Below are 57671 nucleotides of genomic sequence, written 5' to 3'. Positions count from 1 at the left end.
CGCAGGCCATTGGCAACCCCAAGTAACAGGCGCCCTTTGGCATGCTCCGGGCTTTTAAAAGGCTCAGCCCGCTTACTGGCTGTACGCACATCATCAAGGCATAAATCTATGCCGAAGATATCCACTTCATCAGTAATCATCAGGTGAATGGAGTGGCGACCTTCGCCACACCCGAGATCCAGAACTTTTTGTCCTGGGCGAAGACTCAGGTGCTTCGGATCTACAGTAATCATCAAGCCGCCTCCGCACCGCTGACATCTGCGCCAACTATCTCATCTTCATGTCGACGCTGCACTGCAGATTCACCCAGTATTTCACGGTAATAAGCCACGAGGCTCGCAGCTGCCAGCCCCCATGAGAACTTATCCTCTATTCGTGCCCTACCCTTAGCACTCAGCTCAGCTTGAAGAGATATATCCGACAAAACCCGACCAAGGGCTTCACCCAATGCCTGGCTGTTACCAGCCGGCACCACTATGCCAGCATCCCCTACCACCTCTGGTAGCGCGCCACCGTCGCTGGAAACTACCGGTGCCCCACAGGCCATGGCTTCACCAGCAGGCAGTCCAAATCCTTCATATAAAGATGGGCAGGCTACCACTGTGGCACTGCGGTAATACCCGACTAATTCAGCATTGGAAATGCCAGAGACAAACTGCACTGCATTCTGCAAATCGAGCCGATGAAGCAGCTCCTCCGTTGCCCCCCCCTCCCGTAGCTTCCCCACCACCAACAACTCGAGACCGTTAAACCTCTGGCGCAAGCTGGCAAGTGCCAGCAATAACACCCCCAGTCCTTTGAGTGGCTGATCTGCTGAGGCAGTTGTCATAATTCTAAGTGGCAGGCGCTCAACACTTTCGCTGGGGCTGAATATTTCTGTGTCGATGCCGTTATAGATCAGGTTTATCTGTTCTGGCTTCACACCAAACTGCTCGATGATATCCCGCTCTGACTGGCGTGATACTGTCACAATATGGCGCAGCTTACGTGAAACCTTGATCTGCATTTTCAGGAAGTTATGCCAGCGACGCACCAGCAGGCGAAAACGCCAATCCGGCGCCGCATCCAACGCCAATTGGCGATCACGGGTAATGGGGTGATGGATAGTAGCTACGACAGGCAGCCCACTTTTTTCAATATCCAACAATCCATAACAAAGAGACTGGTTATCGTGCACTATGTCATAGTCACGGCCGTGTTTACGCAAGTATTTGGCCACGCGGCGACCAAAGGTGTAAGGCTCGGCAAAACCGCCGGTGAGTTTGCTCCACCACTCAAAAAAGTCCGCCCAGGAAAGCAGGTGTTTAGCCTTAAGAGCTCGCACCGGGTTCTCAACCTCATACAGGTTCAGTCCCGGCATCTTTATCAAATTTACCCGCTCATCCAACTCTGGATAGGGTTGGCCTGAGATAACATCCACAGAGTGGCCAGCATCAACCAATGCCTTACTCAGGTAGCGAAGGTAGATTCCCTGACCACCGCTATGTGGATTGCTGCGATAACCTAATAAACATATTTTTAGCGGCCGCGTCTTGCCAGCCATTGGACCGTCTGCACAATTTCCCAAGGCGGTCATAGATTCCCCATCTGCTTGTTCTGAGGCCCACCTATCTTTCACCAATCCGGTAACACCGCGTCGTGGAGCTATGTTACGTCGACTGATAAATCGGGGGCCTTACGCTAGTAAAGCGGAAGAATACACTGGCGTGGAAATGACTGCTAGGCAGAAGCTGTCCACACTATTGGCCAACCCGACTGCCATGTAGATTGACGAGCCAAACTGAAAGCCACATACAGCAATGCTTTCCCCCCAAAGAGTGAAAACAAACACGACTGGATTCAGGAGAGCCTATTCCATATCGACCCAATCTATGTATTGACAGTCACTCACTGATCATTGGGAAAAAGAACCGAAGGAAATCCTAAGCATCTGCGATGGTGTAATGGATAACTGAAGAAACGTTTTGCGAGGATAAAAAAATGCCCGCCAGAGGCGGGCCAGGTTTCTCGAACACACTTTCAGGAGGAGAGTTTCAAGCGCGTTACGCACTTAAATTTAGGTATAGCAGAGTATTACAGCTCTCCATCTGCCCTGTCGTAAAAGCCGTTCAGTATTCATACAATCGGTGCTGTATCACCTCTTAAGTCATCGCTAAACGCGGTGCAAATAGCTCTGGTACTCCACATCTGTAACCCGTGAACCAATTTCCACCTGCTCCTGACGCTTAAGTAACAGGAATAATTCAATAAAGCGTGGATCAAGGTACTCACGCCATAGCTGGCTCTGCTCAAAACGCTTGAGTGCGCCACTCCAGGTATTAACCAATTGCTCACTTTCAACTTGATAGGCGTCGCCTTCCACTGGAGCTGGTGGTTGCAGCTGGTTTTCCAGGCCATGACAGACGCCAACAAGAATTCCCGCCAGAACCAGATAGGGGTTTACGTCTGCTCCGGCAATGCGGTGCTCAATACGCCGAGCTTCGGGGTTACTTGCTGGAATCCGCAAGGTCGTCGTGCGGTTATCATAGCCCCAGCAAAGATTTAGCGGCGCATGTGAGCCCTCCTGGAAGCGACGATAAGAATTGCTATGCGGCGCGAAAAATGCCATCGCATCGTTTGCGGTTGCCAGCATACCAGCCGCCGCTTGGCGCAGCAGATCTGACCCCATCTCACTGCCGTCGTCAAAAACATTTTTTCCCGAACTGTCGATCAAGCTCATATGCACATGCATACCGTTACCGGCCTGATCCCCAAACGGCTTGGCCATAGTGCTCACCCGGAAACCATGGCTGCGGGCCACACCTTTCAACAGTCGCTTGAACAGTAGGGTCTGATCGGCAACCTTCACCGGATCAGCACTGTGCAACAAGTTAATTTCAAACTGACCTGGCGCGCACTCGGACAGTACAGAATCAGCCGGGATCCCCTGCTCTTCACAAGCAGCACGAACATCAGCAAAGAAGTGGCGCTGTGCATTCAGCTCAGACAAATCGTATACGTCTGTGGAAGGCACCAACTCAGCGTCGTTATCACTAACCGGGCGCGGTCGTGCCAGGTGATCCACCTCATCACGTAACAGGTAAAACTCCAACTCGGTGGCACAAACTGCGGTGTAACCAAGTTTTTTTAATCGATCCACCACTCGCTGCAACTGGGCGCGTGGATCTGCGTACAGTGCGCTCCCATCCGCCTCATGCAGTTGCATATGCAATTGGGCCGTCTCTTCTCTGTGCCATGGCGCCAGGCTGATCGGCGAAACCGGCAAGCAGACACCGTCGCTGTCTCCACTGGCGAAGACCAGGGGACTGTCTTCGATATCCCGCCCCCAGATGTCCAGGCTGACAGCGCTGCGCGGCATCTGCAGACTGCCTTTAAGCAGTTTTTCTGCCGCCTCGGCAGGCAGCCATTTGCCACGGGGCACACCGTTAATATCGAACATAAAGCCTTCAATCCACTTTAGGTCCGGGTGCTCTGCCAGGAATTTACGCGACTGCTCCAGCAGCTCTGGCTGGGCAGTGAATTCTTTTTCTTGAGACATAAGTTGCCTGAGGTAATCCAGTCAAACCGCAAAAGCGGCATTGAGCCACCACTCACATCCGCCACCGACAGACGATGAGGGGCGACCTAGGGCCGCTCTCATAAATAGATGCGATACCGCGAGTTTACGCCAGTGCTTTTGCGGTATCGTCCAGGGCGCGATGCGCCTTCTCCACCAACTCATCGACCTGCTCAGTGGTAATAATCAGCGGCGGCGCGATAACCATTGCATCGCCCACAGCACGCATTACCAAACCGTGCTTGATACTGAGATCACGACACACTGCGCCTGCGGTACAGTCGTCATCGAAGCGGGCACGGCTCGATTTATCTTTTACAAGCTCCAGTGCTCCAACCATACCCAGACTTCGGGCTTCACCGACAATCGGATGCTCTGCCAGCTCAGCCCAGCGCTTGGCCAGGTAAGGGCCTGTCACATCGCGCACATTCTCAATAATTTTTTCATTGCGCAGGATGTTAATTGTCGCCAATCCTGCCATACAAGCTGCCGGGTGCGCTGAGTAGGTGTAACCGTGAGTAAATTCACCACCCTTACTTTTAATCACGTCAGCAACACGATCACCCACCATGGTGCCGCCCAGCGGGAAGTAACCATTGGTTACTGCTTTGGCAAAAGTCATCAGATCGGGCTTGAGGCCGTAAAAATCTGCGCCAAACCACTCACCGGTGCGACCAAAGCCAAAAATCACTTCGTCCATCACCAGCAAGATATCGTACTGATCCAGCACCTTCTTCACTTCTGGCCAGTAGGTTTCCGGTGGGATTACTACACCACCAGCACCCTGTATAGGCTCTGCAATAAAAGCGGCAACTGTCTCAGGTCCGAGTTCCTGGATCTTTTCATCAAGGCTGCGCGCAGCATGAATGCCGAACTCTTCCGGGGACATATCGCCACCCTCGGCAAACCAGTAAGGCTGTTGCACATGCTCAATGTAGTCCAGCGGCTGAAACTGCTTATGCATACCACTCATACCACCGAGGCTAGCACCGGCAATGGTAGAGCCGTGATAGCCATTCTTACGGGAGATCACGATACGCTTCTCAGGTTTATCCTGAAGATCCCAGAAACGGCGAATCAGACGCAAGTTCGTATCGTTTGCTTCGGAGCCGGAGCCGGTAAAGAAAACGTTGCTCATATTGGCCGGGGTCACCTCCGCCAGAGCATCAGCCAGCTCAATAGAAGGCACAGTGGTGCACTGGAAGAAGCTGTTATAGAACGGCAGGGTATTCAACTGCTCATAGATGGCATCGCTAATTTCTTTACGGCTGTAACCCAGGTTACAACACCACAATCCAGACATACCGTCCAACATACGATTGCCATCGATATCAGTGATGTAGGCACCTTCAGCGCTGGTAATCACTCGGGTACCCTGCTGGCCCAGATCGTTGAAGTCCGTAAAGGGGTGCAGCAGGTGCTCGCGGTCGTGTTGTTGCAGCTCACTCTTGTTCATATTTCGCTCCTGGCTTTTGCTCTGGGGCTTTCCCGCCGCTCCGGACAATCAGCCTCTGCTTGTCGGGCGGAGGTTTTCCCGCAATCTGTCACCCGCCCTGCTCAATGGGTATCACAAGGCGAATTATTACTACCAAATTTGTGATCACATTTTAGTAGCGAGACTCACAGAAGCGCAAGATCTATCTATGCCTCACAGCAACCTTAAGGTCGAATGAGGCCAAGTGGGCAAACTGAGGGAAAGCTAAAACCAGATGGTCATTTTGTTTGGGCGACGTCTCCTGCCACGCGCGGTTTGATGTACAGCGGGTTAACAGTCACGGCGGCTTGCTAGAGCAACTCCTCAGCGGAGATTGAGCCGAGCCCCTCTTCTATATCCTGGCGAATGGCGCGGCGAATCCTCTCTACACTTCTGTCTGCAATGGCATCCAACAAATCCTCGTGGCGATCCGGCAGCTCCTGAACACCAAAGCGCTGAAATACAAGATGCTGAAGAGGCGCTGTCTGCAGCCATAAGCTCTCGATCAACGAGAGAATGATATGCGGCCGCCCCATGCGATAGAGAGTAAAGTGAAAATCGAGATTAGCAGTGACATACTGCTCAATATCCTTTTGTTCGAGGGCAGCCGTCACCCGCGCATCCAGGGCTCGTAGCTGCTGCAGTTCTTCCTCCTGTACAAACGGCAGGGCCTGCTCTGCAGCCTGGCACTCAAGCGCAACACGCGCCGCACAGATCTCATCGAGCTTCTCAGGAGTCATTGTCGGTACCGTGACACGACGGGTATCGGATAACTCCAAGGCCCGCTCAGAAGTCAGGCGCCGTAAGGCTTCACGCACCGGCATAGGGCTGCAATCCAGCTCCGCAGCCAAGCCGCGAATGGTAATCGCATGCCCCGGCAAAAATTTGCCACGTAAAATAGCATCTCGCACCTGGAAATAGACTCTCTCCTGAGTGGTGCGAAACTCTTCCTGCGGATGATTAAACTCCAGCGCCATGTTCATGCGGCCCTGACCTGATGTAACTTGTGCGGAATATCATCGAAGCCAACCTCTATGAGGTGGTCCGCTGCACGGCCACTCTGCCAGACTTCATGGAAATCATCGGCAACCCATTTGCTCAGTTCCACAACCTTCTTCCAATAGCGAATCCGTTCCTCGCGGCCCATCTTATAAAAATCATTACGATCAGGGATTTTGCCATAGGGCAGCTTCGCCACGAATGCAGGAGAAGGTGCCACCAACAGTGTCGATGACATAGCATCACCTCGCACACGACGCCAGGAAAGCCCTTTATCAAACCAGCCCGGCACCATAAACGGGAAAAAGTGCGGGTAGAGCACCAAACCCTGGGGGTGACTGAAACGTAAATCAAAATGGTAGTCGGTGATACCACCATCACGATAATTTCCCTGTGGAGCACCAGCGGGGTTGCGAACTCCCGCCATCACCAATGGAATAGAACCACTCGCCAGGACCGCTGCACAAACATTGTCCGCGGATAGCGCCGTATCCACCGTACTCAGGTTGCCAAACCGTACTGCGGCATCACGGCCAGAGTGAAAAACCACCCGTTCCCAAAAAGCGCTCAGGCTGTGCCTGGAGAGCGCGTTGGCCATGGCCGATGCAAACAACGCCGGGGCCAGGAAGGCGCGCTTTTCACTAGCCAGGGGACCGCGGCCACGCACAGTGACAAAATGGCTGTGCCACAGCGGGTTGCCTGCTACTTCGCCTGCACCATTTTCACCTAAAACATTGAGCAGGATTTGCTCCCCGGCAGCAGTGATCTCCGCCGGTGTCGGTTTGTCTGAGGCATAACTCTGATGGATATAACCATATTCCAAGCACTCCAGGGCCTCCAATGGCTCCGCCATGGCGTAACACATATTGCGAAAGCTACCGATTGAAGACCCCAGTGTCGCGATAGGATCACGACGCCCCTTAAAAAATTCCCCCATCAGTACCCGGTCCAACTGGCTGATGACCAGCCACTTGGGGCCTCCTGAGGCCCCCACCAGGGTGGAAAACTGTTCCTGGCGTAAGCCCTCCTCACGAATCTGGTGCGCCGCATTTGCGCCGGCCAATAATATGCAACTGGTATTCTTCACAAAGCGTCTCTTAAGGTATCCATTCAGGCGGAAGTGTACCGGGTTTGAATCCTGAGGGGATCACCACTCTCCGGTATTCTCCATTGATTGCCAGGGTTCCTGAGGCGCCAACGGCTGTCCATTTTGTAGTAGCTCTATCGAGATACCATCTGGAGAGCGAAAAAATGCCATATGTCCATCACGGGGAGGCCGGTTGATAGTCACGCCCGCATCCATCATCCGCTGGCAAACGGCATAGATATCATTAACTCCGTAAGCCAAATGGCCAAAATTGCGCCCGCCACCATAGGATTCCGGATCCCAGTTGTAGGTAAGCTCCAGCATAGGGGCCTTATTTTCCCTTGCGGCATCTACATCTTCCGGTGCAGCCAGATACACCAAAGTAAAGCGACCTTTGTCGTAATCGTTACGCGTTACAAGCTGTAGCCCTAACTTTTCACAGTAAAATTTTAAAGATTCTTCCAAGTCGGCCACGCGGACCATTGTATGCAGATACCTCACCCTCTACTCCTTCCTGCTATCAGGATCTAAAATCGCGGAATAATAAATAATTCAGCCTCGCGTGGCGAAAAGCAAATGTATAAGAAATTCTATCGAGCCTTTTCACAAGCCCCTAGCGGCAGCCCCTCTGCCATGTTGCATATGGCCTGCCACTCCCATCATTATTGGCCGGATATCACTCTGGAGGCGGTGCAACAATATTGGCACGATGCGGCACTGCTTGCCGACGATAAATGGGGACCCATTTTTCACGAGAAAATACCCGCCTGGCAAAATGCTGTCGCGCGCACACTACAAATTCCAGATGCCGGGCAAATCGCTATTGCCCCAAACACCCACGAATTGGTTTACCGCTTGATCAGCGCCCTGGATCCCGCCAAGCCACTGCGCATACTCACCACCGATAGCGAATTCTACAGCTTTGCACGCCAATTACAGCGACTCGAAGAATTGCCCCATGTGGAAGTAACGCGTATTCCAAAGACCCCCTATGCGACACTAGCCGAGCGCTTTGAGAGAGAGCTGCATACCCGGAACTACCAGCTGGCTTATGCCAGCCTGGTATTTTTTGATTCTGGCGTGGTATTCCCCGAGCTGCTACGTATTACTGAGCAAAAACCCGAGGAAACCGAGTTTGTTATTGATGGCTACCATGGTTTTTTTGCTCGCCCCATTGACCTGAGCAAGGTCGCAGATAAGGCCTTCTTTACTGCAGGCTCCTATAAATACCTAGGTGCCGGTGAAGGTCTGTGCTTTATGAGTATTCCATCCCAGTGTCGCTTGCGCCCGCTCAACACTGGCTGGTTTGCCGAAATGGCAGAACTTGAAAATCGCCCTGGAAGTGTCAATTACGGGGATAACTGGCTGCGTTTTGCCGGCGCCACTATGGACTATTCCTGCCTGTACAAGGGTCTTGCCATTTTCGATCTATTCCGACGCGAAGGTATCACCGTAGATAAAATCCACCGCTATGTCCTCAATGCCCAAAGCCGCTTCCTGAACACAATGGACAAAAACAGCCACCCGCTACTCAACCGGGAGCGCCTGATTCACCACGACCTGAAGGAGGGCCATGGCCACTTTTTCACGTTCGATTGCAGCACAACAGAAAACTCAGAAAAGCTACAAAAAGAGCTGAAAGCCCGAGCAGTCCTTTGCGACAGGCGCCAACATCTGCTGCGCCTGGGCTTTGCTATCTACCATGACGACAATGAAACTTATCAGCAGGTTTTTGGCTCTCCCTAAATAAATTCGCGGGCACCGTTCTGCTGACTAACATACCAAGCTAGCCAGCGGCCCGCTCAGCCTCTATTGATCCATACTCTAATCCATACTTTAGCGGGCGATATAATCTAGAAATAAGAGAGTCTGGACCTGATCATGAAGCTGCTTCTCCTCAACCCAAATACCACAGAATCTATGACGTCACTAATGGCGGGCGCCGCACAAAGGGTTGCATCTCCGCGCACCAAAATCGTAGCGACCACCGCCAAGATCGGCTTTCCTTATATTTCAAGCCGGGTCGAGGCCGAAATTATTGCTAGTGATATCCTCGAGACAATTGCTGAACACCACACACAGGTAGACGCAGTCATTATCTCTGCATTCGGGGATCCAGGTCTTATTGGTGCGCGTCAGTTATTCGACATTCCCGTGATCGGTGTTGCCGAGGCGGCAATGCTGACCGCTTGTGCGCTTGGCCAGCGCTTCTCGATAATCACATTTAGCGATAGTTTGGCGGACTGGTTTCGCGATGGTGTGCTGCGTGCCGGTCTCGAAAATCGCTTCACCGGCATTCGCCTACCTAGCGAGCGTTTCCAATCGATCGAAACCGTACAGGAAGAGCTTAGCGAAAGCTTGGTTCAGCTCGTAGAAGAAGCCGCATATACTGACCGGGCAGATGTCGCCATCCTCGCTGGAGGGCCACTCGCCGGTCTTGCCACAAAGGTTTCTGGCAGACTGCCGATTCCTGTAGTCGATCCAGTCCCTGCCGCTGTCGTGCTAGCAGAGGGTCTTGTACGGCTCAACCCAGGCATTGCCCGCGTAGGTGGTTTCGCCCGTCCGCCCGCGAAAGACACATTGGGCCTCCCCGATAGCCTCGCCAGGCGAATAGAGCACACTGACTGAGCTTCTTCCAAGCCCTCCTTATAATAATCTCTACTCTCCCGACAGCTCTGACTCATAGAATTACGGCGGCTGGATTTAGCCTGCCAGGTACAGCCTGCGATTGAGCATCCTAAAAACACATGCAGCCACGTGTTTCCAACAGATGTCGATACCTTCTTCTCCTGGGGTTTGTTATCTACCAAGAAAGATGAAACTTATCAGAAGAAATTTAGCTCTGATTAAGTTGGCAGCACTTTCCCGGCCAAGTGGCAAGCCAATATTGCCAAGCAGCTTGTCTACAGCTCCCCGATGATCCGTTATGCTGACCTTCTTGCTCAGCTGCGGTTCAGAAAGGCACTGATAGTATTTGGCGCCTAATGCATCGGAGTGATGCCAAATCCATAGCGATTGATAAGGAAAAATCATGAAGTTAGTAAAATTCTCGACAATCACAGTGCTTACTCTGCTTATCGCCGCTTGCGGAAATGGGCAGGCTCCCTCCGAACGGGGAACCCTGGTCTCTATTGCGGCTCACGGTGAAGCCAGCCAGATACCAGATGTAGCCAATATTTCCGTGGGCGTGGTAACAGAAGCCCAAGACAGCAAAAAGGCCATGAGTGATAACGCTGAACAAATGGAATCACTGATGGCGGCGATAAAGAAAGCGGGTATCGCCAAGAAAGATATCCAAACCAGCGGTATCAGCCTTTCTCCCCGCTATCGCTACCAACAAAATCAAACCCCGAAAATAGTGGGCTATACAGCGCGGAATACGGTGAGCGTTAAAGTGCGTAAACTGGATAAACTGGGCCAGGTACTGGACGGTTTGGCAGCTGCTGGAGCAAACCAAATTCACGGCCCAAGTTTTGAAATCGGCGAACCTGGCCCGGTCAAAGCGGAAGCCCGTGAAAAGGCCCTCTTAGATGCCCAGGAGCGAGCTACTATCTATGCAAAAGCCCTGGGAATGAAAGTTCGAAGAATTGTTAGTATTTCTGAAAATGGCAATGGCGGTATGCCCCGCCCGATGATGCTGCGCAGTGACATGGCGGTAAAGGAAAGCGCTTCAACCCCAATCTCTCCCGGTGAGACGACCCTTTCCGTAAATCTTGAGCTGGTATTCGAACTGGAAGACTAAGACAAGCTTTCCGGCTCCACCAATATTTTATGGGGCCGGAAATCTGTTCCCTTCAGCTCTCGCCCACACCCTCGATAAATACCTCAACCGCAGGTTCGCTGGGCTCCTTAAATACTTTGCCCCCTTTCATTACAAATTGCACCCGCTGCAATTCGGAAATATCCTCCAGGGGATTGCCCGCGACTGCGATAATATCGGCAATTTTACCCTCGCTGATGCTACCCAGTTCATCCTGTACCTGCAGAAGTTGAGCCGCATTCCACGTGGCCGAACGGATAGCGTCTGCTGGCGTCATACCACCTTGCACCATCAGTACAAACTCCCGAGCATTCTCTCCGTGCCTGGTGACCCCTGTATCGGTGCCAAAAGCAATTTTGACACCGCGCTTATAAGCTTTGGAAAAAGTATCCTGCATTAACGGGCCCATAGTTGCTGCCTTGGGGCGCACAATATCTGGCAGGAACCCTTCGATTGCAGATTTTTCAGTCACCCACTCCCCCGCCATGAGTGTCGGTACAAACCAGGTACTATTGCGCCGCATCAGGTCCATTACTTCTTCATCCATGTAGGTGCCGTGCTCAATTGAATCCACTCCAGCACGGATCGCACGTATCATCCCCTCCTTGCCATGGGCATGCACCGCCACGGTAAAACCATAGTCCTTAGCCGCTGCAACAATGGCCTCAAGCTCATCCTGCATAAACTGTGGGTTCTGTCCGCTTTTGGCAACACTCAAGACACCACCGGTTGCAGTAATCTTGATTAGATCTGCACCATCTTTATAGCGCTGACGTATTGCCTTACGAGCAGAGATTGGGCCATCGACAACACCATCGACCGGGCCGGGATTACCAACCAGATCTTCACGGCGTCCATTTGTGGGGTCCGCATGGCCACCGGTGGTAGCAATTGACTTACCCGCAGTATAAATTCTCGGCCCCTCAATCGTGCCAGCTTCAATAGCCCGGCGCAAGCTCACGGTTACATTATCGTGATCACCAAGATTGCGTATAGTAGTAAAACCCGCTTGTAATGTGCGATTAGCTGCATCTACACTGCGCAGAGCAAAGTCTGCCGGATTCCAGGTATAGGACTCCACGTAAGCGCGAGGACCAAACTCATAAGTAAGATGGCTATGCATATCCATAAGCCCTGGCAATACGGTGTACTCGCGCAGATCTACCAAGGACTCCCTATCCCGCTTGGCAAATCCTTTTTGTACCGATTCAATCCGGCCACCCACCACATGAATGGTGCGATTTTCCAATAATTTTCCATTAGTGCTGTCGAACATTTTCCCCGCATAAATAGCGATACTCTCTGCAGATACCGGCAGGCTGAAGAATCCTACACAAACCGCCACGGCAGTGGCGGTGCGGCGAAAGAAGCTGTTTCTCTTGGCACTTGTGGTCATTGTCCTCACCAGTAAGTCTCTCTTAGATTTGAACTGTTTTTATTGGAAATCGTACAATTTACCGTAATCGCCAAGGCGAGAGGAAGCCCCTATGAAAATCTATGAGTTTGCGAGTGCACCCAATTGCCGCCGAGTTCGTATGTACTTGGCTGAAAAAGGCATTGATGTAGAGTTTGCTCCTGTGGATATTACCAAGGGGGAAAATCTCACCCCAGAATTTCGCAGCAAGGATATCAATAAAAAAGTACCGGTTTTGGAGTTGGACGATGGCGCCCACATTGCCGAATCTGTGGCTATCCAGCGTTACTTCGAGGAATTACACCCAACCCCTCCCCTTTTCGGGCGAAATGCTAAAGAAAAAGCCCTGGTGGAGATGTGGAATCGTCGCGCTGATTTTAATTTGATGTTCGCCGTTGGGATGTGCTTTCAGCATGTTTCCGGATTTTTTAAAGACCGTATGAATGTCTACCCAGAGTTTGGTGAGGATGCAGGTAAACGCGCCCTGAAGTTTATGAGCGTTTTAAACGATCACTTTTCCGATAGTGAATACCTGGTTGGCGACTATTTTTCAGTCGCGGACATCAGTATGGTTTGTAGTCTGGACTTCGGCAAAGTTCAAAATCTGCGCCCGAATGAAGAAAAGCACCCCCACCTGATTCGCTGGCGCGAGCAGCTCAAGAAGCGCCCCAGCTTTAAGGTATGACTAAATCACACAACTAATTTCACTTCATAAAGATAAAGACTATCGCCCCATATAAATAGCGTGGGGCGAATTTATCGAGAAAGAACCTGAAATTACAACAGCATAGATTTCATTCAAACAAACAAGTCATCATCCGACTAATATTTAGGGTTACTCTAACAATTAAGCTTCTCTAGATTTCACCACCTTCAGGTCTCCATAAGTTACCATCAACAAATATAGAGGAAACGTCGCAAGTTCAGTCGACAGATTATGGATAGAGTTTTCGACAAAATTAACTTGAACCCAGACATTGAAAATTGTAAGAGATTGCCCAATAAGATAGCAACTGTGAGGCTATGACTGTACGAAAACTACCAATGTATTGAAATCTATTAAGAAACTCCTGAGGAGGGTGGCTACTAACAGAATTTGCCTAATACGCTCACCAAAAAAACCTATATTAAACCAATATCAGTAAGAGCATCCTTCAGTGCCTGCTGATTATCATCCAAAGACCAACCTAATATTGACTGACTTAGTTGTCCGTCGTGAAAGAAGTAAAACGCCGGCGTACCCAAATTAGCATCTAAGAAAGACCACGATGATGAATTATATATCAAGCCGACCGGTAATTTTGGATAAGTTTGCATCCAGTTTTTATGCTGCTCAACTTGCAGACTTCCGCCTGGCTGGGTAAGCCAAACAGAATGCTTAAAAAACATCTTTTTAAATTGTACATCATCACTAATATAATTTGCTGCAGCCCTGGAAAAACGACATCCAGGATTTGAAATAACTAAAATAAAAGGACCCTGTGAAGGAATCTCAAAAGCACGCTGCTTAAGCGACGAATTTTCAAATTCCAAAATAAATGGCTTTTCGAGCGCCAGGTCATTAACCCTGTTAATTTTAGGCAAATATTCCAAATATTTTAATTTCTTTTCGTCAACCATACTTCTGGCTAATTCGAACTGCCCAGCGGCAACATAGGCTTTTTGCAAATCAGCATAATGCCGTTTCTTTACAAATTCTTTTCTTTCAAGAAACTCCAATAGCCTACGCAAATCACGGGTATAATTAACCTGAGGATCATAAAAATTGACAACCGTTACAGCTCTAAATAAATATTCTAGATCCAGCTGTCTTAGCTGCTCCTCACCAAGGTTAGCTATAATTGGTTTAAAATTCTCTAGATATAGACTCTCAGCTACCTCCCTTCTTTCCTTAATTGAGCCAAGCTCTACATTAGAATAAATTTCATTCAACTGATCGTAACGATCCTTGATAGAAGTGTTACTACTTGCCCATATCTCCACCACGCTTAAAAAGGGCAGCATAAACAGTATCATTACGGGTGTTTTTTTCATTATGATGTCCTAGCTTTATGATAATCCCTTCCGGCTCAGAAATCCGTTTTCGACTGCGTCTGATATATAGCCCTGAAAAAGGAAGCCTTTCAAAGACTGAGCGTGTGACACAACATTTAACACCTTTAAGAAAAGTTCATCCATAGAACCAAACCACCAATACATGGACACATAATTTAAATTACACTAAGGTGTTCTACCGAAATATATAGATTCTTAATTATTCCGGACAGGAAAACTAATTTTTCTATCTTCGCCTGTATACGCAATCAGCATCCTTCTACCAGCCAAGCACAACAATACTTTGGTAGTTTTATTATAAACTGTAATTTTCTTGCCCAGAACACCTAATTGGTTAAAGCAATGCAAACCTGTATCAAAATTCACCTTGCTACTATATTTCCGTGGAAATATGCACTCGAAGCTATTTTATTTAGCCACTGAAAGATCTTCAACAATGAATATCTCGTTAGCATAGATTGACTTTCGACCAACGCTAATTATCTATTGGCTACTGAACATCTAAAGTTAAGATGGCACTCGATTTAAAGCCATACTGTAATTCACAGTATTGTCATTACAATATTAGTCCAGTCCTGCCACCCTACTACCCGCCAAGATTCTTCCACAAAGATGCAGACAACTGGAACACTGATTTTCAAGTAGCAATAGCAGCCCTAGCCTTGAATCTATAGCAACACCGCCTTTGAACTGCACCTGTCAATATTCATGTGTTTTGACGTAGTTTTCGAACCTTTAGCCTGCTATAGCTTTTCTAGCAATCTACAGCAAAAATTGAACTCAGAAGGCAGGCCGATCCTATGACAGCTCCAGAGAAACTATCCTGCCCCAACCACTGGGCGAAGGCAGGATAAACCGTGTAGATTAGTAGCGTCCTAATAAGCTAGCTTTAAATCCGCAGATTAGGGATAATTACACGTCCGTGAATTGCACATAGAGCGCGCCTGCTTTGCACAATAACGAATCGGCCAGCCACCCATATCTACGTCAGACTTACAAGTATAATCTTCGACCCACTCCCAATTAAGAGAGAGTGCAGCTTCAGCTCGCTCTGCTATCGCTCTGTCTTTTTCTGATTCCACAGTTAAATTTTTCATCGCCAAGGTAAATGACTGCAAACCAAATAATTCAAGGATATCATGTACTTCTGTTGCTGTTGGCCCATATTCTAACATCCCGTAATCAAACCCAGCCAAACCCTTGTCGGTGAATTTTAAGCTGTTGATAAATAGCTCTCGCTCTATTTCTGGCAACTTCCCGAGGGGCGTCTTTTCCACTGGATTAGCCACCAGATAATGATTTAAGTCTGACTCACTTTTGATTGGAGCATTCAAGAATTCAACCTGCCTCTTTAAAGACAAAATTTCCTCTTGAAGCTTAAGGAGAGCACTGTTCTCTTGAGCACCTAAAGAAACATCCTTAGAAAATACCTGCTGAGAAAATACAACAAGCAAAAGTGCAAACGTTGTACCAATTAGCCTTAAATTTTTCATACTTCAATTCCTTTGAATAATCATATTTTTGCACCAAAGAAAAGTTAACAGTAACTTTTCCGGGCCGTAACTTACCAACCACATAAAAAAATGTAAAGGTTAATTATGTGCGAGACCTTCGCAAAAACTCAGCTTTACGATGGGTAATATTAAATTCCATCATGACAACCTTTCTAACAGATAGACTTATTTCCAGAACCCTCCCACCTACATACCAGCCGAACAATCATCGTAAACCATGTCGAACTTTTTATCGCAATCATATACTGGTGACAACCGGGAATTATCCATTTCAAACCTTAAGCTTTAACGGAACAGAAATTATGCTGGCTACGAATCCCATTATCTTTCCGCACAGCCCCCCATAATTGGCACCCCAAAATTCACGAGGAACCATTTTAGCCACTTCCACCTAATTTATTTCAATTTCAGTAAAGCAGAACCCTCAAATCATACCTTTTTGTGAACTTCATTTTTATATCCGCCATGTACAAAATACCTCTTGCTTTGAGTCGATTTCGTAGCACACTAATAGGCGAAGTGAAATGAAAAACTCCTGGATATTCTAAACATAAAAGCTCTAGAATGATAAATATAAGCATCCTTCCCCCCCTTACAGACTCACCCCCTTAATTTCACCATCACAAATTACTATTTAATTTAAGGTGCAAATGATGTTACCCAACCACGATAAAATTTATAGAAGACACTAGAGTTAAGCTAATTATAGGAATCAACAAGCAAGGGGACAGGGCTCTCAGATTGCGCTCCTAATTTGAATATGACCCCAACTATCTTAAGCTAGACACTCTAGGTAGGAAATTCCTCACAAGCCTTAGCATGTTGATGACGAGAAATAATCTTAAGCGCCATCAGCATTGAATTAGCGGCGCAAATCAAACTGAAGTGCAGACATAGAGCTTGACTACCATAAATAGAAAATAAGTACAGAAATTATTTTCAGGCCACTGCACAGGATCCAGCTTATTATTCCGTTAATTTTGCCAACCCCTGAAAGCCGTCCCTTAATAAACCTCAGACCCCCTCAACGCTTTAACTCAGCAACTCATAACTTCGCTGGATAGAAACTTAAATAACACCCTCGAATGACCCTCAACTAAATAGTATTTAGAGACAGCTAACTGGCCGCCCTTAGCATATATCTCAATCTGGCAGGCTCAACTGAAAAGTTGGTTATTTTACTTTGCAAATACAACCTTAAACACCATCATCGTAACGAGATAAATTTTCCTGGAAAAATAGATCGTATCAATTTTGATTTAAGCAGCTTTCTCGTTCCGAACTTCAAAAAACAACTTGTATAACAATTGCACACCTTTAAAACCATCAAATGATTCATTTAAGAACCTTGTAATCGGACAATACATTCAAAAATGATAGATTTCTTACCTGAAGGACCAACTCGAAAATAGCAAAGTTTTAATTATCGACCTGTATATCAATTGGACTCACTAGAAAGTTGGAGTATTATTGCTCCCCACAATATCATTGCCAGTGGCCTCATCTTTTAGCAAACCAGGAAATAGCATAACCAACCTTTGCATGCCCCTGGTTAATTAAAGACAGCTTGGATCTCAAACTGTTTTTTTCAAGAGGTAGTAGGATTCCTGATCGACAACAATGAAGCAAGTTAAAACAGGTCTGATAAACTACCCCAAAATGTATGATATGCTTTGACACAGGATTCACAATCATCCAGCCTGCGCGACCTTTCCGGGAAGGCAAACCCCTCTTTCAATTTGACAATCACTTCATTTATCGATGGTATGCAAATCAAATAATCGTGACACTCTTAATCAAAAGAGTTCTTTTGGCAGCTATATATAGTTATTACCTATTCTGAGGTTGAAAATTATCCCTCTTGCTCGGCAAATGATCACCAAAGGTTTTCCCTGCCTCATGCGGGACTTATACGCTGTCCTGCTACCCATACTTTCTGGTTTTGCCCACTATTAATACCGACACCCTCAACAGGATTTGTATTTATGAAAGCCTGTATTGTTGAATAACAACTCCAAGAGATGATCAGGGTCTTTAAACCATACAGTGCCCAACCAAAGGAACACATTGAAATTACGTGAATTAAAATACTATTTTTCCGGCAACTCCAACCCCAATTCGCACCCCCGTAAAAAATAGATATTATTTCCTTCTTCTATCTGCTTTCGAAATCAATAAGTGGCGATTTATACAGACTTTGATGTTAAACAGAAAACATATACACTTAGCTTCGAAAAAATTAGATGAATGACCATCCAGCAGCGGATTACTTGTAATCTAGTTAGCCCGCCAGAGAGAGCTCATGCGCCCAGACTTTGCACATATCTATGTCAATAGGACTGTGACCAGGCTTAACATCTATAAGGTAACCGGCTGTGGAGATGAGATTTTCAGCCCCTCCCAGAGCCAACAAAGAAGCTGACCGCCTGGAAAACTGCGCGTACGATACTATCCGCACCTTGAAAATGGACTGCATTCGTAGATATTGACATATCCCATGCTACCGTTGATTCACCCAGCCTTCCTCCAGAGTAGATGGGGGCGGCAGCATAACAATCAACCTAAGCAAGTTGAACAATAAGACTCATGAAACACCTGTAATGCAAAAAATAATTTATAGTAGCCTCTTAATACATCTAGAAGTTAAGGCACCCAAACTAACCCTGCAGCTTCTGTTAAATTGTTTGGCATCAAAGCCGCGTAAAATCGATGGGCATTTATTCATTTCACAGGCTTTGGTTGAGCTCGCCCCCCATAACCATTCACTAATCGGTTCTAGCAGAGATATTCGAATTGCAAATCAAGCATTCAAGTACTTATTTATCGTAGAAAGTTTTTAAATATGCGCTACAAACTCAGGTTGAAAAAGGCCATAAAAGGCCTTTTTCAAAAGTCTGATAAAGCCCTAATCCTTTGAAGGCAGAACTTCTACCGGGCCAATATCCAGCGCCTCTACTTCTCCCTTGATCTTATCCAGGTCTCCAACAATGACCCAGGTAAATTGCTCGGGGGCCAGGAATTCCTGTGCCGAGGCTTCAACTTTATCGGTATCAAGCGCGGCCACCCGCTGTGGGTACTCAGCGATATACTCCTCCGGCAGCCCCTTTTCTACCTGCCAATTAATACTGGAAAGCAATTGCCCCTTGGTTTGGAAGCGTGCACTCTGCTTGAGTACCTCATCATTTCGGTAATCTTCGAGCTCCTTCTCCGTAATTGGACGATCACTGAGATAATCCCGATACTCTTTCACCAACTCCTGTATTGCTGGTGCGGTTTTATCCGTTTGCACTGGCGCGAACAAAATGTAGGGACGCTGGCCTTCTGTATCCATAGAAACAGCGCGAGCTCCATATGACCAGTGCTTATCTTCACGCAGATTCATATTTACTCGGGAAGTAAATTTCCCTGCGATAATATTGGCCATTGCATCGAAGGCCTCAGCACCTTGGGGTTGCCAGGGAGGCATAACCAAACCGGCCATGATAAAACTCTGCTGCGCTCCTGGGCGATCCAGCAAATACACTCGGGCTTTTTCGGGACGCTCAACTTTAGCCACTTCAATTTTTGGTAATTCAGTTTTAGGTGCCTTCCAACCACCCAGTGTTTCGTTCAGTAATGGCTCAATTTCTTTTTCCGTTACATCCCCCACAACCGTCAGAGTGGCGTTATCCGGTCTCACCCAGGTTTTCTGGAAGTTCACCAGATCTTCCCGGGTTATTGACTTTATCCCCTCGGGAGTACCGGAACCGGTCAACGGTGAACCGTAGGGATGATCTGGACCAAACAGCAACGGCGGCAGCTCACGCAGAGCCAAGCCCTGGGGCTGTGCCTTTTCCTGGGCTATGGCATCCAAGCGGTTGGATTTTACCCTTTCAAGATCCGACTCAGGGAAACGGGGCTCAGTCACCACTTTGGCAAACAACTTCAAAGAGGGCTCCAACTGGGTCTTGAGGGCGCTCATACTGATGGAGTTGTAATCCAGTCCGCTCCCCCCGCCAATACTCACCCCAAGCTCCTCAGAGCGCGCACTAAACTCCAGACTGTCGAGGTCTCCAGCACCCTCATTTAACATTTGAGCAGTCACAGAGGCGAGACCAGGTTTATTCTGATCGGCAGAGGCCCCACTGCGGAACTGCAAGTTCATCAATACCACAGGCGTATCATGACGCTCCGCCAGAACCACCTTGAGGCCATTTTTCAATGTAAATTCGCGCTGCTTGGGCAACTCCAACTCTACATTCTTATCGACCTCTGGCAATTTGCTGCGGTCGGCACCCTCTGTGGCGGCGGTGTACTTTTTCTCGGGCTCAATGATCAGGGTATAGGAATCATCCTTTAGCCACTGCTTTGCCACATCCTGCACCTCAAGCGCGGAAACTTTGGCATAATCTTCCACACCTTTAAGCAGGGCCCCAGGATCCCCATAATAAAATTCAGAGCGGGCAAGAATATCGCTCTTGCCACCAAAGCCACCGGTTTTTTCCAGCCCCTTCACCAACCCGGCAAATTCTCCCTGCTTAACTCGGCGTAGCTCCTCTGCGCTCACCCCGTTTTTCGCAAATTCTCTCAATTCTTTATTCAAAAGTTTTTCAACTTTATCGAGGGACTGCCCAGGTTTCACATCGACAATAATCATCAACTGCCCAGCCAGCTGGCGCCCATAATAAAAAGCGCTCACACTCGTCGCTACTTGCTCATCCCGCACCAAGCGACGATAAAGTAGTGAATTTTTTCGGTTAGCCAACAAGGAGGTCATCAGCTCAAGTGCGTGCTCCTCATTACTACCTACCGCAGGAACATTCCAAACTTTGTAAATACGAGTTTGCGGCACCTGGTCTCGTACCACCTCCCGTTTTTTAACCTGGGTAGGCAGTTCCCAGTTTTTAATTCGCGGTTGTACTCCTGTGCTGGGTATATCGCCAAAATACTTGCGCGCCTTGTCCATAGCCTCATCAACACTGACATCGCCAGCAATTACCAAAGTGGCATTTGCCGGTTGGTAGTGATCTGCAAACCACTTTTTCACATCCTCCAGGCTGGCATTATCCAGGTCTTCCATTGATCCAATTGGCGTCCAGGAGTAAGGATGATCTGCCGGAAAAGTACTCTTGGCAATAATGTCGAAAGCCTTTCCATAGGGAGCATTCTCCCCCTGGCGCTTCTCGTTTTTTACCACTCCACGCTGTTCATCCAAAACTTCCTGGGTGATAGCGCCCTTGAAGTGGCCCATTCGGTCAGACTCCATCCACAGAGCCATATCCAGGGCACCTTTAGGCACAGTAGCAAAGTAGTTGGTGCGATCATTATTAGTGGTGCCATTCATATCCGTAGCACCTGAGCGCTGGAAAGGCTCGAAGTATTCACCTGGATAGTTCTCACTGCCGTTGAACATCAGGTGCTCAAACAGATGTGCGAAGCCAGTTTTGCCCTGCGGTTCATCCTTGGAGCCCACTTTGTACCAGATATTGGTGGAGACAACCGGGGCTTTGCGATCCTCGTGCACTATCACCGTCAGCCCATTGGGCAGAACTTCTTTGTGATAGGGGATATCCAGCTCCGGCGGCGGTACATAGGCCTCTTTATCGGTGGCTGCTGCCTTGCTGCTGGCAGCGGCTTCTTTATCCACAGATAACGCATGGGGTGTATCGTCGACAGACTTGCCGCAACCGGCAAGACCTGCAGTGGCAATAACGACACTGATAAGTACTGGACGCAAGTCCATATTGTCACTCCCTCTTAATAACCGCGGCTTCAGGATGGCAAGTTTAGGCCAGGATTCACTCCTGATATCTGCTAAACCCTCAGCACATTCAAACAGTGGATCTGGCATCTTACCCGGTTGCCAGATCGATCGGACAAATATCAGACAAAAAAATGGGCACCGAAGTGCCCAAAAAATACATCACAGAGAGAAATGATCATAGCAATCGCCTGTGGCGATCAGGTCACCGACACTTCTCTTGCGTTAAACTGCTGTTATGCGGCTACAGTGCCGGATTTATTCTCGGTATCGCCAGTCACAGAATGGTGGCCAAAACGCTCTTCGGCTATACGGTCAGCAACATGTGCCGTAGTCTCACCAGTCTCATCCGCACGTACAAACACCTCTTTCATAGTGCTGCCAATTTCTTCAATGTGCGCACGCACCTCATCAGCGTTGTAGTCGCCTTTCTGCTGGTAGTACACATCGATTATTCCACCGGCATTAATTACATAGTCCGGGGCGTAGAGGATTCCCTTCTCACGCAATGCTTCTGCGTGACGCTCTTCAGCTAACTGGTTATTTGCCGCACCGGCCACCGCACCAACTTTTAGACGGGAAATAGTGTCATCATTGAGGATCGCACCCATGGCACAGGGAGCAAATAGATCCACATCGAGGTCAAAGATCTCATCAGCGGTTACAGCAATCGCGCCCAGCTCAGTCACTGCGCGATCAATGTTGTCCTGGAAGATATCGGTAACGAACAGCTCCGCACCGGCATCTTTCAGCAGCTTAGCGAGGCGGAAACCCACATTACCAACGCCCTGGATGGAAACTTTCAGGCCGGTAAGGTCAGTTTTACCCCAGCGATGTTCCACCGCAGCTTTAAGGCCCACAAATACACCGTAGGCTGTAGAAGGAGACGGATCACCACCGTATTCAGAGCCCGCAAACAGTCCGGATACATATTCGGTGGTCTCACCAATCACACTCATGTCAGCGACACTAGTGCCGGAGTCCTCAGCGGTGATATAGCGACCACCGAGGGTATTGATAAATTCGCCCATGGCGCGCAGCAACTCAGGAGTCTTTTCCTTGCGTGGATCACCGATGATCACAGATTTCCCGCCGCCGAGCTTTAACCCCGCCATTGCAGACTTATAAGTCATGCCTCGGGAGAGGCGCAATACATCATTCAGTGCCTCACCATCATCGGCGTATGGCCACATGCGACAGCCACCCAGTGAGGGACCTAAATTCGTATTGTGTACCGCGATAATTGCCTTGAGTCCGCTCTTAGCATCTTGGTAAAACGCCACTTGTTCGTGTTTATCGTAGGCGGAATGGGAAAAAATACTCATTAACTGTTCCTCTCCGGAAGGCCGGTTCTACAGCTGGGGAACAACCACAGCCCTTATCTGTTTTTATTCAGGGGTAAGATTATATCCACCTTCGACAGATAAAGTTTGCATATTTTGCACATAACCACAAAGCAATAGCTAAATTGTCACATAAAGCATATTTTTTTAGGATAAACGACCTTGCGAAAATATAGTCGCCTAAGCGGTCAGCAATCCTGACCTCCCCTTCAACCCACCGCGCGGCCCCATTAGCACAGGGATACTTTCTTCCACTACCGGACTCCGTTACATCGTGTCAGCATGGTCTGGTAGAATCCGCGCCCAAATCGACCCGAGAGATAAACTCGATGCTGAATGCCGACGCTCTGAAACAACTTTCACAACTGAAAACAGATATTCGCTCCAGTAAGGACTTTGCCGAAGGCCGGGTACGCGGCAGCAATGGCAAATTTGGCTTCGTGGAGCTGGAGGATGGACGGGAGGCCTTTCTGCCACCCAACGAAATGGAACGTGTTTTCCCAGGTGACCGGGTTCGCGTCTGCATTACAAAGGAGAGCAAAGGCAAACTGACAGCCGAATTAGATGCCCTACTCGACAGCCAGCTGGATTACCTGGTTGGCCAATATGTACAGCGAGGTCAAGGGCACTTTATCCAGCCCACTCAGAATGGCCTGTCTCGATGGATTTTCCTGCCTCCTAAAGCAAGGGGCAAGGCACAGCCAGGCGAATTTATCGCCTGCAAAGTCAATCGTCATCCCTTTAAGGACGGGCGCGCCCAGGCAAAAGTTGAGACTGTTATCGGTAAACCAGAAATGCCTGGCATTGAGCATGCCTATGTAGTGGCCCAATACAAGCTACCTGAGCAGTTTGGCCCGGCAGCGGAGAAACAGGCTAAAACCATTTCTGAACAGATTGTCACCAATACCTCTGAGCGCACCGACTTATCCGAATTGGGCTTTGTCACTATTGATGCGGAAACCACCCGCGATATGGACGATGCCCTCGCCGTTACGCCTAGCGAAAACGGCTGGACCCTGCATATCGCCATTGCCGACCCCTCAAGTGCTATCACCGAGGGCAGCCCATTGGATCTCGAGGCGTTTAAGCGCGCCCACAGCCAGTATCTCCCTGGCGAAACTCTGCCTATGCTGCCGCGCAGCCTATGTGAGGACCTTTTTTCCCTGATACCTAATGAGTTGCGCCCTGCACTGGTAGTACACATCGATATCGACAGCGACGGTAAAATTATTTCAAGCCGCTATGAATTTGCCGCAATTCGCTCCCAATATAAATTGAGCTACAACCAGGTAAGCCAACTCATAGAGGGAGATGAGTCCGCGGTACCGGAAGCGCAAAAAGAAAGCTTGCGCAACCTTGCCGCTCTGTATGAGGCCCGCGCCAAATATCGCGCAGGGCACTCCCTGGCAATGGAAGAGCGCCCTGACTATGAAATTCACCTCAACAAAGAGCGCAAGATCGAGCGTATTGAGAAGCAGGAGCGCAATATTGCCCAGCGCATGGTTGAGGAAGCTATGCTCGCCACCAATATCTGCATCGGAGCAAAACTGGCAGAATTACAGCAGGGCTGCTTCTCAGTACACCTGGGTTTTCGCGAAGAGCGGATGGGCGAAGTAAGAAGCCTTCTAAAGGAATTACTCCCAGAACATGCGGAAAACGATCTCAGCCAATTGCAGAACTATTTAGCGCTGGTTAAACACCTGGAGAGCCATGAAGATGCGCAAATGCGCAACCTTCTCGCAGTGCTGAAGCGCATGCTGCGTCCCGGCCAGCTCAACAACAACTCCGGTGCGCACCTGGGTCTGGGACTTGAGGCCTACGCCACCGTAACCTCACCCATTCGCAAGTACAACGACCTGTATAACCACCGCGTACTGCGCGCAGCATCTGAGAATAGTCCTGCGAAAACACTGAGCGACACAGAAATCGAGAGCCTGCAAGATAGCCTGCTCCGTGGACGCCAAGCCAATCGAGCCCTCGAACAATGGCTTTACACTCAGTTTATGCAGGATAAAGTAGGTCAGGATTTTACTGGCAAGATTGTCCTGGTTAATGGAGCTGGGCTGGGCGTACGCTTGGACCAATACGGCATTGATGGATTTGTCCGCTTGAACGGCGATAAAAAGAATCTACCCACATTTGACGGCAAACACTTAACACTCACCCACAATGAGCAAAGTTTTCAGTTAGAGCAGACCGTCAATGTCAAAGTTACTGCGGTGGACATAGATAAACGCCGCATTGCACTCGAGCTTTTGTCAGAGAGCTCGGTAACTGAAGAGGCCCCACAAAAGTAACGACGAGCAACATCCAAAGAGCCCGGCAAATGCCGGGCTCTTTCCTGTTACCTCTTGGTCGACCCCATAAACAGGTTTTACAGGAAACGACAATTAATCCCATAAGAATGATTTGAGGCCACCAATGAGCAATATTGCTGAGCTGAACCCTACCCCTCTCTGGAAACACTTCGCCAAACTTTGTGAAATCCCCCGCCCTTCCAAGCATGAAGATAGAGTTGTTGAGCACATTGTCGATTTCGCCAAAACCCGCGGCCTGGATGTGCAGCTGGATGAGATTGGCAATGTTATTATCAAAAAGCCGGCAACACCGGGCATGGAAAATCATCAAACTCTGGCGCTGCAAAGCCATGTCGACATGGTGCCGCAAAAAAATGCGGATACTGAACACGATTTCCTCACCGACCCTATCAAACCGCATGTTGATGGTGAGTGGATTACCGCCGAAGGCACTACCCTTGGAGCCGACAATGGCATCGGCGTCGCCGCCATTCTTGCCTTGATGGAGTCTACAGATATCCCCCACCCCGCCCTGGAAGCTCTGCTCACCATCGATGAAGAAGCGGGCATGACCGGTGCTAAGAACCTGCAGCCAGGCTACTTCGAAGCCGATCTGCTGTTAAACCTCGACACTGAAGACGAAGGTGAACTCTACATTGGCTGTGCCGGTGGTATCGATGTCAATGCAGCTCTGCCCTACAAGGCAATACCTGTGGCAGCTGGCAGTCAGGCATATAAACTGTCTGTACGCGGCCTGCGCGGAGGCCACTCAGGGCTGGATATTGATAAGGGACGTGGCAATGCCAATAAGATTGCCAACCGCATTATCGATGCCGCCCTACGTGAAATTCCTTCTTTGAGAATCGCTACATTAGATGGGGGAAGCTTGCGCAATGCCATTCCCCGAGAGTCATTTAGTACCCTCGTAGTTCCTGCTGACAACCAGGAGCAACTACAAACAGTTGTCCATACTGAAAGCGCACAAATTGCGCGGGAGCTGGATAACGAAGCGGCACTGGAAGTTAGCCTGGAGAGCACCGATACACCACTCAATACAATGGATATCACGAGTCAACAAAAGCTGATTCGCGCAATTCGCTGCTGCCCCAATGGCGTGGAGCGCATGAGTACCGCACTGGAAGGTATTGCTGACACTTCCAACAATTTGGCCCGCGTGGTCACTATAGAAAAAGACGGCCAACACCGGGTTCAAATACAGTGCCTGGTACGCAGCCTTTCTGATAGTGCTAGGGATCAGCACAGCCTGGATGTAGCCGCTACTTTTGAATTGGCCGGTGCAGAAACCAAACTGGATAATTCATACCCCGGCTGGACGCCAAACCCCAACTCACCACTACTCGCGATGATGAAGGGTGTTTACAAAGAAATGACCGGAGAAGAGCCTGAAGTGAAAGTGATCCACGCCGGCCTGGAGTGTGGCCTTCTAGCCAAACCTTACCCCAATTGGGATATGGTCTCATTCGGCCCCACCATTCGCCGCGCCCACTCGCCAGAAGAGAGAGTACACATCCAAAGTGTCGCCAACTTTTGGGATTACTTTATTAAAGTTGTTCAGGCAATCCCAACTAAAAACTAAACTCCCTTTCGTGCCTATTAATTATAAATAGAATGATCCCGTTACCATCCATCGGAGTGAGCCCGGTGGATGGGCTGCTCACCCACTCCCTCTTACGACACTATCTATAGTCCTTGCGAAGCAATCACATTTCTCAGGCGCTAATAGAAAAAAATCGATTAAAAAGATTAAGGGCTAGACTGGGAGCTAGATAGATACTTTTTAGATTAAATTTCAATCAAAATAAGAATATGGAACTTTACATCCAACCTTCTAGTCAATACATTCACTTCAACTATGACATGGAAGAAGCAATAAAAAATTTAAGTTTGTCTGCAATCCCTAAAGCGTCACAAACTACATTCATAGGTGTGGGCACTAAATTATTAAAGGATACCGGCCACCATAGCGCTTCAGTCACAGATGAAAAGCTTTAAACCGGAATATTAATTTCTCAAGGAAGTTATATAATTTATGAAAAATCTAATTTTAATATTGAGCATTTTTTCTCTAACAGCTTGCGGAACCGTTACCACCTTATCAAGCACAGATCTCGAAATTGCAAGAAACTTAAAAAAGCAGAAAACTAATTGTGAATCCATCCCTAGAGTTTATAGCGGGCTGTCGTACAACATGTGCAAAATGCATTCAAATAGCGAATCTTTGAATTTTGCACCGCTTCTTGGGGCCTATCTTGTTGACAGTGTTCTCTCCGCAGCCACTGACACAGCTGTCCTTCCCTTCACAATCTATGAGCAGCATAAGAGTGGAAACATATTAGTTCAAAGTAGCCAACATTAACTTGTCCGATACTAGCTACTTTCCAATTCAATCGGCCGGCGCTTAAGGGGTCGGCTGGTTTGACTCGCTGGACTATTGAAGATAATATCCACAGTATTGTCAATTTTCTTTATTGCAACCCTCACGTCTGTTTGATCAAGTAGATAGGATATACACATCCTTAACTTTGTTGTGGGCATTAGCGCAGGCAGCTTTTCCTGTAAGCGATTCCATGATTCATCATAAGCACCCACATCATCGCAATCCACTCCAGGCTGATTAATAAGGAATTCTGCGGGATGCTATGAATATCAGCCAATTCCTTTTTAATTCATACCAAAATGAATAGCTGCCTCTTCAAAGCCCCGCATGAGTAGCTATTCTTTGCCCGGTCCATGATCCAAGGCATTGTTTATCAGATAGGTGCAAACAGGAATTTTTTATACCCCTATGCCGAGATCCGCACTCCGAATCGAAAATCAATCGCTTCAACTTTATGCAGAGACTCAAGTAGAGAGTTCAGTGAAATATAGAGCACTAACCATCATACAAATACCAGGAAAATTCAGAACCTCAAGATATCCCCCAAAAACTCTATATATTATTGCTCTTAGATTGCTTAGATATCCACCATTTAGCAACATCCTCCCGACGACAAATCCAAACAGCTTCAAAGGTAATGATATAATCTAAAAATCGAGCAATAGCCATAGCCCTGGCCGGGTGCCCACTAATACGACCATGTAAACCAATACTCATCAGTTTGGGGCTTTTCTTTCCCTCCTTCCAAAGACAGTCAAAAGCGTCCTTCAACAATAAAAAGAAATCCTGCCCCGATGAAAAACCATTAGGCATTAGATATCTCATATCGTTGTTCACTAAGGTGTATGGTACTATCAATTTCTCAGATACACTGGACTGCCAATAAGGCAGGTCGTCACAATAAGAATCAGAAATATAAATAAGATCACTCTCATCATTTAGTAATCTCCTGGTATTAAGGCTCGTCCGACCCGTATACCAACCTCTAGGTGGACATCCTGTTATGTGCTTAATTATTTCAATAGTGCGCCTAATACCCTGCCGCTCATCTTCAACTGGCACTGTCTTATAATCCAACCAGCGATAGCCATGACCCGCAACTTCATGCCCCCCTGCAGAGAGGGCCTCCCCAATTTTTGGATTTAATTCCAGCGCCAACCCCGTAGCAAACGCAGTTAACTTTAACCGTCTCTCCTCAAATAGGTTTAGCAAACGCCAAACTCCAGCCCGAGCACCATACTCATACATACTTTCAACACTAAAATCCCTCTCACCTACCCGGGGAGGCCTACCAGAAATTTCATGTAAATAAGACTCAGATTGTCCATCACCATTAACCAGTGTAGATTCGGACCCCTCTTCAACATTAAGAACAAATTGCACGGCAACTTGAGCCTCATCAGGCCACTGAGGATGCGGAGGTTTACCGGCATAACCAATCAAATCTCGCTTTTGCATTAGCCTAACTCAAAAGTTGTAACGCCAAACACGCGATTATGCATAATTTTCGGTTTGGGCCCTAGATACATTCTGGCACAACCAAAAATTTCCTCCATACCGTATGCTCGGGCCAATGCCATTGCTGCAGGATTATTTTCTGGAACATCCAAGAATACTTCCTCACCTGCCGCATGTACCAATAACTGATCACAAAGGGACTTCGCTACCTGTCGATCATTTGCAAATAGAGGTCCAATTTTGAATCCTTTTCTACACCGACGCATTACTCCATACCCTTCAAGGCGACTGTCCTTTAAGTACCCCAAAGACAGGGCCTCAGGTTGAGCTATCCACCCCTGTAGAAACTTACCCCTGCAGGCAGGAAAACAAGCGCGATCATATTGGTTTAGATGATCAAAAGGCACTTGGCATAGAGGAACAACATTCCCTTCAAGGGTTTTTACCCTGCTTGAGGGCCGGCAAACAAAACGCAGGTTACGATGCGAGAAAGAAAATCCGCCCTTGGCATAGTAGCTTTGCATGTCAAAAACGCCATCTAATCCAACAGTAGACCCAGGACAGAGCCGCGCCAACATTTTATCTCTACGTATATGCCATAAGTAGTTTCCGTAGCCTCGATGTCTAAATTCTGGCCGCACAATAAAAAAACCCATAAATCCATACCTCCCATCGTAGGAAGTAATCGCTCCACCTCCTATCAGCTCCTTATCTTTTAATGCTGCAACGAATGCTTCAGGGTCGGTATTCCAAAATATTTCCGCATCATTTAACCCAGGATTCCAGCCTTCCTCTGCCGCCCAATCCACCAATAAATCCACTTCCCCTCTTGTCATTGGGCGAATAGTAAGCTCTTGAGACATTATTTCCTCCTTTTTCGCCACATGTTAAACATCCTACATTCAGCATCACATCAAATCTGCAAGAGAGCCTTTATTAAACTGAATTTTCCCCATATTTAAAAAGTGGATTACTGAAAGCATTGCTCCATATGAAATACTTAACAGAGATAAAATTGAAAACACATGCATAGGAATTACACACCAAGCTTGCTTACAAAAGAAAGCAATTATTACGTAGCTTTCCAATATGTACATCCCAAGAAATACTCCCAGCACTATCAGACCAACATCCAGCTCCAGAGTGGATACCTGAACGATAGAAAATATAATAACGGTAAAGAATAGAAAATTACCAGCAAGGCGAAATCCCCAGGCAACTTTTATTCTAGGTAGTGCTACAGCCTTCTCAATATTCCTTCGCGAATGAGTCAATCTCTCTGATGCACTTTTCGAATTGAATTTACTTACCACTAAATCCGCTTGTGGTGTTTGATATATACCACCACTCACAACACCCCTCTCAAATACATCCCATCTACTAGTCAAGCAAAATCGCACCAATAAGAGACTTTTTATTATTAAACTGTTAAAAGGGCATATTCCGCCGCTTGAACAGACAATTTTATCATCATTTTCAAAAGCCGCTTCCCCTATATTGACTAGATACTATTTTGAGGTGAAGTGAGAGATATTTCTAACATCATGAATTGTAGGTCTTATTTTGGTGCAAGAAATTTGAAAGGACTCGCCGGCTTAAATTCAGAAACAACCTCTCCCCCAAGATTCTCAGGAACATCCAGTTTCATACTCATTACTTGAGCACCGAGACTAAGGTTTAACTTATCAAGATCCACCCAAATGACTGAGGGATTGATAACCGATTCAAAATAGTAGCGTTTGGCAGACTGGTCTATCACTGAACGCCACAGTGTCGAGGCGATATTAGGCTTCTCTGGATTACTCATCCCCAGAGGAACGCTAACAGCGCGTATTTGTGAGAACACGGAAGCTAATGCATCCCTACGCGCATTGTATTTCGGGGATGACTCCAAGGCATAGCTAGCTCGCACAAACCTGTCAGCTGCACTAATAGTACCAGGCAGAAAATTCTGGCCACCAATAAGGTCCCAATAGGTATTGATAGCTAGTTGTTGTCCATAAATTGGCGAGTTTGTCATTACCGTGTATTGTTTCCCATGATGAACCTGCAACTCCCCTTTTATATATTCAAATATTGCAGAATCACCAGATGGATCAGAAAGAGCAATATGTGCGGTAGCCGGCCTGCCATTGGGCAGATCTGTACCAACCACGGTGAAAGGCTCTCGCTTCATCGCATTTACCGCTTCACTAACTGTACGAAAGTTATCCAGAAAATACTGTAACCAGGCCCCAACCGAAATTGTTGGCTTACCCCGTGCTTCCGAATTACCGTAATCCGCTTCAGCCAGATATAGAAGATTTCCCACTAAACCAGCTTCATTGATCCCATCTGAAGTCGCAGACTCATAGATACTGATCACAACAGAACCATAATTGGATGTCCACTCAATAGAGCCTCTACCAACCCCTCCGTTGCGTTGCATCCCCTTTGGAAATGCCCAGAAATCCATAGCAGCTTTAATATCACTCCAGTCCATGCTTCTTCCGGTGATATAGTTCCCTGTACCAGTTCCATATAATATCCGCGTGCAAGCTTGTGAAGATGCAGCAACCAGTAAGAGGGAAAGAAAGAGGATTGGAGCAATCCAGTAAAACAAGGGCTTGACTTCATTTAAACTATGCAATCTCACAGATATTCTCCGCTTGCTTTAGGTGTTCAATAATCCACCCTTCATCTGAAAAGCTCACTTTACCTAACAGACTCAAACATAATAAAAGTGAAAATATATGTAGAATAGTTTTAGCGCATCAGAGGTATTCAGTATGTAGAAATTGAGGTGTATAACCTCAAATCTAACGAAAACTCTATTTAACCTCCTATTTCTGGCGTGCTTTCCAACCAACCGGATTCACGCCCCTTTCTTTTTAAGTAAAATTCCCCGTTACTGAAAATGATTACACTATGTAGGAAAGAAAACTCACGCCGATCCAAATGTAAAATGTAATAGGGAGAGAGTATGAACTCCATTGGTAGACTGGTAATTTTGGTCAGGGAGTACGAAGAGGCAATCAGGTTTTATAGAGATAAGCTGGGCTTTGAGGTATTTGTCGACTCCGAAGCGCCTCCCCTTCGGTTCGTCCATGTCCGCTTACCAAAACAGAAAGATGTAGGAATCTGGCTACTTCAAGCTTCCTCAGAAAATCAGGAGAAGAGTGTCGGAAAACAAACTGCCGGGCAACCATGCGCCGTCATTTATACGGATAACTTTCAGAGTGAATATGAACGCCTGGTGGATAACGGTGTTCAGTTTACTAAGCCCCACAGGTCTGAAGCTGGTGCAGAATTTGCACACTTTGAAGATTTATATGGCAATGAGTTTGTCCTAGTTGAACTGAAAACCGAGCTTGCTGAGTAAATTTTATGGGCCTTTGTCGATTCCCTCACTTGGGCCCGATTTGTGAAGCGGTTGCCCTCATACCGAACAGACTTTCAGATTTCTTAGAACCTTCTGGATTACCCGATACTTTCCTGAAAATTTCCTGTTTACTTCTCCTGCCCTATCACATATAAATCGGACAAGACTCATTCATTGGGTACCAAGTTCCTGCCACCTTAATCACGATCACTGCGTGAGCCCGGTTATAGAACAAATTTTCGGCACTGGAATGTGCCATTGCTGACTTTCTGCCAGCATACACCTAAAGATAAGGAAGTTCGTTTCTCAAAGCAGCACCGAACAACAAAAGTTTAGTTGGCTATTGGCCTTCGATCAATTTGGAGTGCTCACGCTACCGTTACCGATCATTTGGAAGCATCATGAATAGAAGCCTGATTTTGCTGGTTCCCGGCTTAACGAGGGTCACCAGCACTGCTCAGCTGTCCGAATTCACCGAAGGACTTATCGCAGCAAGCGAGCGCATGCCGCTCACTCCCATTGCAGATCCCTCTATTCCCCCTGGAGTCCACCGCTTACGAGTAGCTTCGAGCGGACAGCCCCAGGAGCTGGATCTTGTGGAGGCATACTGGAACGACTTGGTTCCCAGTATTACTCAGCAAACATTGAAAACTCGGCTTGCCAGAGGATTCTCATTGATCTGGTTCTGGCTTGCCAATCTTCACATCTGGAAAGGGGTACTTAGACGTAAATACTTAACTTTTGGCCTGACGCTATCGGCTCTTGCTTTTATTGTCTGGTACCTAGGTACCATTATTTTATTTGTTGAGGCCATAGAGCCAGCAACAGACAACCCTTTCTTCTTCCTGGTGGAAAAGTTGAAGCGCTCCGTGGAGTACATTGGTGGCTGGCGAATATGGGCTGTAGCCACGGCAATAGTGGCATTAATGCCGGTCTCCCTATTAGTGGACATCTCTGATTTTTGTAAGCGCTACCTCACCAATGAACCGGCGGCCAGGGGCAAACCTGCGGTACGTTTTGAAATAATCCGACGAGTACGTGAACAATTGGAAAGCAGCCTTGCACAAGAAAAATACCAGTCGGTGACCATTGTCGGACACAGCTTCGGTAGTGTTGTCACTGTTGACCTGTTTGCTGACCTTCCCCCCATTGGAGTCCCTGTTCGCATACTCACAATGGGTTCCCTAATTGAGGTATTAGGTAAGCAAGCACCCTGGCTACAGAATGAAGTACTTGAACTGTCCCAGCGCAAAGACTTAATTGAGTGGATTGATATCAAGTCTCACTCAGATTGGTTTGCCAGCGGATCGGCAGTACCAGATGCCCATCATTGCTATGAGCGTATTATTGGCTCATATGGCACTTTCCCAGACAAGCTGGCTGCCAGGGTGCACTCTCGTTACTTTGACAATCAGGAGGCCGTGAGGCTACTGCTATCTTATTACGAGCGACAAAATAGTATCGTTAGCCCTAGCGAAAAAATAGCCATAGAGCCAGCCTGAACCAATAACAAAGCGCACTGCTCGTGCCGGTAAGAAATTTCCAGAACACAACAGTCACCAACAATACACTTACAGCAAGGAGAGTAGAGATGTCAGCCAACCAGCCAATGAAAAGAGCATCGACTCTGTGCTTATTTCTGGCGATTCTTGTCAGTAGCTGTACCCAGCTTGCTCCCAGGTATGATGCGGAGCTTTATTCAGGCCTAACCGAAGTCAATGCTGAATTGATGCAATTCTTTTCCTCGGTTTCCCATGGCACCAACAAAGGCTCCTATAGCGAGAGAAGCCAAAACTATCACTCCTTAATTGGTAAAATTGATGCGCTGGCCATGCAATCAAATACCCGACCTGTCCCCGGCAAGGTTACTTTGAGAAAAATCAACAATTACCTTGACTCTACAAATAGCAATATTAGTTTTGAATCTGCACCACCAAGTGTTGCTTCCCTTGAAAAAATTTCCAGCAGTCTAAATCGAATGCGAAAGGAAGATGAAGATAAGGGACTGCGTGCTACTGCTGTTGCTCTCTTCAAAAATGAAGTTGTAATCTCCATGGACCAGGCCCTGACCTATGAATCTTTTCTAAACCGCTGAGGAATTAGACATGTCACTTGACGTTAACCAGCTGATTTCCAATATCAAAGATGCAGCTTCCACAGTTATCAATCACGATATCACCGAGATTCGCGGTTTTTCAGAACGCCAACTGGCTGCGCTGGCGCTGCAAGCAAAACTCATCGCCAACGCAATTTTGGCCGAGGAAATTGATGATGACCTCAGAGACTACTTTCTAGACTCTCTGGAAGATATGGCCCTAAACTTTGCCAAAACTTTACGTGGACTTCTCGCAGTCACTATTGAAAAGGTTTGGAATGCGGTTGTCGGTATTATTTGGTCAGCAATAGAGGCCTGCACTGGAATTTCATTGAAAATTGCCTCTTGACCCTAAATGAATTTTTCCATCTCACGCCCCGAAATTTTATCGTAAAGCTCCGGGGCTTCCAATTCATCAATGTATAACCCATTTTCTCATGTTTTGTGCCCTATCAGAGCCTATCCCTAATTTTGACTCCCTAAGAACGGAATATTTATTGAGCCTCTAATCAGAATACTAAGCTCGCTTCCCCTTAACCCGTTTGATGAAGACAACCTGGGTGGTGTAGTTTCAGGCGGTGCCTGGGGGGGCGCTCCGTGCACAATATCACCATCAGTTATCCTGAATTTTTAAGTAACTTTCCATAAGCATCCAGGCAGCTCCCAATGAACGCTGCTTGGATGCTTAAATTGGCTCACCTAAACAGTTGCCCTTTCGCAAAATAAATATGAATAAGCTTGTAGTTTTTTCTTACCGTGTTTTTTCGGTAAAATTTGGCATCGCTCAAACCATAAAGAGATATAGCGCGATATAACAAATAATAACACTGGGCAACGCCCACAGAGGATACACTCTATGAAGGCCCTTCTCACGGCAATACTGGCTATAACACTTTGCGCCCACTCTAAGGCTGCCGATAATCTGGTACTGGTAACTATTGATGGCTTGCGCTGGCAGGAAGTTTTTTCCGGTTACGACCAGGAAATATTGAATCACGAAAAGTTTACGGAGAATAAAGATCAATTGATCAAGCAATTTGGAGGCGAATCAGCAAAGGTAAAGCGAGAAAAACTTTTTCCTTTTATCTGGAATAAAATAGAAAAAGGCGGATTTCTGGCCGGTAACCGTGAAAAGGAATCTTTTGCCAATATCACTAACGGCTGGTGGTTTTCCTACCCTGGCTACAATGAAATCCTCACCGGGCGCGCCGATCCAAAAATTAACAGCAATGATCCACTACCCAATGACAATATCACTTTCCTGGAATGGTTAAATAACAAACCAGAGTTTGAAAAAAGTGTAGCTGTTTTTGGTAGCTGGGGCGTATTCTCAGCTATTATCAACCGGGATCGAAGCGGAGTTTTTGTCAATGCAGGATTGGAACCCGCCAACTGGCCTGGAATATCCCTGCGTGCTCAATTTCTGAATGAACTGCAAGGCCAGCTGCCAGTTTTCTGGCAGGATGTACGCCCGGACGCCTTCACCTATGGGCTCGCCAAAGAATATTTAATCCATAATAAGCCAAAGATGCTCTATATAGCCCTGGGTGAGACCGATGATTTCGCCCACGATGAGCAGTACCACCAATACCTCGATTCCGCCCATCGCAGTGATGTAATTCTCGCAGACCTATGGAGTACCCTGCAATCTATCGAAGGCTACCGAAACAATACTAACCTGATAATAACCGTGGACCATGGCCGCGGTAACATTGCCGAAGCCTGGCCACACCACGCCAGCGGCCCGGCACTGACTCAATATTTTGGCAAGGAAGACCACCCACACAAAAATGGCATGCCCGGATCAGATGAAATCTGGATTGCAGCACTGGGCCCGGATATCAAAGCACATGGTGAAGTATCAGGGGGCCCCACTCTGTACCAGAATCAGATTGCCGCCACAGCATTACAGTTGCTGGGTTTCACTCCCACAGATTTTTCCAGGGACGCCGGTCCAGCCATAGATAACTTAGTGAAGAAATAGCCTTTTCTGCTTCGGGGCCACTATGGCTGGCCCCAGTCAGTTCAGCAATAGAACTTGGTGCAATCGTCTCCAATCTGGCATTTGGAAACAGCTCACTAGCTGCCCCGCCCCAGTTTCCGCATAATTGTCGGCCGCACTCGTAACTAAATACAAATGGCCTGATGTATGTGGTTTAAAAACCTTCGTGTCTATCGCTTAACCAAAGAATTCAGCCTGGATGCTGAAAAATTCAACGAACTACTGGAGCCACAGGCATTTATACCCTGTGGCAGCCAGGACTCCTCTCGCTATGGCTGGGTCCCCCCCCTTGGACGCCACGGTAACCAGTTGGTCCACTCCACCAATGGCTACTTAATGGTCTGTGCCAAAAAACAGGAAAAGGTTCTGCCCGCGGCAGTCGTCAATGAAAAAGTCGAAGAGCTAGCCCAAGCTATCTCCGCAAAAGAGGCCCGCCAGGTTGGTCGCAAAGAGCGACAAAACCTGAAGGATGAAGTGTTGCTTGAAATGCGGCCTAAAGCCTTTGCTCGCTCGCGCCTACACTACGCCTATATCGCGCCCCACGATGGTTTGGTCGTAGTAGATGCCTCCTCAGCATCTGCCGCAGAGGAATTGCTGGAAAACCTCCGCGAAGCGATCAGCAGCCTTGCGGTAATCCCCCTTTCCGCCAAAAATTTGCCACAGCAAACCATGACCCACTGGCTCACCGCACCTGAAGCGCCAATACAGTTTGATTTTGGCCATGAATGTGAGCTTCGAGATCCTAAAGACAGCGGTAGTGTGATCCGCTGCAAAAACCAAGACCTTTGCGCGGAGGAGATACACAACCACCTGGTGGCGGGGCTTCAAGTCCACAAGCTGGGACTGGTCTGGCGTGGAGGAGTTGAATTCCTGGTTGACGACCAGCTCTCCCTGAAACGCGTCAAGTTCAACGATGAATTACTGGAAAAAGCCGATAGCGCCGATGCAGATAATGCAGCTCTGCGCTTTGACGCCGATTTTGCCGTAATGACCCTTGAAATCTCAGCTCTGCTCAAGGACTTGCTTGCCGCTTTTGGCGGAGTAAATATGGAGGCTGCCAGCGTGGAGGAAATAGTAGCCAAAGCCTCACGTGGAGAAGTCGATGAGCGGGTACGAGAAGTGGAAGAAGTAGCGTTCTGAGTACTTACCCGGTGCCATTCGCACCGGGAGGCCCACCGGGTGAAGCCCACTCCTACCCTCAGAATATAAGTGGGCTCTTCCCCTCACTCTCTATCAGATCATATCTCTACAACAGGGCGACCTGGCTCACTCCAGAGTACGTGGTATTTCCTCTGCTCAGGCTGGTCCACACGGGAGAAAGTATGCGCGCCGAAGAAGTCCCTCTGCCCTTGTAGCAAATTAGCTGGCAGGGACTCTGTGCGGAACGCATCGTAGTAACTCAAAGCCGAAGACAGTGCCGGTACCGGAATACCATTCAACGTGGCACTGGCAACCGCCTGACGCCAATTGCTTTGGTGTTCGGCAATCTGCTGAGTAAAGAAGTCATCCAATAACAAATTGGACAGCTTGGCATCGCGCTCATAAGCATCGCTGATAGACTGAAGAAATACTGCACGGATAATACAGCCAGCCCGCCAAATACGCGCAATCTCAGAAAAATTCAGCTGCCAGCCCTGCTCTCGCGCAGCCAGCTTCATCAGGTCAAAGCCTTGGGCGTATACACAAATTTTCGCGCAGTACAGGGCATCGTGCAGCTCCTGGATTACCTCATCACGCTGCTCCACCGCTACCGGGGATACTGACGGCCCCTTTAGTTTCTGAGCAGCACGAGAGCGCAGGGTCTTACGCGTAGACAGGGAACGAGCATAAACTGCTTCGGCAATACTCGGTGCCGGACATCCCACCTCCAAACTGCTGATTGCCGTCCACAGCCCTGTTCCCTTCTGGCCGGCTCGATCCAGAATCACATCAACCAGCGGCTGCTCGGTGACAGAATCCAGGGTGGATAGAACTTCCGCACTGATATTGATCAGGTAGCTGTTCAGTGGGCCGCGATTCCATTCTCGAAACACTTCAGCAATCTCGGCTGGTGACATCTCCAGGGCACTGCGCATCACATGGTAGGCCTCACAGATCATCTGCATATCAGCGTATTCGATACCATTGTGCACCATCTTTACATAGTGACCGGAACCAATAGGACCAATATAGGCCGCACAGGGCTCTCCCTCACGCACAGGATTGCCTGGCTCAAAGCGCTCGATAGGTTGACCACTGGCCTTATCGACCTTGGCTGCAATGGAGTGCCAAACCGGCTCTATACGGCTCCAGGCATAACGGTCACCACTAGGCATCAAAGAGGGGCCAAAACGGGCACCAACCTCGCCTCCGGATACTGCCGTGGTAAAAAAGATCAGCTTACCTTCATATCGCTTGGCGCGCTCAACGGAGTCAGTCCACAAGCTGTTACCGGTATCCACCACGATATCGTCTGCTTTAAGCCCTGCATCCAGTAGCTTGCAGCAAACATCATCTACTGGTGCACCTGCTGGCACAGACAGAATAATCAGGTGCGGCGCCTTTACTTTTGCCAACAGCTCGGTGTACGAATTGCAGGTCTCCACCCGTGCAGGCTGATCACCGCGCTCTTTCTTGTCCTGCTCCAGCAGTGCGTTGAGCCGATTGTGATCCAGATCGAAAGCACAAACCTTGTAGCCGTTGTCAGCCAGGTTCAGGATCAGGTTCTTACCCATCACACCGGCGCCGATAAAGCCAATATCGCACTGTGAGTCAGACATCAAGTTCTCCGTACTAAGATAGGGGTCTTTCAAGGGCGCGGAGTATAGCAATATGAATACGAGGCCGGGAGAGCAAAGATCCAGCGACATCACCCTAATGTACAAAAAACAACCAACAAAATATTGATCACTGACAAAAACTCAGCATGGAGTAGGTACTTTCCTAGAGGGATTAGGTTGGACCAGCCCGGTATATCTTTTAGCGCCAGGGCCCTGATCACAGGCAAGTACAATAGCCTTCTTCCCTGTCCACATTCTCCAGGAACAGTCATTCTGTTAACCATTACAAATGGCTGATATAACCTTAGAAATCAGATCCAGAAGACAGCTTTCACATAGCGGCAGGAAGTAGATTCCATTTATAAGAGAGATGACAACCAGAAGATCTGGCTATGCCAGTTTTAACTTTTCGTTGAGGCACACTGTCGGAGATCTGATAGGTAACTCCAACCAATCCACCGGAAGGAAGTTTCTAAAAATGTTAGAGTCCCCATTACCAAGTTCAATTAAATCCTCAAAACAAAGAGTGGTATTATCTTAAATAATTCACGACTTTTATTTACCGCACCACAGAAAACCGTAAAAATTTATATCCCAACTTATTTTTAAATAAATTTGAACATGCAGGATGTACTATCATAGTCACTTCAGACCACTTTTGGCAGTTCGCCAACATTCAGCCTTCATGCATCCCTTCGATCCCCCAGGCTACATCTTTTAATTTTCCAGGAAGTATGAACTCATCGTATAAAAAATATAAACTCCAAAATGTTTAAAATGGAAATCATTATCGCTCAACAGATCCAATATTGAGGATAACCAAATCCCACTGTGGTAGAGGCTTATTAGGTACAGAAATCTTAATATAAAATATTCTGACTATAATCAACTAAATTTGAGGATAAAGAATGTTCTTTACCGATAAAATCGCGTCTATTTGAATTATCCCTCCCCCCAATAATCGTCCCTGTTCGTCTTTAAGGATGGATGGTGTTGATACTTAAATCCTATTCAGTTTTTCTAGGCTATAAGTGGAATCACCTCCAAGCGATGATGCGCTTATTAAAAGGCGGCGGATTATAAATACCCAAGTATTGACACTACGCCTGCCGTAACTTACAAAGCTACTAGGAATATTATTATTATGAAAAAGATCCTTACCGCTGCTTCTATCTGTCTCGTTTCCCTTGGGGTTACCAGTCTAGCCAACGCCGAAACCTGGTCCCCTCCGGGTGCTATCGCCTTGGCAAATGTTGGCACCCTAACGGTTAAAAAAGGAATTTCTCTTAACTGCACACTTTCAGGCAGTGTAAATTCCACCGGTGCAGATGCTTCAGTAGGCAGTCTTGCGCTATCGGGCGGATTCCTCAATATGTGCAACAGTGTCTCCTTCAATAATCTTCCCTATGACCTGATAGGAAACGCAAACAATACAGTAACCTTAAAGAATGTTGCTGTTGCCGCCGTAACTGGTAACTGCGCCGGGGACTTAACAGGTTCTTTCGATCAATCAACAGGAAGGATCACCTTTAATAATGCTCAAATTCCGAGTGTAGGTTCAGGTAGTGCCTGTGTAATTAATGGCGTTGTATCAACCAACCCACAATCCTCATTCACTGTACCCTAAAAAACCCTCGAGGTAGCCAATTTAAAATACCGCCGGCAACCGCTAGCGGTATTTTTTATAAACAACTAATGAATTTCATTTCAAAGCATTTTCTTATTACCTTTACCTTTACCTTTACCTTTACCTTTACCTTTATATAAAATACTACTATTCATATCCTCTTATAATGTCATGCAACATTAATCCCTCAAAAGGAAATCAGGCCCTGCAATTACAGTACCTTCATAGTAGAATACGCTAGAGAAGCTTTTCCCTACAACCAACCTAATCTTGAAAGAGAATAAATGTCAGCTCTATTAATCTAAAAATTAATTTAATTTAGACATATAGTAAATTAGCAATCTATCAGAAGAAGACAAAGGAAAAGCCACAGTAAGTAAGAGATGAAATACCGCATTCTAACTTACTGTGACTACTCTAATCAGCAGGCCTCCGATACCGGGTTTAAAAAGTAAAAGTATTAAAAGCCTTTACTGACACTAAACCCAACAATACGAGGCTCTAAAGTAAATACATTTGTAGTAAGACCTGAATCATCGCTACTTGTAAACATATCTGTAATCGGCGCATCGTCAAATATATTTTTCACATAGAGCTGCATATACAGTTCAGAATTCGGGTTGTTCAAGCTCACAGAAGCATTAAGGTTGCTCCATGCCTTCAAACGATCATATTCTGTATTATAAACACGTGCATAGCTCTCAGATTGGCGATAGTAATCCGCCCGCAACGTCAGATCCCAGTCCTCAATAGGAATAGTATGTTCGACACCAAAATTCACAGTAAACCGCGGAGCATTAGGTAGCTCGTTACCACTCAGATCAGCAGCAAAGCCCCGTCCTCCATTTGGAGCATCAGTGAGTGGATTATAAGGATCTACACCATAAAGCAAGTCCCAGCGCGCAAAGCCCTCTATCTCTGGCGTAAATGAACCGTATAGAGCAGAGCCTGCACAGAGTGACCAAATGGCAAGCACATTGCCGGTAGCGGCAACTGTTTCAACCAAATCCACTGGTGCAATACAGTTTGAAGGAACCTGAATACTAGGCCTTACCAACATCCAATCTTCATTTCCTTGAGTGCGATTCATAACATCAATAGACTCTTCACCATCTGCGATACGAGTCTTCAGGTAGCCCATATTCATATCAACTCTGGTGCTATCTGTAAGCTGCCACGCCAGCTCAAGCTCAAGCCCCATACTCTCCGCATCAAAGTTCTCATTTAAAGAAATGCGATCAACAATTTGGGAAACTTGATAATCTGTATAATCATAATAGAAGGCGTTGGCATTGAATGTCAGACTTCCATCTAACATTACATTCTTGGAGCCGATTTCTATCGCATTAACAAACTCCGGTTCAAAGGAGTCCTCCAGGGGTTGATACTGCACTACGGTTGGATCAATCTCTGCTCGAGGTGGATTAGTGCCGCCCCCCTTATAACCGTGAGCAAAAGATAAATAAAACATGGTATCGTCAGTAAAGGGGGTGTCTACTCGCCAATCTAGTACCGCACGGCCCGTATATTCCTGCCAATTCTGAGTAACTTGATCTCCCTCTGGATATCCTCGGTGAACAAGCCCACCTGAACGCTGACCCGATATTATTTCTCCTGTTTCACTATCAAAGCTTGTACCTAACAGTAACTGGCTAGGTACAGGAGTTGATTGCTTACGGTCATCGGTGTAGCGCAGACCTGTGGTAAGTTTTACATCCTCTGTGATCTGCCAATAGGCCTCACCAAACAGGGCCCATGAGCGAGTTTCCACTAAGTTCCTGCTAAGAAAATAGTTATGCCCCTCCTCATCAATATTCTCAAGTGAATTTGGATCTACATAAATACAATCCATATCACCCGCACCGACCTCTGGATCAATACATTTTTCAGAAATCAATAAACCTGTATCAGGGTCTCTGGTACCGTTATAAAAATATTCTGCAATCAAACTAAACATATTATTGAATACAAAATAATCATCCTGGGTTTTAAAGTCCAGGTAGTTAGCACCTAATGAAAAGTTCCAGGGCCCATCAAAAGATGTCTGTAACCGGAATTCCTGGCTCCATTGTTTATTATCAGAGCGGCTAATATCTACTGCTAATATTCCATCAGAGGGGCCTAACTGTGGATCAGTATAAATTCCTCCAGGGGTGGGAACAAATTCAGCAGAATCATTAAAAATTGGGTCTGATACATAACGATTGTAATCTTGAGAAGAGTAGTAATCATCCTTTGCATAAGTTGATTGGGAGAAAAAAGTGAGTGAATTACTCAATTCCCACTCAAAATTCAGCTGCACTAAATCATTTTCAGCACGGAAAACTGGATCATAGCTGGTGGCAATCTCACGTAAATCCCTTGATTGCTCTGCATTTCCATAGGGATTACTGTAATAGTCGATAATCGGAAATCCAGTATCTAAATTGATAAACTGGGGTACCAACACAAAAGCAAACCCTCTTCCATTCGGCGCGCTATAGGCATCATCACTGTAAATTGATGCCGGCATACACCCCTGGCTAAAGAAAATAGAAGTAATTTCTGTTAGCTCAGTATCCCCAATCGTCGATGGTCCCGGGTCGGTGGTACATAGCTGCTTGCCAGTACGTGAGCGTTTGTCATCTTCTTCAAAGTGCTGCCAGATCAGGTTTGCACTAAAGGTTTCACTGGGTTCCCACTCAAAAATGGCACGCGTGGAATAAAGATCCCTATCATTTACATCGTTCCCAGTGTAGGTATTGGTATCAAAGCCATCACGCTTGGTCATAGCACCTGAAAGCCGCAGTGCCATGGTATCGCCCACGGGCAAGTTAAACATGCCACTTGTGCGCTTTGAGTTATAGCTACCTATTTCAGCTTTAATCTCAGAAGCAAATTCATCCTCTGGCATCACCGGCAACATATTAACCACGCCAGCAGTCGCATTTCGGCCATACAAAGTACCTTGAGGTCCTCGTAACACCTCTACTCGCTGTACATCAAAAAACTCCTGCTCGAACAACCGGTTACGAATAAGTGGTGCATTATTGAAGCTCACCGCCACCGCCGGATCGGTTGCAGCAGAGACAGCCTTGGTACCAACACCACGAATTGAGAAGTTATAGGTACTAAAGTTTGATTTGGAAAAGTTTACGTTAGGCACCGCACGAAGTAGTTCTTCACCCCGTTCAATCTTCAGGGCATCTATATTGTCCCCCGACAAGGCAGAGACAGCGATAGGAACATCCTGAATACTCTCCTCTATTTTTTGTGCTGTTACGGTAACTTCTTCGATAGGCTGCCTTGCTCGACTACTTTTATCCTCGCTTTGATCATCCTGGGATAAGGCTGTCAATGGCGTCGCAGTCATTACCATGCAGGCAATCGCAACGCTATACCAAGGGGTATGATTATTGACTGGATTAGTGGTACGAATCGCTTGTGCAATCAACTTTTCTTTCTTACGAAGGCTCATCATCATACTGAGTCTCTCTATATTATTTTCTCTATTATTTTTAAGTCAGCCAAACACCACCTTATCTCAGGCCTAACCAAGTTAAAGACGCAACACACTCGCGGTAGGGGGGATTAAGATTACCCGCCCAGAGAACATCAAACATAAATCAAGAACAACAAAAACTTATATTTTTAGTTGACATAAACTTCCAACTTCCAACTTCCAACTTCCAACTTCCAACTTCCAACTTCCAACTTCCAACTAGAAAATAGTAGCTGATAAAAATGAATCCCCTATACAAAACAACAAATAAATCAACAACGCCTTAAACACCAAGATTAAAAAACTAATCCATTGAAATTTCCCTCAAGATGCCTCACTTAGCCTAGTCAAAATCGGTAACGTCAAACGGCCTCTTCCATTACCTTCCGAATTCGAACTAATGCACGTTGAATTAGTTCTTTCACTGACTCCTTGGAGATTCCCATGCGCTCGGCGATATCTTGGTAAGTTAAACCTTCAAAGCGATGAAATTTAAATGCTGTACCTGCTCTTGGCGGTAATCTCAGGATAGCTTGACAGACACGACGGCAATCCTGCATCCCTATAACCGTTCGCTCAGGTGTGATCACATCTGGAATATCTATCTCAGAACTAAGTGGCTCATGATATGCACGGCAGCGAGATTTCTGGTAGCGGCCATGGCTTACCAAAAGATTTTTCGCAATTGTGTAGATATAACTCCTTGGATTTCTAATATTCGTATTAGATTTCTTCATCTGAAAATGCAGATGCGCAAAAACTTCTTGCACCAGGTCATCCACATCAGAAATATTCACCCTGGAAGAAAAATATCGCCTCAACCCCAAACGATACTCCCCGACCCATGAAGCCATATCTTTTTGGCAGCTTTTGTTCATAGGCAAACAAGTATTTGGTCAATTGAAAGTGTGCCAACTGCCTAGAGCTTCATCACTAACTCGACTAGCGCTAAGCCGGTAATTAAAACTGGACGAACACCAAAAAAACTTATTTGAATTACCACAAAGCTTTCAGAGACTTATAAAATTATGACCATTAATTCACAAAACCAATCAAAAATGCAGACTGCTAGGTCAAAAACACACTTTAAAAGAATTCTCTCTGGAAAATTTTTCTTAAATTTATTTTGACTTATTCGGTTTCCAGAAAATTTAGAATAACTGCACCAAACTTATTGATAAACGCCTTCAATAAACTAAATGGTGAATAGAACGCCTATATGTTTCATAAGTGAACAATCTCTAGAATTACACGCCACAAGATTTCCAAGTTTAGCTAGCCTAAGAGGCATTGATCACTCATTGAGCGACCCCACAGCTAGCATCGCAAACCTTCATAAATTTGTAACTGGTACTAAAGAAAGCCTACAGCAGTTTATCCAAAGGACACTTGACTTTCCCCCGCATCATTCTAATAACATAGAAAAAGCCTCTCACCAGAAAAACAATTCCCCACTGGGCACTATAAAAACCAGCAGAAGAGTCAGAATTCTGTATGGCAGCTCAAACAAATCCAATACTTTGCCCTCTAGTTGCCTAATCGCCGTCCAATAAACGCCCTGGAACCAATCAAACTGGCACAAAAAGATCAAACATAAGCACCCCATATCAAACAAATTTAGGCTCATTAATTGAAATTTTCTTTTCTTTATATACTTTATTCGATAACCTCTGTGACTTTAGTGACAACTTTTAAATTCTTTACTTTTTCACAACCCTCGTATCGCAGTAAAAGAACTTGGAGAGTTGAACCGGAAAATATCCACTTAAAAAACAAATAGTGATTTTCTATTTTTTCAAGGAAAAATAATAAAATGGAGAGACTCCCTTAAACTATGTACTCCATTATTACAGCTTCAAGCCTACCTTCAGAGGTGCTGGGAAAGAACACAATAATGCCCTTACAGGTATGATGAACCATTTCGGATTACAGAAAGCAAGATTTTGCGGATGCGACTGGGGAGGTTTTGTCGTTGATGCTATGGTCCTACTCTATTCCGGGCGCCATGCTGGATTGACAAATATTGGTACTCCGCACAGTTATCACCCAAAGGAACTTCCAGCAATGGATTTGCCAATAAAAGAAATCACAGATAAACCAGATTATAGCCAGTTTTTACAACAGCCTGAAATTCCAGAAAATCTGCTCAATAACCATGTAGATAATTTCTTCTGTACATTTTTTCAAAAGAACTATCTGGCCAACAAAAATCTTTCCAAGATGCCAAATAACTCTTCAGAACGAAAAGTCGAACTTGCTCCGATGATAAGTTCCACAACCGGATAGCTAATTGGCTTGAGTTGACTTTTTCTATCACAGACAATCAAAGCAAGCAAATTAACAAGCAGGCAAGTTTGTATGAAAGGACTTAAAAGACTAACTCTTTTTTGGAGTTCAACAGTTGCTGGTCTCCTATTGACCTCCTCTCTCGGGCATGCGAAAGCAATAAATAATGAAAAGCCCTATACATTTACTACCTGGAGTAAAAAAACTGCAGATGGTTACAGAGGTTTTTTTAAGGTCCCGGAAAATCGCGCTATCAAAGATAGCCGCAACCTTTCAATTCAGTATATCCGCTTCCCTTCGACAGGTAAAAAGGCGGGTCCGCCTATTGTCTATCTGGCTGGGGGCCCCGGCGGATCCGGAATTATGGCAGTCAACTATCGCTATGAAATGTTTATGGCATTGCGGGAATACGGTGATGTCATTGCCCTGGACCAGCGCGGCACCGGGCATTCCAATGACCTGCCTAACTGCGAGTCTAAGCAGATAGTTCCACCGCTCATCTCCACCTCCGATTCGAAATATGTTGAACTGCATCAAAGTGCCCTTCTTGAATGCCTCTCTTTCTGGCGCGATCAAGGTGTTGATCTCGCAGCCTATAACACATTGGAAAGTGCTCGTGATCTAGAGGCTCTACGGCACCATTTGGGAGAAGAGAAAATTGTATTGTGGGGCACTTCTTACGGCAGCAATTTGGCACTAGCAGCCTTAAAGGAGATAGAGGGGTCTATTGATCGGATTATTCTTTCCAGTGCTGAGGGGCTAAACCAAACGATTAAGCTACCTTCCCGTACAGAATCCTATCTGGATCGCCTTCAAAAAGCCATCGATCAGCAGCCCGAAGCGAAGGCGATTTACCCAGATATTAAAGGCTTGATACATCGCGTCCATGCAAAGCTGGAAAAACAACCTCTAAAAATTCAGCTTCCGCAAAGGGATGGGAGTAAGCTGGAGACCCTATTACAACGCAGAGATATGCAACAAATAGCCTCTGCATTTATTGCAGACCCCAAAAGTGCAGCCCAACTGCTCGCTTTTTATCGTGCAATAGACTTGAGAGAGGTGCCGGCCTTCGACAAAGTTCCTTCCCGTTATTTTCCTGATGGGTTCCTACAGCCTGGAGCTCCCATTACCCTCAGACCGATGCCCACTGCTATGGATATTGCATCTGGTATCAATAAAGGACGCAAAGCCAAGGTGGCCGAACAAGCTAAAGCTAGCCTGCTGGGGGACTACTTAAACTTTTCATACCATTATGACGGCTTGGCGCCAGAGCTGGACTTGGGAAATCGCTTCCGGGCAAACCCGCAAAGTGATGTGCCCGTATTATTATTCAGCGGTACGCTAGATGGCAGAACTTATATTGAAAGCCAACACGAAGCCATTTCAGGTCTTTCAAATACAACCTTAGTAACCGTAAAAAATGCCGGTCACAACTTGTTTATGGCCTCCGATGAGGTTCAAGACACCATAAACTTATTTTTGGAGGGGCGCCCTATTGAAAAGACAACGATTACAGTGGATCTGCCCACTCTAGCTATAAAATAGAAGCTCTCTATAGGTTTTCGGTAGTGGCATTCTTGCCGCTACCTATCCACTACACAATATCTCGTATCCCCCACCCCCGCACATTAACCTTGCTATAGATGCAACTGGAGGCGGGGATGACCAATATCACCGACGAAGTTCATCGCGGCGCCATTTGTGACCTGCGAGCACTTCAGCAACCTGGATTGCAGACATTCAAGCAATATATTCGCGGTAGCTTGCCAGGACCTCCCTTTTGGCGCTTAACTGGCATGCAACCTATTGAGGCAGGGCTTGGAAAAGCTACCTATTCCATGCCTATTACACCTTGGTTAGCTGATGGTACCGGCATTTACTGGGGCGGTATCTATGCAATGTTCGCTGATGCTCCCCTGGCTTCCGCTATCTGGACTACCCTACCCGCAGGTAAAGTACTGAGCACTTCTGAACTGAACATGTGCTTTATCCGGCCAATTACCACTAGTACTCAGAACATTGTCGGCCGGGCAACGACGATTCACTCCGGTAGCCAGGTTGGCCTCTCCAGCCTGCAGATCAACGACCAAAATGGCAGGACTCTCGCTTATGGGAGTACCCGCTGCTTAATAGCAGACTTTCCAGTCAGCCCAGATCAAGAGCTTCCTCTACCAGACTTAGGGCCCACCGAGCCACCTGATCCTTATTTACGCCCTCCTCCTGAAACCTTCTTTTGTGATATGGCGCACTTTCCAGAACAAGTGCCCATTGAACTTCAGCGGTTGACGATCAATGAAGGGCGAATGCATCCAGTTTGGTTACTTACTGGCTATCGAGCAGTCGAGATAGAAAATGGGCGCTGTATCTCTACCATGCCTTCCTCCCCCTGGTTCTCTAATGGAACTTTATCCATTTATGGTGGGCTTCTGGCCTGGGCTGCAGACTTCACCATGGGCGGAGCTGTTTACTCCACTCTACCTGCCGGATCCATCTTCGCCACTCTAGATATGCATATTCGCTTTGCACGACCAGCAAAGCTCAACAGTGGGGATTTGATCTTAGAGTCCCAGGTACTTCACCGAGGCCGGCAGTTAAGGGTTTCATCCTGCAATATTGATACACCCAGCGGTAAGCGCGTGGCTATTGCCACTGGTTCCGCACTGGTTATCCCTGGCGGTGCTCAGATGCTTGCGGATGGCAAACAGCCAGATGAAATTATTGCCACCGCGACCTCAGGCAAACCTTGGACACCCTGAATAAAATTCCTTATCAATGCTAAGGCCAACTTCAGGTAAAATGCTCATCACCAACATTCAGGCAAAGCCTCTGAATATTTTTTGACCGAATAGTCGCCTATTGCGGCACCAATTCCAATGTAACTTTTGGGAAGCACACTATGGCCTCATTGCAAGACCAACTCCTGCAAGCAGGACTTGTTGACAAGAAGAAAGCCAAACAAGTTAGCAAGGAAAAGCGCAAACAGCAGAAAGTTGCTAAGAAGTCTGCGCAGCCCCAGATAGATGAAACCAAGCTGGCCGCACAAAAGACTCTCGCAGAGAAAGCTGCTCGAGATCGCGCCCTGAATGCCGAGCGAGATGCCGCTGCTCAACAGAAAGCTATCGCAGCCCAGATCAAGCAATTGGTGGAAACAAACCGCCAGCCCTACTCTGGAGAAACGGCTTACAATTTTACTTTCGACAAGAAGATCAAAACCATCTACGTCAGTGATGAACTACGCGATCACCTGATAGCCGGTCGCCTGGTGATTGTCGCCCAGGATGCGCGTTTTGATTTGGTGCCCAGGATAATCGCCGACAAGATTGCCGAGCGAAACACTGAGATTATCGTTAAACCTGCTGAAACATCAGCACCGGTAGATGAAGACGACCCCTATGCAGATTTCCAGATCCCCGATGACCTTATGTGGTAATTGGCAATGAAGCAAGATGTAGTCCAGGTAGTGGAGCAATGGCTCACCGATGTGGTGGTGGGCTTAAACCTCTGCCCTTTTGCGCGCAAACCTATGCGCGCAGGCCAGATACGCTACATAGCCAGTGAAAGCAAAAACGACCAGGCCCTGCTGGCCGATTTACATACAGAACTGCAACGACTCGACAGTACGCCAGAGAGTGAGCTCCTTACTACCCTGCTGATTATTCCCGATCATCTGCAAGACTTTGCCGACTACAATCAATTTCTCGATCAGGCCGAATGGCTACTGGAACGCTACAACTATGTAGGCACTTATCAGCTGGCCAGCTTCCATCCGGACTACCAATTTGCCGGAACAAATCCGAATGATGCTGAAAATCTCACTAACCGGGCCCCTTTTCCTATCCTTCATCTATTGCGTGAAGATAACCTGGAAAAAATGATCGAGCTTTACCCAAATCCAGAGAGCATTCCTGAAAATAATATTCTTCAGGTTGAATCACTGAATCAAGAAGAAAAGCTGCGACTCTTCCCCTACCTTTTCCGATAGCAAAATCTCAAGTGATGAAATCCCTGGAAGAACTACTGCGCTTGAACAAGCTGATCCGCCTGATCGGATTTGACGATGCCCCTTTCAAGAAAGAACGGGGCACGCCAGTAAAGGTTAGCGGCATCGTCTGTTCCAATACACGCTTCGAGGGAATGCTATGGGGAGAAGTGAAAAAAGATGGTATGGAGGCCACCCAGGTCATTGCTGAACTGTTAAAAAACAGTAAGTTTTATAGTCAAATAAACGTAATCCTTACGGATGGCCTTGCTGTCGGTGGTTTTAATATTATTGATTTACCTGAACTCTCAAAAACTATCGATCGCCCTTGTATTGCCGTTATGCGTAAGCTACCGGATATGGCAGCCATAGACCGCGCCCTTCAAAACTTCCCCGATTACCGGCTCCGCAAAGAGACGTTGTTAAAAGCCGGCGAAATCCACTCACTCAGGAATTTTTATTTCCAGGTACAGGGCTGCAACCCCGATATCGCTGCTCAGGTACTGGAGCAGGCAACGGATAATGGCAACGTGCCCGAAGCACTGCGGTTAGCACATATGATCGGTGCCGCGGTAATAACGGGACAAAGCGGTAAACGGGCATAGAATAATAGTGAAGGCTGAATTTACACCTGCCCTTTTTATGCATAATAAAAGCAAGGGGGTTCAAGGAATTAACTCACCACCTGCTGGGCAAATATCGCAAAAAATCCTAAACCTAAAGAAGTAAGTTCACACAGCGCCAATAAAACGCATAGGACTAGGCCTGGCTATGCTAGAGGGGGTGTAGACCTCCAATAACGAAAAGAAAACGGCAGGCTGTGACTAGAACTACAAACCACCTGGCTCAGGGCGCCAGCTGCCCGAGGCTGACGAGATAAATAAGAATCATTAAGAAAGACGCATATTCGACCGTATTGGCATGGGCTCTCACCCAATTATGTAAAGTGTTATCCAGCTCAAAGGAATGCCCCATCTTTTACTTACTATGCCCTATAGCGACAAGAGTCCTAAGGAAAAGCGATAATGCGACTAGAAATCCAATACATAACTAGTACACATTCATAAAAATTTCCTCTCTAATCGGCCTGACAATTACTTAGCAATATATCGAGTCGACTAATTGGTATAATAAAAAACCAAATTAAATCCTGGCAATTCCTTGAACTTCTTTCAAAAGCTGATAATTCGGTAAAAAACCTTAATATAAGCAAACAGTTATAGAGGGAAAATTATTGCAGAATTTCCTCCAGCAGTTCCACCCGAATAGTTGTGTCGTCAGTAATCAGCTCACTCCATATCCAGTTATGGTGGGCTATTACAGTTTGTGCCTTAAGGTGTGGACGATCTTTCAAGGTATGACAATCAGAAGCTACTAAGATATTGATCTTATGGCTCACAGCAGACCTAATAGTGGTATCTACACAAAAATCCGTCGCCCATCCGCTGACAATCAGACGATTTACATTAAGCTTTTCCAAGGTGTGCTTTAGATCTGTCTGATAAAAAGCATCATTGGTTTTTTTTCTAATTACAAGATCACTTTCACTTTTTATCAGATCATCCAGCAGTGCCCAGCCCGTAGATCCGGGCAGGAGTCCCTCTTCTTCAAGCCCATCATGCTGTATAAATATTACACCTCCATCTCGCTCCCTAACCCAGGCAGCGAGCCTGTTTATGCGGGCTATGGTACCGTCTACATCAAACTGATTACGCTCCGCAAAGGAAGCTTCCTGCATATCAATAATCAGCAAAACATCCATAAGTTCACTCTGTTACTCACCCACATAGGCAGAGGCGATTGATTCATATCTTGCACCCTGCCGCAATTCATCGGCAGGCATTAGGAGCCTTCAAGTACGACTTGGTATTAAAGGATAACAGCGCTGTCCCTGGACTTATCAGCAAAAAGTGCCACAAGGGAAAACTGGGAAAATCCCTGGTCCGTAGATAGATATTCCTTACACCAAAACCTCAGGTTCTCCGTAAATGCCTCCGATGGCTCCAGCGCAAGGAAATGACACCGCACGACAATATCAGAATCCTTCTTCCTGCTATCGTCAGTAATAGAGATTGTCAATGTAGAAGAAGCACTTTCCCAGCGAATCAGGAAGTAGAGGGAAGAGTCATTGATACTCTCATTGAGCTTGGATACGGCCATACCCAAGGTCTCGGTTAAGTCCTGGTATACATCACTATCTGTAATAGCATTGCTCTTCGCATGGTACAGCTGGTATTCCGCACCGTCATCACTGACCAAATCAAGCAGGCCTGATGATCGACCCAACTTCCACTCTAAGCCCATAATTCCTCCAGATAGATACAGTTTAAGAAGCCGGGTATTTTACGGATTCCTCAACCAATCCACACCTGTTGAAATCAAGGTTAGTACAGGTGCACATTTTCCATACAGGTAGATGGCTGGTTAGCCGGCTTCTTAGGCAAGGCTTAGGAGTAAAGAACCTCCAAGCCTTCCAGAACAGCATTTATTTGGCGCTGGGCCGTTGGGATACGCGCATAGTGATATCTGCATGGAAAACTTCTTCCCCGTTCTGGTCGAAAACCCCGACTGGCATGATTACATCACCCGCATCAATAGATTCAAACTCAGGGTACTCACATACGGCTCTCAAGTTAGTTTTAGCCATCTTCAAGTACTTAACCTCCATCCCTACAGGTATCCAACGAAATCGTCGATCAAGGGATACATCAAGACAAACGCCACCAGCTAGCTCGGCGGCATTACACATGGCAATAGCATGTACAGTTCCAATATGATTAGTAACACTCCAGCGCTTTTTTAAGAGCACTTCGACATGTCCTGGGGACACTTCGGCAAAGCATGGCTTGATAGACCTGAAATATGGAGCCTTGAAGGCCACTACTTTAGAAACTGCCCAGCGCCCGAGTGCCGAGCTTCCAAACTTTTTCCACAATTGCAACACGGGGCTTTTCGAAGATTGATAGTCCATCTTGCCTCACTATCTAAATCATTGGTTGACGAACTTCCTCATAGGCATCCGTCGTTGCCCGCAACTATACATGATCAAAGGGTTACGCCAGATAATCAGATCTATCAGGTTTATTGACCAGCCTAACTATCGGAGAACAATACAGCCGAAGATCTGCACAAAGAATAAGAAATACCGGATATCTTCCGGTAATAGCTATTAGTATAAGCGAAAGCCTCTTTCCATCTGTGATGGTTATAAGTTTAAAAAAGAGACAAGAAGATAATTTGGCATCAATGTCTGCGGAGTCCCTTAATAAACACATGTTAATCTGGCAATCAGATCTAGCGAGTGGTCACAAAAAAATAGCAGCTTTCGGGGGAAATAAACTTCTATTTTTACTCATAACCAAGTGGCAGATGCCACATTATGGGTATTTTTGTTTCATACGCCTATAAAAGGAAAATAAACATGGCAATCTTACCGGCAACCGCATTCAATCAACTGCAAGCAAATACATCAACTTTTCTGAAAACCTACCCAGTTAGAATTTATGGTGATCCTGGAGCATCAGGAATAACTCAATACTGCATCGGCAATGGCGGAAATTCATATCGTCCTGGAACCATTCTGGGAACACACAATATGCACTCAACTGAATCTTTCCACATAAGGGGTAATGCTTTTTATCTTGCGACAAATCCACACCTGTTTTTTACACACTCCATACATATGGATGTCGGTGCGGCAAACCTGGGTTTTTATCGTTTACCCAGCGCAACTGGGCCCTCAATGATGGTAACCGGCCAACTATCTGCCTGCTCTTTTGTCATCCGCCCAGTCATAGGCAGTACTGCCCTTGATGTTGCTCATGTACAACCTGCGGCTGTTAATGGCGATACCCTTCGCAACAATCTAGCAGCTACTTACGGGACAGCCTTTGTTTATGGCACCAGCAATCAACGGGGGTTTTACAATGGGGCAAATCGTACCGTTTCAGTTATTGGCATACGTACAGGTACTAGCTGGAAAATATACGCGCAGAAACATGACAGAACCACGGGGGATTATCGCATTCTCAGTGTGTACGAGATCTACCCGACACATCAAAAACTTTAATGACTACAAATACTAAAAAAAGAGTCTTAAAGAAATTTCAACTGAGGACTCAGCCCGTATCATTAAAGACAGCCATATTGTATAAACAATCAACACTTTCACCTGAGAATTTACGTAATAAAGCGCCCGAAATAATATTAGTTATTTAAAGTATCCAAAAACTATAAATCTTTTCTTCATGTTTCCTTATATGAGATCCACCGCATAGATTGACCGCTTACACCGAGCCAATTGATTATCTTCATAGAAACGCATTAAAACTGTCATTTCTCGCCAGCATACTTACGCCCGCTCGCCTTTGGGCTTCCACAGGCGCTCTCTATAAGACATAAAAACCATATCAGGAGCTGTCGTGAAGAAAATTATCACCACCGGCCTAGTCCTCGCGGCCTTAAGTGCATCCTCTACCCAAGCATTCCAACAGATCACCCATAAGCGCATTGCAATTGACGCTGTTTCCTATATGCGCAACAACCCAGAGACTACCGAATACAATAAACTCAAAGCTTGGGTAAATGCGGCCGGATTTAGTGTAGATGAGTTTGCGGAGGTACTTGGCCAGGGCGCTTATGATGTTGACGACTTCAAAGATACTTACCTGTGCGGGGCAATCACTGGTGACTGTGTCTACGCTCCAGTGTTTAACGCCGGAGCCTCACTAGTAGGTTACACAAGCTATTGGCATTTCCAAAATCATACCCGCGGTTCAGATGTTCACGGGAACGATCTCGGCGGCTACAACTACGACCTGCTTACCGTATGGGACAGCATTGATAATATGGCAGCTACCTGGCTGGTTGGCGACTATCTGGATGATGGTAATGGGGGAATGACCGGTTGGTGGTCAGCCGATGACTCAGAATACAATACCTATGGTATTACTGAAGCCAACTATCGCCAGGGTAGCCATTCCTCCAAATCGATGTATGACGACTTTGAGGAGATCCCCTTTCAACCTATCGACAACCTCGGCCAGTACTGGTACAGCCAATTCCTTGCCCAACCAACCGCACAAACTCTCGGCTTTGTAATGCATACCACTGACCTGCTTCAGCCACACCATGTGTGGACCACCTCAGGACTCAACCACAGCGGTTGGGAGGGCTGGGTTGCAGATTACTACGATAGCGAAAACCTCAATGACGAAGCACTGGTTGCTCAGGCCATGTCTAACTTTACTGCTATAGGGCAAAGCAGCGATGATATTCGCCCCTTACTGACTCAAGGCGGCGCCCTCGCCTATGCCAATGGTGGTATTGTTTTATCCAGTACCGATCATAACGACAGGCTGCAAGTGGCCAAAACGGTCGTGCCTCATGCCATTGCAATGGTGGTTCATATCCTCAATCACGCTGCTCAAAAAGTCAGTGAATAACAACAAGAATTAAGCGCTCACCACTGGCGCCCGCAGCCAGTGGTCTAAGGATATTCTGATGAGAGTTATCTGGGTATTGGCCGCCGTACTGATAGTGACCACTCTGGCTTTCGCGGACTCACTTGCAACGCTACCAGATAGTGTTGCAGCAAGAGTTAATGGCGAAGATATATCTCTAGCGGCATTAGACGTATTTGTAAAAGCAGCACGTCGCCACGATAAAGAAGCCAACAGGCGGTCAGTTCTCAAAGGGCTTCTAGAAAGCCATCTACTAGCCACGATGAACACCACGAAGTCTGTAATAGATAACCACAACACTGTAGGCTACGACTACCATACGCAGGTTGAGCAACAGCTCTTCAAACTGATTCGCAGCGCTTACCAGACCCCGCTTGAAAAGACCATGCAATCTGCAAACGTAAACAGCAGTCTGGATTTTCTAACAGCTCCTCTGACACTTAATATCAACAAACTCAAACCAATTCTTCAGTTACAGCAAAAGCTCTATAGCTCCATGACAACTGACCAACGGAATTCAGCGGAGCAGCTAGTGATTGCTCGCTACAAGTTCAGAGATACACAAGCTGAACAAGTATTGACTTTATGGGACTTATATCGTCGCCAGAATATTCAGCTTAAGGTACAGATGCACAGCTTGAATTTGGAATTCATCCGCGAGGCCATAAAGCAACAGCTCACTAGCGCCTATGTGTTAGATTGGTTTGAAATCGGCTCATCCTTGGACCAGGTATCCCGCGCAACCGTCAAACAGTGTATAGAATATGCCCTACAACGTGAACTTCTATTACAAAATATGGGATTGATTCATGATATTCACGATGAAAACCCACATCTCCAAGCTCTCGTAAAATCTGTGACAAAGAAAGAAGTCCATCAGTACTATAAAAAACACAAAGAGAACTTCAAGCGTATTGAAAAGGTTCACGCCTATCATATCCGCCTGGAATCACAAGAAAAGGCCGATCTTGTCTATAAGGAAATCAAAGCCGGCCTGCCCTTTCATAAAGCAATTCAGAAATACTCTAACGCAACAGACCGTAACTCCAACGGCAGCCTGGGGTGGATTGATCGAGAAAACCATCGCGATCACTGGACACTCGCCATGGCATTTAGCCTCCCTGAAAATACAGTCTCAAAACCCTTTCGCAGCCCCCAAAAAGCCGGGGATGTGCACTGGGAAATACTCTGGATAGACCAGCGGGAAATTAGCTATCAGCCAATCGAGAGCGATTCGGTGCACTATAGAGCCACTAATGCTATTGCTCAGAAAAAACTCCAAGAAAAATTTTATACACTGATATCGCTGGCTAAAAAGAATGCATCCATACAATTAAATCAGAGGTTGCTGTCTTGCGAATCTTGCTAATTGTGGTCGCTCTAACATTAGTTGGACTGATCATTACTGCAGTGGCTCTAAATGATCAAAGCATAGCTTTGGATGGGATAGTCGATAGGGACAAACCTAAACCAAATTTCCCTTATTCCACCCAAGCTCACCAACCTTCAACAAAAACCGTAGTT

45 protein-coding genes (2 of these 45 only partly in view) are annotated in these 57671 nt (G+C 46.7%); 23 read left to right on the top strand and 22 right to left on the bottom strand.

Annotated features, from left to right (window positions below):
- From ABWV76_RS16280 to ABWV76_RS16250, 7 genes are all read right to left on the bottom strand, one after another.
- Positions 1-233, bottom strand: the 5' end (the start) of a protein-coding gene (locus tag ABWV76_RS16280; RefSeq protein ID WP_020413383.1) for a class I SAM-dependent methyltransferase. It extends 520 nt beyond the left edge of the window; the window shows 233 of its 753 coding nt (coding positions 1-233); its start codon is at positions 231-233; the stop codon falls past the left edge of the window.
- Positions 233-1576, bottom strand: coding sequence for a glycosyltransferase family 4 protein (locus tag ABWV76_RS16275; RefSeq protein WP_020413384.1), 1344 nt, complete (start codon positions 1574-1576; stop codon positions 233-235). The genes ABWV76_RS16280 and ABWV76_RS16275 overlap by 1 nt, the downstream gene beginning before the upstream one ends.
- A gap of 576 nt (positions 1577-2152) precedes the next feature.
- Positions 2153-3538, bottom strand: coding sequence for a glutamine synthetase family protein (locus tag ABWV76_RS16270; protein ID WP_282952927.1), 1386 nt, complete (start codon positions 3536-3538; stop codon positions 2153-2155).
- A gap of 124 nt (positions 3539-3662) precedes the next feature.
- Positions 3663-5012 (bottom strand): aspartate aminotransferase family protein, encoded by a 1350-nt coding sequence (locus ABWV76_RS16265; protein ID WP_353376609.1) that lies wholly within the window; start codon positions 5010-5012, stop codon positions 3663-3665.
- Between the two features lie 329 nt (positions 5013-5341).
- Complete coding sequence (locus ABWV76_RS16260) at positions 5342-6013, bottom strand: GntR family transcriptional regulator (RefSeq protein ID WP_353376608.1); 672 nt, start codon at positions 6011-6013, stop codon at positions 5342-5344.
- Complete coding sequence (locus tag ABWV76_RS16255; protein ID WP_353376607.1) at positions 6010-7116, bottom strand: hypothetical protein; 1107 nt, start codon at positions 7114-7116, stop codon at positions 6010-6012. The genes ABWV76_RS16260 and ABWV76_RS16255 overlap by 4 nt, the downstream gene beginning before the upstream one ends.
- A gap of 60 nt (positions 7117-7176) precedes the next feature.
- A complete protein-coding gene (locus ABWV76_RS16250; RefSeq protein ID WP_353376606.1) occupies positions 7177-7617 on the bottom strand; it encodes a VOC family protein in 441 nt (146 codons plus the stop codon).
- A gap of 75 nt (positions 7618-7692) precedes the next feature.
- On the opposite strand from ABWV76_RS16250, the gene ABWV76_RS16245 reads away from it, so the two are divergent.
- From ABWV76_RS16245 to ABWV76_RS16235, 3 genes are all read left to right on the top strand, one after another.
- The gene (locus tag ABWV76_RS16245; protein ID WP_353376605.1) at positions 7693-8862 is read left to right on the top strand and encodes a hypothetical protein; all 1170 of its coding nucleotides are present in this window, start codon (positions 7693-7695) and stop codon (positions 8860-8862) included.
- 135 nt (positions 8863-8997) lie between these two features.
- Complete coding sequence (locus ABWV76_RS16240; RefSeq protein ID WP_353376604.1) at positions 8998-9744, top strand: aspartate/glutamate racemase family protein; 747 nt, start codon at positions 8998-9000, stop codon at positions 9742-9744.
- A 403-nt stretch (positions 9745-10147) separates the two neighbouring features.
- Positions 10148-10858 (top strand): SIMPL domain-containing protein, encoded by a 711-nt coding sequence (locus ABWV76_RS16235; protein WP_020413393.1) that lies wholly within the window; start codon positions 10148-10150, stop codon positions 10856-10858.
- 52 nt (positions 10859-10910) lie between these two features.
- Here the strand turns inward: ABWV76_RS16235 and ABWV76_RS16230 are convergent, their stop codons facing one another.
- Complete coding sequence (locus tag ABWV76_RS16230) at positions 10911-12272, bottom strand: metal-dependent hydrolase family protein (RefSeq protein WP_353376603.1); 1362 nt, start codon at positions 12270-12272, stop codon at positions 10911-10913.
- 91 nt (positions 12273-12363) lie between these two features.
- On the opposite strand from ABWV76_RS16230, the gene ABWV76_RS16225 reads away from it, so the two are divergent.
- Complete coding sequence (locus tag ABWV76_RS16225; protein ID WP_020413395.1) at positions 12364-12975, top strand: glutathione S-transferase family protein; 612 nt, start codon at positions 12364-12366, stop codon at positions 12973-12975.
- 437 nt (positions 12976-13412) lie between these two features.
- Here the strand turns inward: ABWV76_RS16225 and ABWV76_RS16220 are convergent, their stop codons facing one another.
- From ABWV76_RS16220 to ABWV76_RS16205, 4 genes are all read right to left on the bottom strand, one after another.
- Positions 13413-14324, bottom strand: a complete 912-nt coding sequence (locus ABWV76_RS16220; RefSeq protein WP_353376601.1) for a hypothetical protein — start codon at positions 14322-14324, stop codon at positions 13413-13415.
- Positions 14325-15247: 923 nt separating this feature from the next.
- On the bottom strand, positions 15248-15838 hold the full coding sequence (locus tag ABWV76_RS16215) for a hypothetical protein (RefSeq protein WP_353376600.1): 591 nt from the start codon (positions 15836-15838) through the stop codon (positions 15248-15250).
- 2926 nt (positions 15839-18764) lie between these two features.
- On the bottom strand, positions 18765-21581 hold the full coding sequence (locus tag ABWV76_RS16210; protein WP_026305088.1) for a M16 family metallopeptidase: 2817 nt from the start codon (positions 21579-21581) through the stop codon (positions 18765-18767).
- 254 nt (positions 21582-21835) lie between these two features.
- A complete protein-coding gene (locus ABWV76_RS16205) occupies positions 21836-22924 on the bottom strand; it encodes a Glu/Leu/Phe/Val dehydrogenase dimerization domain-containing protein (RefSeq protein ID WP_020413400.1) in 1089 nt (362 codons plus the stop codon).
- A gap of 347 nt (positions 22925-23271) precedes the next feature.
- Between ABWV76_RS16205 and ABWV76_RS16200 the strand changes: the two genes are divergently transcribed.
- Together ABWV76_RS16200 and ABWV76_RS16195 are read left to right on the top strand one after the other, a co-directional pair.
- Positions 23272-25239: a VacB/RNase II family 3'-5' exoribonuclease gene (locus tag ABWV76_RS16200; RefSeq protein ID WP_353376598.1), complete on the top strand. Its 1968-nt coding sequence runs from the start codon at positions 23272-23274 to the stop codon at positions 25237-25239.
- 124 nt (positions 25240-25363) lie between these two features.
- Positions 25364-26836: an aminoacyl-histidine dipeptidase gene (locus ABWV76_RS16195; protein ID WP_353376597.1), complete on the top strand. Its 1473-nt coding sequence runs from the start codon at positions 25364-25366 to the stop codon at positions 26834-26836.
- A 1353-nt stretch (positions 26837-28189) separates the two neighbouring features.
- Here ABWV76_RS16195 and ABWV76_RS16190 read toward each other — a convergent pair.
- The 4 genes from ABWV76_RS16190 to ABWV76_RS16175 all read right to left on the bottom strand — a co-directional run bounded on the left by ABWV76_RS16190 (position 28190) and on the right by ABWV76_RS16175 (position 31730).
- Positions 28190-29095 (bottom strand): polysaccharide deacetylase family protein, encoded by a 906-nt coding sequence (locus ABWV76_RS16190; protein WP_353376596.1) that lies wholly within the window; start codon positions 29093-29095, stop codon positions 28190-28192.
- On the bottom strand, positions 29095-29958 hold the full coding sequence (locus ABWV76_RS16185) for a GNAT family N-acetyltransferase (protein WP_353376595.1): 864 nt from the start codon (positions 29956-29958) through the stop codon (positions 29095-29097). Before ABWV76_RS16185 ends, ABWV76_RS16190 begins: the two co-directional genes overlap by 1 nt.
- A gap of 45 nt (positions 29959-30003) precedes the next feature.
- Complete coding sequence (locus tag ABWV76_RS16180) at positions 30004-30447, bottom strand: hypothetical protein (protein ID WP_157533490.1); 444 nt, start codon at positions 30445-30447, stop codon at positions 30004-30006.
- A 206-nt stretch (positions 30448-30653) separates the two neighbouring features.
- Complete coding sequence (locus ABWV76_RS16175) at positions 30654-31730, bottom strand: linear amide C-N hydrolase (RefSeq protein WP_502914812.1); 1077 nt, start codon at positions 31728-31730, stop codon at positions 30654-30656.
- A 327-nt stretch (positions 31731-32057) separates the two neighbouring features.
- Here ABWV76_RS16175 and ABWV76_RS16170 point away from each other — a divergent pair, with 327 nt between their 5' ends.
- The 6 genes from ABWV76_RS16170 to rdgC all read left to right on the top strand — a co-directional run bounded on the left by ABWV76_RS16170 (position 32058) and on the right by rdgC (position 37693).
- Positions 32058-32456, top strand: a complete 399-nt coding sequence (locus tag ABWV76_RS16170) for a VOC family protein (RefSeq protein ID WP_020413407.1) — start codon at positions 32058-32060, stop codon at positions 32454-32456.
- A 401-nt stretch (positions 32457-32857) separates the two neighbouring features.
- Positions 32858-33958: an alpha/beta hydrolase family protein gene (locus ABWV76_RS16165; protein ID WP_282952912.1), complete on the top strand. Its 1101-nt coding sequence runs from the start codon at positions 32858-32860 to the stop codon at positions 33956-33958.
- Between the two features lie 89 nt (positions 33959-34047).
- Complete coding sequence (locus tag ABWV76_RS16160; protein ID WP_353376594.1) at positions 34048-34551, top strand: hypothetical protein; 504 nt, start codon at positions 34048-34050, stop codon at positions 34549-34551.
- Positions 34552-34561: 10 nt separating this feature from the next.
- Positions 34562-34900 (top strand): hypothetical protein, encoded by a 339-nt coding sequence (locus ABWV76_RS16155; protein ID WP_020413410.1) that lies wholly within the window; start codon positions 34562-34564, stop codon positions 34898-34900.
- Between the two features lie 507 nt (positions 34901-35407).
- Complete coding sequence (locus tag ABWV76_RS16150) at positions 35408-36535, top strand: alkaline phosphatase family protein (RefSeq protein WP_353376593.1); 1128 nt, start codon at positions 35408-35410, stop codon at positions 36533-36535.
- Positions 36536-36700: 165 nt separating this feature from the next.
- Positions 36701-37693: a recombination-associated protein RdgC gene (rdgC, locus tag ABWV76_RS16145; RefSeq protein WP_353376592.1), complete on the top strand. Its 993-nt coding sequence runs from the start codon at positions 36701-36703 to the stop codon at positions 37691-37693.
- A gap of 98 nt (positions 37694-37791) precedes the next feature.
- Here rdgC and gnd read toward each other — a convergent pair whose 3' ends face one another.
- Entirely contained in the window at positions 37792-39312 is a 1521-nt protein-coding gene (gene gnd, locus ABWV76_RS16140) for an NADP-dependent phosphogluconate dehydrogenase (protein ID WP_020413413.1), read from the bottom strand.
- Positions 39313-40456: 1144 nt separating this feature from the next.
- Here gnd and ABWV76_RS16135 point away from each other — a divergent pair.
- On the top strand, positions 40457-40939 hold the full coding sequence (locus ABWV76_RS16135; protein WP_020413414.1) for a PraA/PraB family alkane oxidation protein activator: 483 nt from the start codon (positions 40457-40459) through the stop codon (positions 40937-40939).
- Positions 40940-41399: 460 nt separating this feature from the next.
- Here the strand turns inward: ABWV76_RS16135 and ABWV76_RS16130 are convergent, their stop codons facing one another.
- Positions 41400-44402: a TonB-dependent receptor gene (locus ABWV76_RS16130; protein ID WP_353376591.1), complete on the bottom strand. Its 3003-nt coding sequence runs from the start codon at positions 44400-44402 to the stop codon at positions 41400-41402.
- A 380-nt stretch (positions 44403-44782) separates the two neighbouring features.
- Positions 44783-45298, bottom strand: coding sequence for a sigma-70 family RNA polymerase sigma factor (locus ABWV76_RS16125; protein ID WP_083922726.1), 516 nt, complete (start codon positions 45296-45298; stop codon positions 44783-44785).
- A gap of 1030 nt (positions 45299-46328) precedes the next feature.
- On the opposite strand from ABWV76_RS16125, the gene ABWV76_RS16120 reads away from it, so the two are divergent.
- The 6 genes from ABWV76_RS16120 (at position 46329) to ABWV76_RS16095 (ending at position 51290) form a co-directional block, all read left to right on the top strand.
- Complete coding sequence (locus ABWV76_RS16120) at positions 46329-46706, top strand: hypothetical protein (RefSeq protein ID WP_353376590.1); 378 nt, start codon at positions 46329-46331, stop codon at positions 46704-46706.
- 72 nt (positions 46707-46778) lie between these two features.
- Positions 46779-48251: an alpha/beta hydrolase gene (locus tag ABWV76_RS16115; RefSeq protein ID WP_353376588.1), complete on the top strand. Its 1473-nt coding sequence runs from the start codon at positions 46779-46781 to the stop codon at positions 48249-48251.
- Positions 48252-48367: 116 nt separating this feature from the next.
- Positions 48368-49462 (top strand): PaaI family thioesterase, encoded by a 1095-nt coding sequence (locus ABWV76_RS16110; RefSeq protein ID WP_020413421.1) that lies wholly within the window; start codon positions 48368-48370, stop codon positions 49460-49462.
- Positions 49463-49602: 140 nt separating this feature from the next.
- On the top strand, positions 49603-50136 hold the full coding sequence (locus ABWV76_RS16105) for a DUF2058 domain-containing protein (protein WP_020413422.1): 534 nt from the start codon (positions 49603-49605) through the stop codon (positions 50134-50136).
- A 6-nt stretch (positions 50137-50142) separates the two neighbouring features.
- Positions 50143-50688 carry a DUF1415 domain-containing protein gene (locus ABWV76_RS16100; protein ID WP_020413423.1) on the top strand — a complete coding sequence of 182 codons (546 nt, stop codon included), beginning with the start codon at positions 50143-50145 and terminating at the stop codon, positions 50686-50688.
- A 14-nt stretch (positions 50689-50702) separates the two neighbouring features.
- Positions 50703-51290, top strand: a complete 588-nt coding sequence (locus tag ABWV76_RS16095; protein WP_353376753.1) for an endonuclease dU — start codon at positions 50703-50705, stop codon at positions 51288-51290.
- 626 nt (positions 51291-51916) lie between these two features.
- Here the strand turns inward: ABWV76_RS16095 and ABWV76_RS16090 are convergent.
- From ABWV76_RS16090 to ABWV76_RS16080, 3 genes are all read right to left on the bottom strand, one after another.
- A complete protein-coding gene (locus ABWV76_RS16090) occupies positions 51917-52447 on the bottom strand; it encodes an isochorismatase family protein (protein ID WP_353376585.1) in 531 nt (176 codons plus the stop codon).
- A 107-nt stretch (positions 52448-52554) separates the two neighbouring features.
- On the bottom strand, positions 52555-52989 hold the full coding sequence (locus tag ABWV76_RS16085; protein ID WP_020413427.1) for a hypothetical protein: 435 nt from the start codon (positions 52987-52989) through the stop codon (positions 52555-52557).
- A gap of 181 nt (positions 52990-53170) precedes the next feature.
- On the bottom strand, positions 53171-53656 hold the full coding sequence (locus ABWV76_RS16080) for a hotdog fold domain-containing protein (protein ID WP_282952908.1): 486 nt from the start codon (positions 53654-53656) through the stop codon (positions 53171-53173).
- Positions 53657-54106: 450 nt separating this feature from the next.
- Between ABWV76_RS16080 and ABWV76_RS16075 the strand changes: the two genes are divergently transcribed.
- The 4 genes from ABWV76_RS16075 to ABWV76_RS16060 form a co-directional block, all read left to right on the top strand.
- Positions 54107-54754 carry a hypothetical protein gene (locus ABWV76_RS16075; protein ID WP_020413430.1) on the top strand — a complete coding sequence of 216 codons (648 nt, stop codon included), beginning with the start codon at positions 54107-54109 and terminating at the stop codon, positions 54752-54754.
- A gap of 352 nt (positions 54755-55106) precedes the next feature.
- Positions 55107-56129, top strand: coding sequence for a phospholipase C/P1 nuclease family protein (locus tag ABWV76_RS16070; RefSeq protein WP_020413431.1), 1023 nt, complete (start codon positions 55107-55109; stop codon positions 56127-56129).
- Positions 56130-56223: 94 nt separating this feature from the next.
- Positions 56224-57516: a peptidylprolyl isomerase gene (locus tag ABWV76_RS16065; RefSeq protein WP_353376584.1), complete on the top strand. Its 1293-nt coding sequence runs from the start codon at positions 56224-56226 to the stop codon at positions 57514-57516.
- Positions 57501-57671 carry the 5' end (the start) of a hypothetical protein gene (locus tag ABWV76_RS16060; protein ID WP_353376583.1) on the top strand. The gene runs 408 nt beyond the window's last position, so the window shows 171 of its 579 coding nt (coding positions 1-171); its start codon is at positions 57501-57503; its stop codon lies beyond the right edge, outside the window. The genes ABWV76_RS16065 and ABWV76_RS16060 overlap by 16 nt, the downstream gene beginning before the upstream one ends.

The sequence above is a fragment of the Microbulbifer sp. NBRC 101763 genome, from assembly GCF_040371615.1.
GTDB classification, from domain to species: Bacteria; Pseudomonadota; Gammaproteobacteria; order Pseudomonadales; family Cellvibrionaceae; genus Microbulbifer; species Microbulbifer variabilis.
This window is presented reverse-complemented; position numbering and strand designations above follow the sequence as displayed.

Coding starts and splice junctions, on each gene's coding strand:
- ABWV76_RS16275 (WP_020413384.1), bottom strand. CDS start 1,576: ATGACCGCCTTGGGAAATTGTGCAGACGGTCCAATGGCTGGCAAGACG.
- ABWV76_RS16270 (WP_282952927.1), bottom strand. CDS start 3,538: ATGTCTCAAGAAAAAGAATTCACTGCCCAGCCAGAGCTGCTGGAGCAG.
- ABWV76_RS16265 (WP_353376609.1), bottom strand. CDS start 5,012: ATGAACAAGAGTGAGCTGCAACAACACGACCGCGAGCACCTGCTGCAC.
- ABWV76_RS16260 (WP_353376608.1), bottom strand. CDS start 6,013: ATGAACATGGCGCTGGAGTTTAATCATCCGCAGGAAGAGTTTCGCACC.
- ABWV76_RS16245 (WP_353376605.1), top strand. CDS start 7,693: ATGTATAAGAAATTCTATCGAGCCTTTTCACAAGCCCCTAGCGGCAGC.
- ABWV76_RS16240 (WP_353376604.1), top strand. CDS start 8,998: ATGAAGCTGCTTCTCCTCAACCCAAATACCACAGAATCTATGACGTCA.
- ABWV76_RS16235 (WP_020413393.1), top strand. CDS start 10,148: ATGAAGTTAGTAAAATTCTCGACAATCACAGTGCTTACTCTGCTTATC.
- ABWV76_RS16230 (WP_353376603.1), bottom strand. CDS start 12,272: ATGACCACAAGTGCCAAGAGAAACAGCTTCTTTCGCCGCACCGCCACT.
- ABWV76_RS16225 (WP_020413395.1), top strand. CDS start 12,364: ATGAAAATCTATGAGTTTGCGAGTGCACCCAATTGCCGCCGAGTTCGT.
- ABWV76_RS16220 (WP_353376601.1), bottom strand. CDS start 14,324: ATGAAAAAAACACCCGTAATGATACTGTTTATGCTGCCCTTTTTAAGC.
- ABWV76_RS16215 (WP_353376600.1), bottom strand. CDS start 15,838: ATGAAAAATTTAAGGCTAATTGGTACAACGTTTGCACTTTTGCTTGTT.
- ABWV76_RS16210 (WP_026305088.1), bottom strand. CDS start 21,581: ATGGACTTGCGTCCAGTACTTATCAGTGTCGTTATTGCCACTGCAGGT.
- ABWV76_RS16205 (WP_020413400.1), bottom strand. CDS start 22,924: ATGAGTATTTTTTCCCATTCCGCCTACGATAAACACGAACAAGTGGCG.
- ABWV76_RS16200 (WP_353376598.1), top strand. CDS start 23,272: ATGCTGAATGCCGACGCTCTGAAACAACTTTCACAACTGAAAACAGAT.
- ABWV76_RS16195 (WP_353376597.1), top strand. CDS start 25,364: ATGAGCAATATTGCTGAGCTGAACCCTACCCCTCTCTGGAAACACTTC.
- ABWV76_RS16190 (WP_353376596.1), bottom strand. CDS start 29,095: ATGCAAAAGCGAGATTTGATTGGTTATGCCGGTAAACCTCCGCATCCT.
- ABWV76_RS16185 (WP_353376595.1), bottom strand. CDS start 29,958: ATGTCTCAAGAGCTTACTATTCGCCCAATGACAAGAGGGGAAGTGGAT.
- ABWV76_RS16170 (WP_020413407.1), top strand. CDS start 32,058: ATGAACTCCATTGGTAGACTGGTAATTTTGGTCAGGGAGTACGAAGAG.
- ABWV76_RS16165 (WP_282952912.1), top strand. CDS start 32,858: ATGAATAGAAGCCTGATTTTGCTGGTTCCCGGCTTAACGAGGGTCACC.
- ABWV76_RS16160 (WP_353376594.1), top strand. CDS start 34,048: ATGTCAGCCAACCAGCCAATGAAAAGAGCATCGACTCTGTGCTTATTT.
- ABWV76_RS16155 (WP_020413410.1), top strand. CDS start 34,562: ATGTCACTTGACGTTAACCAGCTGATTTCCAATATCAAAGATGCAGCT.
- ABWV76_RS16150 (WP_353376593.1), top strand. CDS start 35,408: ATGAAGGCCCTTCTCACGGCAATACTGGCTATAACACTTTGCGCCCAC.
- rdgC (WP_353376592.1), top strand. CDS start 36,701: ATGTGGTTTAAAAACCTTCGTGTCTATCGCTTAACCAAAGAATTCAGC.
- gnd (WP_020413413.1), bottom strand. CDS start 39,312: ATGTCTGACTCACAGTGCGATATTGGCTTTATCGGCGCCGGTGTGATG.
- ABWV76_RS16135 (WP_020413414.1), top strand. CDS start 40,457: ATGAAAAAGATCCTTACCGCTGCTTCTATCTGTCTCGTTTCCCTTGGG.
- ABWV76_RS16130 (WP_353376591.1), bottom strand. CDS start 44,402: ATGATGATGAGCCTTCGTAAGAAAGAAAAGTTGATTGCACAAGCGATT.
- ABWV76_RS16125 (WP_083922726.1), bottom strand. CDS start 45,298: ATGAACAAAAGCTGCCAAAAAGATATGGCTTCATGGGTCGGGGAGTAT.
- ABWV76_RS16120 (WP_353376590.1), top strand. CDS start 46,329: ATGATGAACCATTTCGGATTACAGAAAGCAAGATTTTGCGGATGCGAC.
- ABWV76_RS16115 (WP_353376588.1), top strand. CDS start 46,779: ATGAAAGGACTTAAAAGACTAACTCTTTTTTGGAGTTCAACAGTTGCT.
- ABWV76_RS16110 (WP_020413421.1), top strand. CDS start 48,368: ATGACCAATATCACCGACGAAGTTCATCGCGGCGCCATTTGTGACCTG.
- ABWV76_RS16105 (WP_020413422.1), top strand. CDS start 49,603: ATGGCCTCATTGCAAGACCAACTCCTGCAAGCAGGACTTGTTGACAAG.
- ABWV76_RS16100 (WP_020413423.1), top strand. CDS start 50,143: ATGAAGCAAGATGTAGTCCAGGTAGTGGAGCAATGGCTCACCGATGTG.
- ABWV76_RS16095 (WP_353376753.1), top strand. CDS start 50,703: ATGAAATCCCTGGAAGAACTACTGCGCTTGAACAAGCTGATCCGCCTG.
- ABWV76_RS16090 (WP_353376585.1), bottom strand. CDS start 52,447: ATGGATGTTTTGCTGATTATTGATATGCAGGAAGCTTCCTTTGCGGAG.
- ABWV76_RS16085 (WP_020413427.1), bottom strand. CDS start 52,989: ATGGGCTTAGAGTGGAAGTTGGGTCGATCATCAGGCCTGCTTGATTTG.
- ABWV76_RS16080 (WP_282952908.1), bottom strand. CDS start 53,656: ATGGACTATCAATCTTCGAAAAGCCCCGTGTTGCAATTGTGGAAAAAG.
- ABWV76_RS16075 (WP_020413430.1), top strand. CDS start 54,107: ATGGCAATCTTACCGGCAACCGCATTCAATCAACTGCAAGCAAATACA.